We start from the raw sequence: 57,671 nt of genomic DNA, 5'->3' as shown, positions 1-57,671 counted from the left end.
TCAAATCCCCGGAGCGGTGATCGTTATAGCTGATGAAGACACGATCTATGCTGATGCTTACGGATATAGGAGAATCCAGCCGAATAAAGAACGGATGACGATGGATACAGTGTTTGACTTAGCATCGTTAACGAAAGTCGTGGCTACTTTGCCTGCAATCCTCCTCATGATTGATAAAGGAATCATCGATTTACACGGCTTTTTAAGTCGCTATATCGAAGTAGAGAATACATCGCCTTTAAAAAAGGTGACCATTTTTCACTTGCTGACGCATACATCCGGTCTATCCGGCAGCACTTATGTAAGGCAGTATGGAAAGGCTAGACAAGAAATGATAGAGGGCGTTTTCAAGAGCCCTCTCGAAAATGAGCCTGGATCTAGCGTCGTGTATAGTAACAGAGGGTATATCGTATTAGGCGAGCTTGTTCGACATGTGAGCGAAAAGCCTATCAATCAAATCGTAAAAAAACATATATGGGAGCCTATAGGTATGTCGGATACGTGTTATAACCCCGCTGCTGAAGCATACCTTAAACGTGTCGCCCCGACCGAATATAAGGAAGAACTGGGAAAATGTCTTCTCGGGACCGTGCATGATGAAAATGCTTATTTACTAGGAGGCGTAACAGGTCATTCAGGCGTGTTTTCTACGGCTTATGACCTGATCAAATTTTGTAAATTGATCATGAGTGGAGGTTCATTTAACGGAAAACAAATTTTAAGTGAGGAGCTCGTGAAACTTTCAATGGTCAACCATACCTCACACTTGAACGAGCCCCGTGGTTTAGGATGGGACTTTTTTTCTCGTTTAAATAGAGCCGATGCCATTTTAGGACATTTAGGCTTTACAGGGACAAGCATCTGGTTCGATCCTGCAAATAAAACGTCTTGCATTTTACTAACCAATCGGATTCATCCGTCCCGACACAATCAACACATTAAGCAAGTCAGAAGAGATGTGATGGCGTGCTTGTTTGAATAGGTGAGACACGGTATTTTCTAAGAGAAGAGCATTATCGTCGTGCATGAAAGGCTTTGCTCTAGCGTTACGGTTAAGAAGATGTTTTGTAAAAACTACATTCCGTACAAACAGGTTTACGCAAACGTTTAAATTGAATCATAGCAACAGTGAGCCCGACAACGATGGAAAGCAGGCTGGCTGTCAACATATGCACGCCGAATTGCTGGAGCAGCGAATAGACGATGGCTGCGGCAATGAATCCTAATAAGAGGATCTGGAGCTTTGGGGACATGAATTGCGTAGGTGTTTCCTTCTGGCATTTTTTACAATAGGAAGGCAGTTGCCCATTCTTTGATTCGCGTTCATTGTATAAGCGGTGTTGTTCATCTGCTTTTACGGTTGTGCGTCTTATGTCGGCTTTTACGTCTGTGCTTTCGGGGTTGCTATGATGCTGATCCTCTACTGAAACGCCATGGTGGTACTCAAGCCCTTCCTTTAATGAAGCGAGAATGCCTGTGTCTTGACCTAATGCTTCTTTACCTTTTGCATATGCCGTGAATGCGGAGTCTCCTTCTTCAATTGCGTCGTATGCTTCCTGAGGGATAGGTGCATTTTGTCGCTCTCTCCAAAGCCTTTCTAGTTCTTCTACTTTCTTTTCTCTACTTATCATCAATGACGACACCTCCTTGACGTGAAAGTCTCTCGATCATACCGCTTACAATGATCATATTTAACCTAAGCGTCGTTTTCAATGTTTAGTGTCTTCTAAAGAAGTACGATTTATATTCAGAAAATTGAAACTCATTCATCTTATCTTAATCCTTTATGCACACAAGTGTTTTTAATGAAACGATGAAGAGAAATGAACGTACGTCGTTGAATATGACGACCGACGCACGTGATCTCATACGATTCACGCAAAAAACAATTTTATTGTTTATCGATAAATGTCATGATAAGATAATGGCATTAACAAGAGTGGGGTGTTTATGTGTGAAGCAAGGGTCGACACTTTTTCTAAAAATCACAATTTTTATCATAGCGTTCACCGTCGTCGCTTTATGTTTGTTCTATTTACCATGGTTTGCAAGCGATTTAGCAGCAATGAATCCAGACTACGCTTATTTGCAATACCCAATCCTAATTGGCGTTTACGGAACAGTCATTCCTTTTTACTTTGCACTGTATCAAGCATATAAACTTTTAAATTTTATTGATCAACATACGGCTTTTTCCGAACTAGCAGTCAAGGCACTGGAACGAATAAAAATCGCTGCGTTCATGATTTGTGCGTTTTATGTCGCAGGCTGTGTGTTTCTCCTGCTCCAACAAGCTTTACATCCAGGAGTCGCATTGCCAGGGTTTGTGATCATCTTCGCAACGGTCGTTATCGCCGTTTTTACCGCAGTTTTACAGAAGCTTTTACGACATGCGCTAGATATTAAACAAGAAAACGATTTGACGGTTTGAAGGTGACGACATGGCTATTATTGTAAATGTTGATGTGATGTTAGCGAAACGAAAGATGAGTGTAACCGAGCTGTCCGAAAAAGTTGGAATCACAATGGCTAATTTGTCGGTGCTCAAAAATGGGAAGGCAAAGGCCATTCGCTTCTCGACGTTAGAGGGGATTTGCAAGGCATTAGATTGCCAGCCTGGGGATATTTTAGAGTACAAAAGTGATACAGATTCCATTGCGTAAAATCTGTCGAACAAGAGAGAAAACGATGATTTCAATATCGAAAAAGTTTGGCTTTGATTGGTCAAGCTTTTTTATTGTGAAAAAAGACGTTTTCATATGTAGGTTGAGTATGCGCCATTGCTTAGGGCGAGCTCAAAAAAATGAAACTAGAACAGATTGGACGCTGTATTTATCCAGCTTCCAAACGGTTGTTTAGGCTTAACAGAAATAAAATGTTTTGTTAACATGACGTCAATTTTATCTAGATAAAATCACTAAATGAGAAGCATGCAAACTACTTAATGGAGGAGATTTATTTGAACTTAACGCAGCTTAGACATCTCATCATTGTTGTAATGACCTTTACAGCCATCTTTTCTTTCTCCCAACTGGATAAGGTAAGCGCACAAGAAGAAAAAAACGAGCAATTTAAGGTAGCTATCTTACCAGATACGCAGAAAATAACCCGTTATCAAAATGATATTTTTATGGCACAGACATTGTGGATTGCAAATCATTGGAAAAAAGAAAATATCGTTTTTACCGCTCATCTAGGAGACATTGTTGACCGTGCAAACCAAGCGTATGAGTGGGAAAATGCGGACGCAAGTATGAGTATTCTTGACCATGCAAAACATCCATACGGTTATCTAGCGGGGAATCATGATGTACTTGATCCGAGTCAAAAAGATGTGGAACGCGATTTAAGCAATGAACCGTACCTCTCCTACTTTTCTACTGAACGAATGGAGAACATAGAGGGCTTTGGCGGTCATACAGCGAACGGATTCAATTCTTATTATACATTTGAAGGCGGAGGACAAGAATTTATCGCTTTATTTTTAGACTGGCGTGCCTCTGAAGAAACATTAAAATGGGCTGACAAAGTGCTAGAGAAGCATGACGATCTCCCAGCCATTTTGTTTACACATCAATTAATGAATATTTCTTCTGATCAGCAATCTGCAGTGATGACGGAACATGGTCAATTTTTATGGGATGAACTGATTGCTTCCAATGACCAAATCTTTATGACCGTCAATGGTCACCACCATGGCTATGCGCACAAAGTACAAAAGAATGATTTTGGTAACGACGTTGTTCTGATGGTTGTTGATTATCAAAGCGGTTATCAAGGTGGTAATGGACTCATGCGGACGCTGTCATTTGATTTACTGAAAAACCAAATTCACGTCGAGTCTTTCTCTCCTTGGGTGATGCAAAAGCCTGAGCATGAGCGTACTTCTTTTGATGAAGAGCGTCTCGTTGATGATTTAAACGACTTTCTCATTAAAATGGATTTTGAGGAGCGTTTTGCTAGATTTATCTCTAACGACCAGGAAGCAGCAGACGAAAATCCGGCCATTGAAGGCACTGTAGCTCACTGGCGTTTTCAAAATGACGATGTGGCTGATGGTGAGTCAGTCGCTAGCAATGGCGACATTGCTGTCGAAGACGTTTCAGGCAACGGTGCCCACTTGTACAGACAGGATGAGGGGCAAGCTGTTGAAGGAGATTTAGTTTGGGATCACCTGCGCGACCGTTCGAGCATTCGTTTCACAGGAGATAAAACAAAGGACCGCGCCTCTTACTTAAAGACAGCAAACGACGCTAAGGTAAACGACGAAACGTTTGAAGATGGGTACACCGTTGAGGCTGTAGTGAAAATTGATCAGAGTTTCGATAGCTCAAAGCATGCATGGATGGGAATTTTAACGCGCGGAGGTATCGGCGAAGATGTGAAGAAAACCGAAGGCGATGCAAATGCCCCGCTAGCTACAATGTCTGTTTCTAGCTTAAAAGAAATTCAGTGGGCCGCGCTCCCATTAAATAAAGATGATGTACACACGAGTTGGTCTTGGGCGATGGATGATCAATGGGTTCATATTGCCGTTGTCAATGACGGAAAGACACAAAAGATGTATCTTGATGGCGCAGAAGTGTTACGAAATGATGCTTCTGGAGCGCAAGGCATTGAGACGACGGGGGGCCCATGGCGCGTAGGGGCTAGCCAGTATGGCAACGAGCTTGACGCTGTTTTTAATGGTTGGATTGATGAAATTCGTATCACTGATCGGCCGTTAGCACAAAATGAATTTCTAAATAAATAAGCGTAACACGAGCTGTTTTCCAACGTAGAGCATTCTACGGCGAAAAACAGCTCGTTTTGTGGCTCTACAATATTTATTGGGGTTTTACGAAAAAAGAACAAAAAAGTACACACAAACGATATTGAATGAAGCGAACCGATGACAACTGAAGACCTCGAATTAGAGATCAGCTATGATAATTGGAATCATGAGGAAGCGATTGAAAACCCATGGAAGTTTCATGTTGATGTATCCCAAAGGCAGTTACTTTCTGACAGACAGGTTTTTGACGTTCATCAAACGGTTTCATTACAAGATGGTAACGCAGTTACGATTGATAAAGTTGTGACAACACCGATCTCAACGACCGTTTATTACGACTTATCTGAAAGCAAGACGGAAGATGTGCATGTGCAGATCCAATCGAAGGACGGCAGCAAAATGATCTTCTCGTCCGCATATAGGAGTAATGATCCTTGTAACCTCTTACATACGTTTTAATGGATTCATGATTGGAAAAGAGCCCATAGAATTACAGATTGTCGATTCACTAGGGCGGCCGATGACTGATCAATCGATCCCGCTTCGGGAGTAATGTGTGTTAAACAAGACGCAGCGACTGTGATGTTTTCCAAATAAAGTGGAGAAGTGTGAGTGTGAGTGTGCCGCGCTTTCAAAAGCACCGACATGGCAGCGGGAATGTGACTAGATCAAAAATATTTTTTAATAAAGCCATTGTATAGCAAATGTTATGAAAACAGCATTGTAAGCGAATACAATATCATTGCTTGCTAGAAACAAACGAAGAATCAGAAAAATGTGGTTGACTCGGTTCCTTTTTCGGCGTAAGATAGTCCACAACAACAAAAACACATACATCATAGCAGACGTACAGGAGAGTGATGGTTATGGCACAGCAATGGGTGTTTATCCATGACCAGTTTCTACCAAAGGAAGATGCGAAAATTTCGGTGTATGACCACGGCTTCCTTTATGGAGACGGTATATTCGAAGGTATTCGTGCATACCAAGGGAATATTTTCCGACTGGATGAGCATTTAGAACGCCTTTACCGTTCGGCCCGGTCAATTATGCTTGAGATTCCGTATTCTAAAGAAGAAATGACGAAAATTATCGCAGACACTCTTCTGAAAAACGAACTTTCAAGTGGCTACATTCGAGTTGTTGTTTCACGAGGTAAAGGAGACTTAGGCATTGATCCATTCAAATGCTCCAATCCTCAAGTCATCGTGATTGCAGAGCAACTGGCGCTCTATCCTAAAGAGCTATATGAACAAGGTCTTGAGATTGTTACGGTCGCGAGCAGAAGAAATCGACCGGACGTATTAAGTCCTAAGGTCAAATCATTAAACTATTTAAATAACGTCCTTGTCAAAATAGAGGCGCATTTAGCCAATGCTGGCGAAGCGTTAATGTTAAACGACCAAGGATATGTCGCAGAGGCTTCGGCAGACAACATATTTATTGTAAAAGATGACACATTGATTACGCCTCCTGGATATGTTGGTGCATTAGAAGGCATCACAAGGGACGCTGTGATTGAATATGCTACATCTGCTGGATATACAGTCAAGGAAGAACCATTTACCCGCCATGACGTTTATGTTGCCGACGAAGTATTTCTAACGGGTACAGCCGCTGAGGTCATTGCTGTTGTGAAAGTAGATGGCAGATTGATTGGTGATGGAAAGCCTGGTAAAGTGACAGAATCCTTGCTACAATTATTTAGAGAAAACGTCGAAACCGACGGTTATTCATATCAATAACGATTTAGGTTATATATATATTTAACGCATTGATGAGGAGTAGTAGCAATGATCCAGACCGACAGAGAGCCGGGTATAGCTGAGAGCCGGTGGATAAGGATTTGTGAACTCACCTCGGAGCGCATTGTTGAAAGCAAAGTAGACAGTGCCGGGTCTTCATGGACCCGTTACCAAAAAGGCGTGAAGCCATGAGGCGTGCAGGGATGCTGCGCGTAAATAAGGGTGGTACCGTGAAAAGCAAACCTTTTCGCCCCTTTCGACACGGATCAGTGTGTGGAAGGACGAAAGGGTTTTTTTATATTTTTTTGAACATTGATGAACCATTAATCAAGGAGGTTGTGAAATGAGTATGAAGCTGAAGACGGACGAAGCCAAGCCAGCAAAGCAAAAAATGAATGGCGCTGACATGTTGATTCAGGCATTGCGTGAAGAGAACGTCGACATGATTTTTGGATATCCAGGCGGCGCCGTCCTTCCGATTTATGACCGTTTGTATGGATCAGGTATGAGACATATTTTGACTCGTCACGAGCAAGGAAGCATTCACGCAGCTGAAGGTTATGCGCGAGTATCTGGTAAACCTGGAGTTGTCATTGCGACCTCTGGTCCAGGAGCGACAAACTTAGTTACAGGTTTAACAGATGCGATGATGGATTCACTGCCGCTCGTCGTCATCACAGGTCAGGTTGCAACCGGTGTGATTGGCTCAGACGCTTTTCAGGAAGCGGATATTATGGGCATAACGATGCCGATTACGAAGCATAACTTCCAAATTCAAGATGTGAGCGAAGTCGCGCAAACGATCAAAGAGGCATTTCACATTGCAACGACAGGCCGGCCAGGTCCGGTTTTAATCGATATTCCGAAAGACATTGCTGCTGAAGATGGCATTTTTGACTATACGAAAGAGCTTGATTTGCCTGGATACCAACCGACAATTAAGCCGAATCAACTGCAAATTCGTAAATTGCTAGAAGCTATTTCACAAGCGAAAAAGCCTGTCGTGCTTGCTGGAGCGGGTGTATTACACGCCAAGGGTCATGAGGAATTACGGAGCTTTATAAAAAATCAGAAATTGCCAATTACTCATACGTTACTTGGGCTTGGGGCTTTCCCTGCTGACGATGAGCAATTCCTTGGGATGTGTGGGATGCATGGAACCTATGCGGCAAACATGGCCATTTATGAGGCAGACTTGTTAATCAGTATTGGCGCTCGGTTCGATGACCGCGTTACTGGGAATCTAAAGCATTTCGCACCAAATGCAAAGGTTGCACATATTGATGTCGACCCAGCTGAAATTGGGAAAAATGTAAAAACGCAGATTCCTGTTGTTGGAGATGCGCGAGAAGCGTTGTCGCTACTGAATGAAGTGTCTGAAGCTCAAGGGGAATTTGAAGAATGGCACGAAAAACTGCGTGGCTGGAAAAATGAATTTCCATTGGCTTACATTGACTCCGAAGAAGTACTTAAGCCGCAAAAGCTTATTGAGATGATTTATAAGGAGACCAATGGTGAAGCCATTGTCACGACGGATGTCGGTCAACACCAAATGTGGTCCGCGCAATATTATCAGTTAAATCAGCCGAACAAATGGGTGACTTCTGGTGGATTAGGAACAATGGGCTTCGGCTTTCCGTCCGCAATCGGGGCGCAATTGGCAGAGCCAGAGGCAACGGTTGTTGCTGTGACAGGTGACGGTGGGTTTCAAATGACGCTGCAGGAACTCGGTGTGATTCAAGAGCATAACCTTCCTGTCAAGATCGTCATCTTGAATAATCGATCTCTTGGTATGGTTCGCCAGTGGCAGCAAATCTTTTATGAAGAACGTTATTCCGAATCGAAGCTTCCACTACAGCCTGATTATGTGAAGCTAGCTGAGGCTTATTCAATCAAAGGGTGGAAGACGACGACAGAAGAAGAAACGGTAAATGCGCTACGTGAAGCATTTGCTCACCCAGGTCCAGCGCTTGTCGATGTCTACGTAGCTCCTGAAGAAAATGTGTATCCGATGGTCGCGCCAGGCAAAGGAATTCATGAAATGGTGGGGATCAAACCATGAAGAGAATTGTTACAGCTACAGTAAATAACCGTGCAGGTGTGCTTAACCGAATTACCGGACTATTCACAAGAAGGCAATTTAATATTGAGAGTATTACGGTAGGCCACTCAGAAATGCCAGGTATCTCACGGATGACATTTGTTGTTCAAGTAGATGACGATGCAAAAATCGAACAGTTGATTAAACAGTTGAATAAGCAAGTTGACGTATTAAAGGTTAACGACATTACGTCCCAATCGTATGTAGCCCGTGAGCTGGTGATGATTAAGGTGATTGCCAATGCCCAGACTCGAGCAGAAATCAATGGTATTATCGAGCCTTTTCGGGCATCGGTGGTCGATGTCAGCAAGGATAGCTTAGTTGTTCAAGTGACAGGCGAGTCCTCGAAAGTCGAAGCGCTCATTGAACTGCTCAGCCCTTATGGCATTAAAGAACTGGCGAGAACCGGACTAACGGCTTTTACCAGAGGTACCCAGCAAAAATCGGTTACAGATATGAAGCAATACACACTCATTAAGTAAAAAGGGAGATGGAAGCAGATGAACGCAAAGGTATATTACAACGGAGATGTAAACGACGCAGCAATCCAGGGGAAAAAGGTTGCTATTATCGGATATGGATCACAAGGTCACGCACACGCTTTAAACTTAAAAGAAAGTGGCGTTGATGTCGTTGTCGGTATTCGTCCAGGTAAATCAATGGAAAAAGCACAAGAAGACGGCTTAGAAGCAGTCAGTGTTCGCGAAGCAGCTGAACAAGCAGACATCGTTATGATTTTGCTTCCTGATGAGCATCAGCCAAAAGTGTATAAAGAAGAAATTGAGCCTGGTCTAAAAGAAGGCAACACACTTGTTTTCGCACACGGCTTTAATATCCACTTTAACCAAGTCGTCCCGCCAGCGGATGTCGATGTCATTCTCGTTGCTCCAAAAGGGCCTGGTCACCTCGTTCGCCGTACATTTACTGAAGGCGCTGGTGTACCTGCACTTTACGGTATCTTCCAAGATGTCACTGGAAACGCAAAAGACATTGCCCTTGCCTATGCAAAAGGCATCGGTGGCGCAAGAGCCGGCGTTCTTGAAACGACTTTTAAAGAAGAGACAGAAACCGATCTTTTCGGTGAGCAAACGGTTCTTTGCGGCGGATTGTCAGCTCTTGTGAAAAGCGGTTTTGAAACACTTGTGGAAGCAGGTTATCAGCCTGAGGTCGCTTACTTTGAGTGTCTGCATGAGTTGAAGCTTATCGTTGACTTGATGTATGAAGGCGGTCTTGAAGGTATGCGTTATTCCATCTCTGATACGGCACAGTGGGGAGATTTTGTGTCTGGTCCGCGGATCATTGATGCAGGAACGAAAGAACGTATGCGTGATGTGTTAACAGATATTCAAAATGGAACATTCGCTAAAGGCTGGATTCTTGAAAACCAAGCGAACCGTCCTGAGTTTACCGCCATCAATGCAAATGAGAGTGAGCATCTGATTGAAAAAGTAGGTCGTGACTTGCGTAAAATGATGCCATTCGTCAACTCCAACGAATAGGTGAAAGGTTGGGATAAAGGTGCAGAAAATCAATATTTTTGATACAACATTAAGAGATGGAGAACAGTCTCCTGGCGTTAATCTGAATAAGTCAGAAAAACTGCAAATTGCTAAGCAGCTTGAACGATATCGTGTTGATATTATCGAGGCTGGTTTCCCGGCATCTTCACGAGGCGACTTTGAAGCAGTGAAGGAGATTGCAAATCAAATCAAAGGTTGTTCTGTTACCGGTTTATCCCGTTGCAAGCAGGAAGATATTGATACGGCGTGGGAGGCTCTCCGTGGGGGAGCCGAGCCCCGTATCCATCTCTTTCTTGCGACTTCGCCAATTCATATGGCAAGCAAGCTGAGAATGGCTCCAGAAAAGTGGTGGAAAAAGCGGTCGAATCTGTGAAATATGCTGCGGAGCGTTTTCCACATGTTCAATGGTCGGCAGAGGATGCCTGTCGGACGGAGTTGCCATTTCTAGCTGAGATTGTCACAAAGGTCATTGAGGCAGGCGCAACGGTGATTAACATTCCGGATACAGTCGGATACATCACTCCAAAAGAGTATGGAGATGTGTTTCGCTACTTAACAGACAATGTTCCGAATATTGAAAAAGTAATTTTGTCAACGCATTGTCATGATGATCTAGGCATGGCTGTCTCAAATTCTCTGGCTGGCATTGAGCATGGGGCGCGCCAGATCGAAGGAGCCATTAATGGTATTGGTGAACGGGCAGGGAACGCTTCACTGGAAGAGATAGCTGTTGCCCTTCATATTCGCAAAGATCATTATCCTTATTATACAGATATCGAACTTTCAGAAACGAAACGTACGAGTGATCTAGTGAGCAAGCTGACAGGGATGACCATTCCGGCCAATAAGGCGGTTGTCGGTCGTAACGCATTTGCACATGAGTCTGGCATTCATCAAGATGGCATGTTGAAAGATAAGTCGACGTATGAAATTATTTCACCGGAGCTTGTTGGTGTGCAGGCGGATCCTTATGTATTAGGTAAGCATTCCGGGCGACATGCATTTAGCACACATTTACAGAAGCTTGGCTTTACACTAAATGAAGAGGAAATCGGCACATTATTCGTCGCCTTTAAAACGCTTGCTGATACGAAAAAAGAAGTGACGGATGATGACATTATCGCCTTGGTGACCGATAACAAGCTTGGTAAAGAAACGACTGGATATGAGCTAGAAAACATCCAGGTGACATATGGAACAAACAATGTACAAATGGCGACGTGTACGTTAATTGATCCATCTGGTGAGAAAAAGAGTCAGGCAGGCACAGGTGCAGGTAGCGTGGAAGCGATTTACAATACGATTGAACGAATGATTGATTTGCCGATTACGGTTCTTGATTATCGGATTCAGTCCGTTGGTGGAGGCAGAGACGCTCTGGCAGAAGTATATGTGACGGTGCGCATTTTTGACGAAGATGTGTCTGGCAGAGCAGCATCACAGGATGTTCTTGAAGCCTCGGCAAAAGCCTACATTTCTGCAGTCAATCGCGGAATTGTCCGTAGTCGCCTCAACCAAGAAGAAACTCAGAAAGCATAATTTGGAGGTTTTTGTATCGTGGCAAAGAAAGTTGCTGTTCTTCCAGGAGACGGAATAGGTCAGGAAATTGTCGAAGGTACGATCCGTATTTTAAAACAGTTTGAGGAAGTTTTTGGTCGTTCAATAACATTTGAGTATGGGCTTATTGGCGGGCATGCCATTGACGAAAAAAATAATCCGCTTCCAGAGGAGACTGTGCGGCTTTGTCAAGAGAGTGACGCGGTTCTCCTTGGAGCGGTCGGCGGACCGAAATGGGATAACAACCCTTCAGACTTACGTCCAGAGCGAGGACTTCTTGGCATTCGTAAAGCCTTGGGCCTTTTCGCTAATTTGCGACCGGTACAGGCGATTCCTGCGCTTATTTCGTCCTCGACATTAAAAGAGGACGTCGTCAAAGATGTAGATCTCTTGATTGTAAGAGAGCTGACAGGAGGCCTTTACTTCGGAGAACCTAGTGAACGTCGCAGCGTGAATGGTGAGGAAGCTGTAGTTGATACGTTATTTTATACGAGAAGAGAAATTGAACGTATTTTACGAAAAGGCTTTGAACTCGCTCGTGTGCGGAGAAAGAAAGTCACGTCTGTTGATAAAGCGAATGTGCTCGAGTCTAGTAAAGTATGGCGTGAAGTCGCTAATGAAGTGGCTCAGGACTATCCGGATGTGACCCTTGAACATTTGCTCGTTGACAATGCAGCGATGCAATTAATTCGTCGTCCAGATCAATTTGATGTCATCGTCACGGAAAATCTATTTGGTGATATTTTAAGCGACGAAGCATCGATGCTCACAGGATCTCTCGGAATGTTACCGTCCGCAAGTTTGTCCGAGGAGGGCCCTGGTTTGTTTGAACCTGTTCATGGTTCGGCACCTGATATTGCGGGCAAAAATGAAGCGAATCCGATGGCAATGCTGTTATCAGCAGCGATGATGCTAAAATATGCGTTCGGTTGGGAACGTGAAGCGGATATGTTAGAGCAAGCTGTTTTTAGAACACTTGAATCAGGCGTGTGCACAGGGGACTTAGCAGGGGTAACAAATGCAGAGCCCGCATCCACTGAAACTGTACTTGCTGAAGTGGAAAGACAGCTGAAAGAAGTGGCTCAACTCACAAAGTAAATGATGAGGAAAAGGGGGATTGAGCATGAGTGCAAAAACGATTATCGAGAAAATTTGGGAAAAACATGCTGTCGTAGAAGAGCAAGGTAAGCCGGCATTGTTATATATTGACCTTCATATGGTCCATGAGGTCACCTCGCCGCAGGCTTTTGAAGGGCTGCGCTTAAAAAATCGAAAGGTGCGCCGACCAGATTTAACATTCGCGACGATGGATCATAACGTACCGACAGTGAATCGTTTCACGGTTCAAGATGAGATTGCCCAAAAGCAAATGGAGACACTTGCGAAAAACTGTGACGAATTTGCTATTGAAATTGCTGATTTAAAAAGCCCTGACCAAGGGATTGTCCACGTCATTGGTCCGGAGCTTGGATTAACCCACCCAGGGAAAACCATTGTTTGTGGAGATAGCCATACGTCTACGCACGGTGCGTTTGGTGCGCTGGCGTTCGGAATTGGCACGAGTGAAGTCGAACACGTCTTAGCAACACAAACGCTTTGGCAATCAAAACCGAAAACGATGGAAGTGCACATTGACGGTTCACTAGGTGTAGGTGTTACAGCTAAAGATGTCATTTTGGCAATCATCGGGAAATTTGGCACAGATTTTGGTACAGGTCATGTCATTGAGTTTACTGGTCAGGCGATTCGTGATATGACGATGGAAGAGCGGATGACTGTATGTAACATGTCGATTGAAGCAGGCGCAAAAGCAGGATTGATCAGCCCGGATGAAACGACCTTTGCTTACTTGAAAGGACGTCGCTTCGCTCCTGAGTCGTTCGCAGAGGCGATGAAGCAATGGGCTGCATTGGCTACGGACGAAGGCGCTATTTATGATAACCGTGTTGAAATTAAGGCGAAAGACATTGAACCACAAGTGACGTGGGGAACGAATCCAGGCATGTGTATTTCTGTGAACGCTTCTGTGCCAGATCCTAAGAATATGACGACGGACAATGAGAAAAAAGCAGCGAATCAGGCCCTTGCCTATATGGGCTTGGAGCCAAATATGCCGATGACAGAGATTGAAATTCAGCACGTATTTATCGGTTCGTGTACAAACTCTCGTCTGAGCGATTTACGGGCAGCAGCGCAAATCGCAAAAGGGCAGAAAGTCGCTCCGCACGTTCGTGCCTTAGTTGTTCCAGGCTCGCAAAAAGTTAAATTACAAGCTGAGGAAGAAGGGTTGGATCGTATTTTCGTAGACGCAGGTTTCGAATGGCGTGAATCCGGATGCAGCATGTGTCTCAGCATGAATCCGGACGTTGTTCCAGAAGGCGAACGCTGCGCCTCGACATCGAACCGAAACTTTGAAGGTCGACAAGGTAAAGGAAGTCGAACTCACCTCGTTTCACCGGCGATGGCTGCGGCTGCGGCGATTAAAGGACACTTTTGTGATGTTCGTCAGTTTGCTAACACACCAGTAAGCTAAAGAGGGGTGATTTCATGAATGGGTTGGTAAAGCACACAGGAAAAGTGGCACCGATGGATCGGGTGAATGTCGATACAGACCAAATTATCCCGAAGCAGTTTTTAAAAAGAATTGAACGCACCGGCTTCGGCGCCTTTTTGTTTTACGACTGGCGTTTTAACTCAGACGGCACAGAAAACGAAGCATTTGAGTTAAATAGACCGGAAAATAAAGGAGCTAGCATTCTCGTAGCAGGTCACAATTTTGGCTGTGGATCTTCGCGAGAGCATGCGCCATGGGCATTAAAAGACTACGGATTTCATATTATTATTTCGTCTAGTTTTGCTGATATCTTTTATAACAATTGTTTAAAAATGGCATTCTCCCTATTCGAATGGAAGAAGAAGAGATTACGCTCTTGTTAAATCGAGCACAGGCTGCAGATTATGAATTAACTGTCGATGTGCAAACGCAGCAGGTGCGCGACGAACAAGGCTTTGCAAAAACTTTTGCAGTCGATCCATATTGGAAAGAAATGCTCATGAATGGTTGGGACGAAATTGACGTCACGCTCGGCTATGATGAAGCCATTCAGACGTTTGAGGACAACCGAAAGACAGCTGTTATATTTTAAAGACAGGCGCCTTCTGCGGAGGGCGTTTTTTCATTCAATGAAGCGAATCCCTTTGTCGACAGAGCGTGAAGCATCATAAGCAGCGGTATGATAGGCAAGCACCTCACTGCGACGCCTGCACATACGAAACAAGTATTACGTCGCCATTAAAGTTTTTGAAAAAGAACTCGGATATTGAAGCGAAGGCATCTTTCCATTCTGCAAACCTGCTGTCTCATTCCGTCAAGCAGGATCGATAAAGCTTTGTTGAAGTGGAGCTTGTAAATCTGGTACACTGGCGTAAAATACAGAGAGAGTCAAGCGGTGACAATATGAAAAAGAAGCATTCTAACGTAGTCGCATTTCCTGGATTAAAGCAAAGGCTGATGCAAAAAGCCTTTGACGCTGTTGCCAGCGAGCAATTTGAGCTCGCTTTATCGTATTTTCAACAACTTGGTGACGAGAAGCTTCCATATGATGCCGGTGTTGCCCGGGTGGTGGCTTTGATGGAAACAGGCCGAATGGAAGAAGCAAGATCTCAATGCTTCTACCTATTAACGGAATCCTCCGTAGAGAACTATGACCTGATGGATATTTATTTAGGGATCTTAGTACATTGTAACCAGTTTGCAGAGGCTGCTGAAATTGCTCAGACTCTGATTGACTCGCCAAACACGCCTGTAGTGTATCAATCTGCATTCCGAAAGTATGTACAATATCCAGAGACATCGACACCGTCGCCGTCTCCAGTTCGACTTGTGACTGCTGAGGATAGCACTACAGATGAAGAAGATTGGACTTTTGTTGATCAGATCAGTCACGTGGAGGCGGAGCGATATATTGAAGCAATAGAATCGTTCTTAATGCATCCGCAGAAACACCCGATCTTAAAAACGACTTTGTTAGAGATTTTACAAAAACAAGGTGTAAAAAAACAGGTGAATTGTGAGAAATTCGGTATGACGATGTCTGTCAGTGCAAATGAATTGCTACCTGTGTTTGAGCAGTCGTTATTTCATGAAGTGTTGAAGCAGCTCGAAGATCATGTAGAGTTTGAAAACCCAACCCTGCATGCACTCATGGCAGAGCAATGGCGGCAATTGGTGTCAGGAGTTTATCCATTTCCTTTACCTTTTGAAGACGGAGAGGTTTGGGGCGCTGCCATTCATTATATATCTGCCTGTCGAAATGGTCTTGATATGTCGATTGAAGGTGCAGCCGTACTCTATCAAAGCGCTATATCGGATATCGAAGAGGCAGTTCAATATATTCAAATGATCGAAGAGAAAGTCTTTGGCTCTGGTCCGCTCCCCTTCGCTTGAAAGCGACAAAATCTATGGTATACTATAATGGTTGAAAATAGGGGAAAATAGGCACATGATATTGTGCCTTTTAAACTTGTGTTCCGTATATTCACGTAAATACAAGATTACGAATCGAGATGTTGGAGGGAATCATATGTCTGTGAAATGGGAAAAGAAAGAAGGAAATGAAGGCGTACTGACTGTAGAGGTAGATGCCGAAACGTTTAACAAGGCCCTTGATGGTGCCTTTAAAAAGGTTGTTAAAACTGTTCAATTGCCAGGCTTCCGGAAAGGACGCGTTCCTCGCTCCCTATTTGAGAAGCGTTTTGGTGTCGAAGCTCTTTACCAGGATGCGGTTGACATCGTACTTCCAGACGCCTATGCAAACGCGGTTGATGAAGCAGGGATCTTTCCTGTAGATCGTCCAGAAATTGATATTGAAGAAATTGAAAAAGACAAGCCGCTTGTTTTTACAGCAAAAGTGACTGTAAAGCCAGAAGTTGAGCTTGGTGAATACAAAGGTCTCGAAGTGCCTGAAGAATCGACTGAGGTGACTTCAGAGGACGTTGATACCGAGCTGCAACAAATGCAAGATCGTCAAGCAGAGCTTGTCGTTAAAGAGGAAGGTCAAGTGGAAAATGGCGATACAGCTGTCATCGACTTTGAAGGTTTTGTAGACGGTGTTGCCTTTGAAGGCGGTCAAGCAGAAAATTATTCACTTGAAATTGGCTCAGGCTCTTTCATCCCTGGCTTTGAGGAGCAGCTCGTCGGTGTGAAAGCAGGCGACGAAAAAGACGTCGAGGTGACGTTCCCTGAGGAATATCACGCTGAGGATCTCGCTGGCAAAAAAGCTGTCTTTAAAGTAAAGCTTCATGAAATTAAACAAAAAGAGCTTCCTGAGCTTGATGATGAGTTTGCCAAAGACGTCGATGAAGAAGTTGACACATTGGCTGAGCTTAAAGAAAAAACTGAAAAACGCTTGAAAGAAACGAAAGAAACAAATGCTGAAAACGCAAAACGCGATACGCTCGTTGAAAAAGCGACAGAAAATGCAACAATTACTATTCCAGACGCAATGATTGACAGCGAATTGGATCGAATGAAGAGAGAATTTGAACAGCGTCTACAAATGCAAGGCATGACGCTCGACATGTACTTCCAATTCTCCGGCCAAGATGAAGATGCGTTGAAAGAGCAGATGAAGGGCGATGCTGAGCAGCGTGTGAAGACAAACTTAACGCTTGAGGCCATTGCTGAAGCCGAAGGCATTGCAGCCGCTGAAGAAGAAGTTCAAGCTGAGCTTGATAAGATGGCTGAAATGTACCAAACGTCTGCAGATAATTTAAAACAAATGCTTGGCGGTTCTACAGAAACACTTGAAAATGATATTAAAATCCGCAAGGCTATTGACCTACTTGTAGAGGAAAGCAAGGTCGTTTCTGAATAAAAGAGGCGTTCAAATCCCTCTTTTAGAGAAGGACATTCCCTTATACTCCTTGCAAGACAAACAAGGCCCTTTTTAAGAGCCTTGTTTTTTCCCTATTTAAAGCATTTATAACAGCAGGTTTTAACGATGACATAGCAAATATTTTGCAGTTCGGATGACTTATGATACAATCGCATACATATCAATTGGATAAAGTACGCTTGACAATTTATCCATATTCGTTTCTTCATGAACAAATACACAGTAAGAAAGAGTATAATGGAAGAAAGCAACATTCCATTAGAATGGGATAAAGGTTGTTTGTGCACAATGAGTGCAACGATTGCATGCACAAGAAGGCCCACTGCCCTTCTCGTGAAGGTTAGACTAACGCAAGGGGTGAAGAGTGAGATGTTTAAATTTAATGATGAAAAAGGACAACTGAAATGCTCGTTCTGTGGAAAAACGCAAGACCAAGTGCGTAAATTAGTCGCTGGTCCCGGCGTATACATTTGTGATGAATGCATCGAGCTTTGTACAGAAATCGTCGAGGAAGAACTTGGCACTGAAGAAGAAGTGGAGTTTAAAGAGATTCCTAAGCCTAAGGAAATATGTGACATTCTCGATGATTATGTCATCGGTCAGGAAGACGCTAAAAAATCGCTCTCTGTAGCTGTGTATAACCACTATAAGCGTGTCAATAGCAACAGCAAGGTAGATGATGTGGAATTGTCTAAATCCAACATCGTCTTAATGGGTCCAACGGGTAGTGGTAAAACGCTACTTGCTCAAACTTTAGCACGTATTCTTAATGTCCCATTTGCAATTGCCGATGCAACGTCTTTGACTGAAGCAGGGTATGTCGGTGAAGATGTGGAAAACATTCTTCTGAAGCTGATCCAAGCAGCCGATTACGACGTTGAAAAGGCGGAAAAGGGCATTATTTATATCGATGAAATTGATAAAGTGGCACGAAAGTCAGAAAACCCATCGATCACTCGCGATGTTTCTGGAGAAGGCGTTCAGCAAGCATTGCTTAAAATCTTGGAAGGGACCGTTGCAAGTGTGCCTCCACAAGGCGGAAGAAAGCATCCGCATCAGGAGTTTATTCAAATTGATACGACAAACATCTTATTTGTCTGCGGCGGTGCGTTTGACGGGATTGACCAAATCATTAAGCGTCGCCTCGGCAAAAAAGTCATCGGCTTTGGTTCCAACACTGAACAAGACGACTTGTCTCACGGCGATTTGCTTGCGAAAGTACTTCCTGAGGACTTGTTACGCTACGGTCTAATTCCTGAATTTATCGGAAGGCTTCCAGTCATAGGGTCATTGCGTCCACTCGACGAAGAAGCACTTGTCGATATTTTAACGAAGCCGAAAAATGCTCTAGTCAAGCAGTATGAAAAATTACTTGAAATTGATAATGTCGATCTCGTCTTCGAAGATGAGGCATTGCTTGAAATTTCCAAGGAAGCGATTGAACGAAAAACTGGAGCCCGTGGTTTACGTTCAATTATCGAAGGCATTATGCTTGATGTGATGTTTGACCTTCCATCTAGAGATGATATCAAGGAGTGCGTCATTACGGCAGGAACAGTGAAAGGAACTGAGGCACCGCACTTGCGTTTAGCTGATGGTTCCGTCATTGATCATCCGAAAACGTCAGAAAGTGCATAACCCTTTTTTACTGTTAGCTCATTCCGCACCTTTCGAAAAAGTAAAGGGGCTGAGGACCGGTGCTTGTAGCGCCGGTTTTTTTGCGAAAAGGCAAATGTAACGGCTTAGATTCAAAGTCCATGTTCTGATTTTTAAATGTTTATCCATCCACATCCCAGGCGATACTAGCTTATAGCTTATGAAAGAAGGGATGTAGAGGATGGGACTTACAGGGATCGTATTAATCATCCAATTGTTTTTTGGAATAGTGATTGGTCTCTATTTTCTAAACTTATTAAGGGGCCAACGGACGCAAAAAGTATCCATTGATCGCGAATCTAAAAAAGAAATGGAAACGCTCAGAAGAATGAGGCTTATTCAATTAAGCGAGCCATTATCAGAACGTGTTCGACCGAAAACGTTTGATGATGTCATCGGTCAGGAAGATGGTATTCAGGCATTGAAGGCAGCGTTGTGTGGACCAAACCCGCAACACGTTATCATTTATGGTCCGCCAGGTGTAGGGAAGACAGCGGCATCTCGTCTCGTATTAGATGTGGCACGCCGAAATCAACGTTCTCCTTTTAAGCCTTCAGCCGTGTTTGTAGAACTCGATGCAACGACAGCTCGCTTTGATGAGAGGGGTATTGCTGATCCTTTGATTGGTTCGGTTCATGATCCAATTTATCAAGGGGCTGGAGCTATGGGGCAGGCTGGTATTCCGCAGCCAAAACCAGGAGCCGTAACGAACGCCCACGGGGGAATGCTGTTTATTGATGAAATTGGCGAGCTGCACCCGATTCAAATGAATAAACTACTTAAAGTGCTTGAGGATCGAAAAGTCTTCTTGGAAAGTGCTTATTACAACGAGGAAAATACGCAAATTCCCCGACATATTCATGATATCTTTCAAAACGGTTTGCCTGCTGATTTTAGGATGATTGGAGCAACGACAAGAACACCAGAAGAAATTCCTCCCGCCATTCGATCGCGGTGTTTAGAAATTTTCTTCCGCGAGCTCGATCGCGACGAAATCCAGCAAGTCGCCATGAACGCTGCTGAAAAAGTGTCGATGAAGGTGGAGGCAAGCGGGTTAGAAAAAGTCGCTTCCTATGCTCGGAATGGTCGCGAGGCAGTCAACATTATGCAGACAGCCGCTGGTCTTGCCATTAGTAAGGATCAAGGACATATTGAAACGAAAGACATTGAATGGGTCATTCATGCGAGTCAATTGACACCGCGAGTGGAAAAATTTATTCATCAAAAGTCTGCGATCGGTTTAGTGAACGGCCTGGCTGTACATGGACCGAATAACGGAGCCCTTCTGGAGATAGAAGTGACTGCACTGGCGGCGAATCAAGGAAAAGGAAGCATAAATATTACGGGTGTCGTTGAAGAGGAAAGCATCGGTAATAGCAGTAAGTCCATTCGCCGTAAAAGCATGGTCAAAGGTTCCATTGAGAACGTAATGACCGTCTTGCGCGCGATGAATGTCGCGACAGACGGCTATGACTTGCACGTGAATTTTCCGGGTGGAATACCGGTTGATGGACCATCGGCAGGAGTGGCGATGGCGGTTGGTTTATATTCGGTGTTTCGCAAAGTGCCGGTTGACCATAAAATAGCGATGACGGGCGAAATAAGCATACACGGTCAGGTCAAGCCTGTAGGTGGTGTTTATGCAAAAGTAAAAGCTGCCAAGCAAGCAGGGGCTACGCGCGTGATCATTCCGAAAGATAACGACCAGACATTGCTGCATCGAATCGAAGGAATTGACATTATCCCGGTTTCCCATATGCTTGAAGTCTTTGATCATGTGTTTGATCAAGATCGTGTGGCGCCGTTTTCCCAGGAGCAAGAGGCGAAAAAGGCATAATGGTTTAACATAGACAAACCTAAATCGATTAAGATAGAATTGTACAAGGTGCGTTTCCATGGACACACAAAAGAGATTGCAATGCAGGAGGTGGTGTACTCATGGTGACCTCAACAAAAAAAACGGTTCCAATGCTTCCGTTAAGGGGAGTTATTGTATACCCGTCAATGGTGCTACACCTAGATGTTGGGCGTGATAAATCTGTTCAGGCGCTTGAAAAGGCCTTAATGAACGATCATTTGATTTTTTTGGCAACACAAAAAGATGTCGGTATGGAGAATCCTGATAAAGAAGATATTTATCACATTGGAACGTTATCCAAAGTGAAGCAAATGCTCAAGCTTCCTAATAACACGATTCGCGTCCTCGTTGAAGGAATCTCTAGAGGCGAAATCGTAACATTTACTGACGATGAAGAGAGCTTTGAAGTAGACATTTCAGTGATTGAAGAAGAAAGCGTTCAAGATGTGGAAGCACAGGCATTATCGAGAAGCCTGCTTTCGCAGTTTGAAAAATATACAAAGCTTTCGAAAAAGGTCACATCTGAAACATATGCTACGGTCTCTGATATTGATGATCCAGGGCGTATGGCGGACATTATCGCTTCACATTTGTCATTGAAAATGAAGGAAAAGCAAAGCGTCCTCGAAACGCTAGACGCAAAAGAACGAATGAAGAAGCTCATATCGATTATTAAAAATGAGCGGGATGTTCTTGCGATGGAAAAGAAAATCGGTCAGCGTGTAAAACAATCGATGGAGCGAACGCAAAAAGAATATTACTTGCGTGAGCAAATGAAAGCCATCCAGCAGGAACTAGGTGAGCGTGATGGGAAAACGGGTGAAGTGGCAGAGCTGAAGGAACGAATTGAAACTGCCAATATGCCAGAGCCCGTGGAAAAGGCTGCCTACAAGGAACTAGACCGGTATGAAAAGATTCCGACATCGTCTGCGGAGTCCTCAGTTATTCGCAATTATATTGATTGGCTTGTCAATGTGCCGTGGACTGAAAAAACAGAGGATGTCCACGATATTGATCGATCCAGCCGCATCTTAGATGAGCAGCACTATGCTTTAGATCGTGTAAAAGAAAGGGTACTGGAATTCCTTGCGGTCAAGCAGCTCACAAATTCTATGAAAGGGCCGATATTATGCCTTGTTGGTCCACCTGGGGTCGGAAAGACGTCTTTAGCTAAATCGATTGCAGAATCATTAGGACGTAAATTTGTACGCATTTCACTTGGTGGTGTACGTGATGAAGCAGAAATTCGCGGGCACCGAAGAACGTATATAGGAGCTATGCCTGGGCGGCTGATTCAAGGGATGAAGAAAGCCGGCACGATCAATCCAGTCTTTTTGCTCGACGAGATCGACAAGATGTCTAATGATTTTCGTGGAGATCCTTCCGCTGCGATGCTAGAGGTGCTTGACCCTGAGCAAAACAAATATTTTAGTGATCATTACATCGAAGAAACATATGATCTATCCAACGTCATGTTTGTTGCAACAGCGAATAATATTGCAACGATTCCGGCTCCCCTCCTCGACCGAATGGAGCTCATTCAGATTTCAGGTTATACAGAAATTGAGAAATCTCATATTGCTAGAGAGCATTTATTGCCGAAACAGCAAGAGGAGCATGGCTTGACGAAGGGACAAATACAATTAAGAGATGACGCGCTACTTATGCTTATCAGAGAGTATACACGTGAAGCAGGGGTGCGGAATCTTGAGCGACAGCTGGCCACGCTTTGTCGAAAAGCGGCGAAAATCATCGTTTCTAAGGAAAAAAAGCGTGTTGTCGTTACGAAGCAGACGTTACCTGATCATTTAGGGAAGCCGCTGTATCGTTATGGTCAGAGGGAGAAAGAAGACCAAATCGGTGTGGCGACGGGATTAGCGTATACAACCGTTGGAGGGGACACGCTCTCAATTGAAGTGTCGTTGTCTTCAGGAAAAGGGAAGCTGATCTTAACGGGAAAACTTGGCGACGTTATGAAAGAGTCAGCCCAAGCGGCATTTAGCTATATCCGGTCAAGGTCAGATACCTTAAACATCGAAGCAGACTTTCACGAAAAATATGATGTTCACATTCATGTTCCTGAAGGCGCAGTTCCAAAGGATGGCCCTTCGGCGGGGATTACGATGGCGACCGCACTTATTTCTGCATTAACGAAGCGTCCTGTTAGAAAAGAAGTCGGCATGACAGGAGAAATTACGCTTTTAGGCCGTGTGCTTCCGATAGGCGGCTTAAAAGAGAAAACATTAAGCGCTCATCGGGCAGGCTTAACAAAAATCATCGCCCCTGTTGAGAACAAAAAAGACTTAGATGATATTCCTGATAGCGTCAAAGACCAGCTGGAGTTTACTTTTGTCTCCCATCTCGATGATGTTTTAAAGATCGCTTTACATGAAGAGGTGGGTGAGTGATGAAGGTCACCTCTGCTGAACTACAGACAGTTGCAGTGAAGCCTGAGCAATTTCCGACGGATCAGAAGCCGGAAATTGCTCTGTCTGGAAGATCAAATGTAGGAAAATCATCTTTTATTAATACGATGTTAGGGCGAAAAGCCCTGGCACGTACGTCACAAAAGCCAGGAAAAACACAGACGCTTAATTTTTATGGGATTAATGAGTTATTTTATTTTGTGGATGTGCCTGGCTATGGCTATGCGAAAGTATCAAAATCCGAACGAGCCCGATGGGGAAAAATGATGGAGCAATACTTTTCTAAGAGCGAGACGCTTAGAGGGGTCATTCAGCTCGTTGATTTTCGCCATCCTCCTTCTGAAGATGATGTGCAAATGTATGAGTTCCTAAAGTATTATGAGGTCCCTGTTCTTCTCGTGGCGACGAAGATGGATAAAGTGAAGAAAACACAAGTACCACGTCACATGAAACAATTAAAGCAGGCCATTGACTTTGACGAAAACGATCGTCTAGTCCTCTTTTCCTCAGTGACTGGTCAAGGAAAAGTGGAAGCGTGGCGTAATGTTTTAGAACTTATTCATTCATAAGAATGCGCCCATGGCCTATAGACAGCCTGGGCGTTTCGTTTGAAGCGATATGACACTTATTTTTGTTTTAGCAACAAATATAGACCAACGATGCTCAGCAAGAGTGGCCAGTACTTGAATGATAAGGAAGGTGCCCATGATAGCGGGGCCCATTGAAGGAAGAGTCCACTGGCCGTAAAAAGAAGGGCCATGAGAAGCCCTTTTCTCGTCTGCACGTAGAAGACGAAAAAGGCAGCGCCTGTAAGCAAGAAAAGAACCCAAAGCGCCAAGGTAGGAGAGAGCCACAATGTCCCTACCATGAAATACAGACCTGTCCCAGTGAGAAGTGTACCTGGAAGAAAATATAGCGCTTCTCCTCCAAATATGGCTCCAGCGAGAAATGATGCACCAATAAATACAAGTAGCATTGGTATTGTATGCAGAGCAGCTAGCCAAGAGAGCGATAAAGAACCGCTCAAAAAGTAAAGGCCAAGGCTAAAAAGTAAGCACCCTGGAAAAATGGATTTTGACTTCAAAGAATATCTCCTTTCTGCCAGGTGAAAAAAACAGATTCGTTATGTATGATGATGATTGAATATCCGTTGCAAGAAGGAAGCCTTGCAGTGCACCTAACATCTATAATATCATAGGGATGTTGTAATCTGTTCACATTTAACCGACGGATTGCCGACAAAATTTGTTATAATATAAACAGAAAAAGGTTTTTTTATGGCTTTTTACGCATGATAGATATATAAAGCTTTTGGAAAGAAGGTTGGGTGAGGGACATGCATATTCTTGCAATGAGCTTGCACTATAAGAAAGTCCCTGTCGAATTTAGGGAACGTGTAGCATTCGACAAGGAGTCGCTTCCTCATGCGCTAAAAGCGCTTAAGGGTCAGAAAAGCATTCTTGAGAATGTGATTGTTTCAACGTGCAATCGCACTGAAATCTATGCAGTCACAGACCAAGCGCATACAGGGCGATATTACATGAGAGCGTTTTTGGCGGATTGGTTTGGCGTCAGCATCGATCAGATTAAAGACAGTGTCTCTTATTTTGAAAACAAAGAGGCGGTCGACCATCTTTTGCGAGTGACGAGCGGGTTAGATTCGATGGTCGTCGGAGAGACACAGATTTTAGGACAAATCCGCGACAGCTTTCTCACTGCTCAAAGCGAAAAAACGACAGGTACGGTATTTAATCAACTCTTTAAACAAGCCATTACTTTTGCGAAACGAGCACATTCTGATACGTCTATTGGCGAACAGGCTGTTTCCGTCGGATATGCAGCGGTTGAACTTGGCAAAAAGATTTTCGGCTCATTAAAGGACAAACATGTACTTCTTATCGGAGCAGGAAAAATGAGCGAGCTTGCGGCAAAAAATTTGCAAGGACAAGGCGTCGGTTCGATCTCTGTCTTAAATCGGACGTATGCGCGTGCTGAAGAAGTGGCGGCAAAGTTTGAGGGGCGCGCGCTGCAAATGCACGAAGCCGAAAGTGCTTTGGCGCAAGCAGATATTCTGATTAGCTCCACAAATGCAAGTGGTTATGTCATTTCAAAGCCGATGCTGACAAATGTCGAGAAGAAACGGAAAGGTAAACCGTTATTCCTTATTGATATTGCAGTGCCGAGAGATATCGATCCTCAAGTGCATGAGCTTGAGCATACGTTTTTGTATGATATCGATGATCTGGAAGGTATTGTTCAAAGTAATCGTGTCGCTAGAGATGAGCAGGCTGAAATTATTGTGGAGATGATGGAGAAAGAGGTTCAAGTCTTTTTGCAATGGTTAGATACACTTGGCGTTGTCCCTATGATTACGTCTTTACGTGAAAAGGCTTTGGATATCCAAGCTGAAACGATGAAAAGCATTGAGCGTAAAATGCCGGACTTAACAGAGCGGGAGAAAAAAGTATTAAATAAGCATACTAAAAGCATTGTCAACCAGCTTTTAAAGGGTCCGATTATGAAGGTGAAGGAAAAGGCTGGTCAGCCCGGTTCAGAAGAAGCCTTGCAACTATTCGCAGAGATGTTTGAACTGCTAGAAGACCCTGCAGAGGAACCAGCTGCAAGCAGTGACAACGTCGTGACTCATCCTAAGGGGCAAACGCATCATGAACAAAGGGACTGGCAACAAGCAACAGCGGGGACGTAAACGAGAGCTACAGAAAGGTTGATCCACATGGTAGCTCCACAAGTGAGTGTTTTGTTTGATGCGGCGGTCATCCTATACGCATTAAGCATTTTATTTTATTTTATAGATTTTATCCAAAACAACCGGAAGGCAAATCATGTCGCCTTCTGGTTGCTTGCCATTGTCTGGGTGCTTCAAACAGGGTTTCTCATATTAAAAATGATTGACTTAGGTCGGTTTCCTGTCCTCTCTATGTTCGAAGGGCTATATTTTTATACATGGTTACTGGTAACGCTGTCTTTGGTCGTCAATCGCATATTTCGCGTCGACTTTTTTTTGTTTTTCACAAATATTGTTGCCTTCTCTTTACTCGTGCTACATTTGTTTTCGCCTGATCAATATCCATCGGTCGCGATGAGTGAAAAGGTGACGTCCGAGCTTTCTCTATTACATATTGCAATGGCTTTTATTTCCTATGGCACATTTACCCTATCATTTGTTTTTTCTTTGCTCTATTGGCTGCAATACGAGCTTCTAAAGAAACGCAAGTGGGGACCAAAGCTTCAAAGGCTTGGAGATCTGTCGCAGCTAGAAAGACTTTCCTTTTTGTTTGCTGTCATGGGTGTGCCTTTTCTTTTTATTTCGTTAATTCTGGGGACTTTTTGGGCGATATTGACTGTCGAAGCTTTTCGCTGGTATGACCCTAAAGTCATCGGGTCATTTGTTGTATTAGGGGCTTATAGCCTGCTCATTTATTTCCGTGTGTCCAACCGAATGTATGGAAGGCTAACGATTCAATGGACGATGATTTGTTTTTTCGTGCTTTTAATTAATTTCTTTTTGCTAGGCAGTCTGCCAACGTTCCATATATGGTCTACTTAAAAACTGCAGACAACACAAAGGAGTGAGATGGTTGAGACATATCACCATTGGATCAAGACGAAGCAAGCTGGCAATGACACAAACGAATTGGGTCATCGAGCAGTTGCAGGACAAAGGTGTACCGTATGATTTTAGTATTAAAGAAATCGTTACTCAAGGGGACCGCATTTTGGATGTTACGTTATCTAAAATTGGCGGTAAGGCATTATTTGTGAAAGAGATTGAACAAGCGTTATTGGATGGCGAGATCGATTTTGCCGTTCATAGTATGAAGGATGTCCCATCTGCTTTACCAGAGCCTTTTGTGATTGCGTGTATTCCTGAAAGAGAGGATGAGCGTGATGCCTTTATTTCGGAATCGGGCAAAAAGCTTCATGAGCTTCCAGAAGGGGCTGTTGTTGGGACGAGTAGTTTAAGAAGAGCTGCACAAGTACTTTCCGCGCGTCCGGATGTCAAAGTTGTACCACTCCGTGGGAATATCGACACCCGTTTAAGAAAGCTAAAGGATGAGCCGTTTGATGCGATTATTTTAGCTGCAGCCGGGTTAAAACGTATGGGTTGGTCTGATGATGTTGTCACGAGCTATCTGTCGCCTGAGGAGTGTGTACCTGCGGTCGGGCAAGGTGCGCTGGCGATCGAATGTCGCAAGGATGACATTGAATTAATAGAGCAACTGCAAGTATTTCATCATGAACCGACGGCGAAACGAGTCAATGCTGAGCGTGCCTTTCTTTTTGAAGTCGAAGGAAGCTGTCAAATTCCGGTCGCTGGCTGGGCAGAGCTTGTTGGTGATGGCGTTCGACTGACAGCATTAGTAGCTTCCCCTGATGGAACCGTTCTTCTAAAAGAAACAGTGGAAGGCAATGACCCGATGGAAGTCGGTCAAAGAGCGGCGCGTTTACTCCTCGAGCGTGGTGCAGGTGACATTATTACACAGGTCAAAAATGACTCATCAGAAAGCGATGCGTAAAGTATTTGTTTCGCGGAGCGCTGCTGATGTATCCTCTCTAATAAACGTGATCGAGCAGCAAGGTGCGGTTGCGTATCCGTTTGAAGTGTTGCGAATCGAGGCTGTGAAGCACGTGCAATGGGATGACTTGGCTAGTTATGATTGGCTCATTTTCACGAGCAAGCATGGGGTAGAGTCTGTCATGCGCCAACTGGAGCCCCAATTTGTAAAAAGGAAAAAAATTGCTTGTGTCGGTTCTAAAACGGCGGAAACGGCTACAGAATATGGGCTGACACCAATATTTGTCCCATCATCTTATCATGCGGATGCGCTCGCTGAAGAGTTGCCGAGGCATTTAAAGCGAGGCGAATCGCTGCTTCATTGTTGTGGAGAGCGCTCACGTAGTGATTGGATTCCGTCAATACGGGCACAAGGCTTTCCACTAGAGCAAAAGGTTGTCTATTTGAACCGGCCGAATGAACGACTACGACCAGCGATTCAGGCGTCCATGATGAAAAGGATGTGGGATGCGGCTGTTTTTACGAGTCCTTCCGCATTTGAATATACATTATATTTGACGGAAACAGATGCAAGCGACTGGCAAGGGACCCGCTGCTATTGCATCGGTCCGACGACAGCACAAGCGTTAGAAAACGCGCAATTGACCCCTGCAGGTGTGGCTGAAGTGTATTCTATTGATGGACTCGTTACGCTGTTGCAGAACGAAATTTGAATAACAGGAGGTTTCTGACATGATGAACGAATTTAGTCGTCATCGGCGCTTGCGTCGCAATGCAACGATGAGAAGTATGGTTCGGGAAACAACAATAGATCCAGCTGATTTTATCTATCCGTTGTTTATCGTTGAAGGTGAAGGTGTCCGAAATGAAGTCTCCTCGATGCCAGGTGTAGAGCACGTTTCACTTGACGAATTGTCTAAAGATATCGATGAGATTACAGATTTAGGAATCCCGGCAGTCCTTTTATTTGGTGTGCCGAAGGTGAAGGATGCTGAAGGGTCACAAGCATATGCCGAAGATGGCATTGTTCAGCAGGCTACTCGTTTCATCAAAGAAAGAGCGCCTGAATTAATCGTGATTGCCGATACGTGTCTCTGTCAATATACAGATCATGGTCATTGTGGTGTGATTCACAATGGTTATGTTGAAAATGACGCCTCGCTCGACCTGTTAGTGAAAACAGCCGTCTCTCAAGCAGAGGCAGGTGCCGATGTCATTGCTCCGTCTAATATGATGGATGGTTTCGTACACGCGATTCGTCAAGGCTTAGATGAGCATGGTTTTGTTGATATTCCAATCATGTCGTATGCGGTCAAATATGCATCTTCGTTTTACGGACCTTTTCGTGACGCAGCGCATAGCACTCCGCAGTTTGGTGACCGAAAAACGTACCAGATGGATCCCGCCAATCGTTTTGAGGCCGTTCGTGAAGCCGAATCAGACATCGCGGAAGGTGCGGACTTTTTGATTGTAAAGCCTGCCCTTTCCTTTTTAGATGTAATCCGTGATGTGCGTGACTTATCAACATTACCAGTTGTCGCTTACAATGTCAGTGGGGAATACAGCATGATAAAAGCTGCCGCTAAAGAAGGCTGGTTATCGGAACAAGAGGTTGTTATGGAAATGTTGACGAGTATGAAGCGTGCCGGTGCAGATCTTATCGTGACTTACTTTGCCAAGGATGCAGTTCGGTGGATAAAGGAGGAGAAAAATGAGCGTTAGAAATCAGTCTGAAAAAGCATTTGAAAAAGCAGTTCAACTCATGCCGGGTGGCGTTAACTCTCCTGTAAGAGCGTTTAAAAGTGTAGATATGAAGCCTATTTTTATGGAGCGTGGAGAGGGTGCTTATATCTCCGACATTGATGGCAACTCCTATATCGATTATGTCTTATCGTGGGGCCCATTAATTCTAGGTCATGCGAATCCAACAGTTGTTCGTGCCCTCCAGGACGCTGCTGCAAGAGGGACAAGCTTTGGAACACCGACCGAGATCGAAAATGAGTTAGCCGAACTCGTAATTGAGCGCGTTCCTTCAATTGAAGTGATTAGAATGGTAAACTCTGGGACAGAAGCCACGATGAGCGCGCTTCGTTTAGCACGTGGATATACGGGACGAAGCAAGATTCTAAAATTTGAAGGCTGTTATCATGGGCATGGCGATTCTTTACTCATTAAAGCTGGATCAGGCGTTGCTACGCTCGGTCTTCCAGATAGCCCTGGTGTTCCAGCTAGTGTGGCTAGCCAGACAATTACTTGCCCGTACAATGACCTTGATTCTGTTCGTCTCGCTTTTGAGCAATTTGGCTCAGAGATTGCGGCTGTCATTGTTGAGCCTGTTGCTGGAAACATGGGTGTCGTTCCTCCGGCTGAAGGGTTTTTAGAAGGCTTGCGTGATATCACTACTAATCAAGGGGCTTTGTTAATTTTTGATGAAGTCATGTCTGGTTTCAGGGTCGGCTACCATTCAGCTCAAGGTCATTTTAATGTGACACCTGACCTGACCTGTCTTGGAAAAGTGATTGGTGGAGGGCTTCCGGTAGGTGCGTATGGCGGAAAAGCCGAAATTATGGAGCGTATCGCACCATCAGGGCCGATCTATCAAGCGGGCACACTATCGGGAAATCCACTTGCAATGACTGCAGGCTACGAAACACTTCGACAAATGACCCAAGAAAAGTATGAAGCACTTGAAGGGAAAGTTGACCAGCTTGCCGCAGGCTTAAAAGAAGCTGCTACGAATGCGGGCATTCCTCATCACATTAATAAGGCGGGCTCGATGATCGGCTTCTTCTTTAGTGAGCAGCCCGTTGTTGATTTTGCAACGTCTAGCGCTTCAAATGTCGATGCGTTTTCGCAATATTATCGTGCGATGATCGCCAATGGCATTTTTATGCCTCCGTCTCAGTTTGAAGGAATGTTCTTATCAACGGCACATACCGAAGAAGATATTGACAAAACCGTGGACGCCGCAAGGCAAGCATTTGCGGCAATTAAATAACGAGCAAAAGAGCAAGCGGCTGTTTTTAAGCTCCCCGAAGATTACCACTGAACGGGGGTATCTTTTGGGGAGCTTTTTTTTGCTGGCAACATTTAGTCGAAGTAAAAGTGTGTGTAAAACATGGTCGCAATGAAGTTTGGTCATAACTGCCGACGTCTTTTCATAGGTTATAAAGAATATCACGAATGAAAAGGAGGCTTTGTCATGGCTCAAGGATCTTCTTTACACTTTTCACTAGAAGAATCAATTGCTTTTCGCGGTCACCAGAGCATTAATCGGTTTTTATCGATCAGCCTTGATCCAGATATTTCAATCATAGAACAAGCACAATATGTGAGTATTAAAGGGGGGCTTGTCCTTACCGGCGAGTATGAGGCTCAAGGGGAAGAGGCGCGTGAAGAACACTCACCTGCTGCACGCCGTGTGGACCATGTAGAACCGAATGGGGAAGATGGTGTTCATGTATTTTCGCATCAATTTCCGGTCGATATTACAATCCCTTTAAGCCGAATCGAAAGCTTGGATCACGTCTATGTCAATGTAGAATCATTTGATTATGATTTACCTACAAATAATCAATTAAACCTACAGGCAGATTTAGCCATTTCAGGAATCCTTCAAGAACAAGAGCGACACGAAGAAGCGGAAGCCGATTTTTACGAAGAAGTACAACAAGAAGTACAACAGCCGGTTGAAGATGTTCGTAATGATCTAGTGGATGAGCAAGAAAATAAAGAAGAACAAGTTGTAGACATTGATGAGGTTCAGGAATCGGACGTGCCAGGGAATGTCCGAGAGGATGCTCGGGAAACGACTGAACAACCATTTGCAGTTTCTACCCCTCCGACTTTTCCCGATCAACCTTCAGAAGAAGAGCAAGAGCTTTTAAGAACAGAAGCAGTCCAAGAAGAAGAGAAGGCGGATTACGAACAATATGAGCAAGTGCAATATTCGTCTGAATCTCTGCAAAGAGAGGAATATACAGAGGAGGACGAGAAAGAAAATGAGCTTGAAGCAAGGGAGATGTTATTTCAGCTAGAAGCTGAAATAAAGCAGGAAGATGAGCCCGCTCAAAAAGAAGAAACGACGGTCAAAACACCTGCTTTTAGGTTTGAAGCACAAGTAGAAGAGGTCAATGCACCTGAAGTCGAAGAAGCGATGGAAAATGACGAAATCTCTGAACGAACTGAGAATCAGAAAGAAGAAAAAAGAAACGAAAATGCACTATATTTAACAAAGTTTTTGAGTCAACCTGACGAAGGGGAGAGGCTGACGACTGTAAGAATGTGTATTATTCAAGAAGGTGATTCTGTCGAGCGACTGGCAGAAAAATATGAGCTGACGACACAGCAGATCATTCGTGAAAATAGTCTGGACGATGAAACGCTTGAAGAAGGGCAAATTATTTATATCCCTGTGCCGGCTGTATCGAAGTGATGGTGCAACACATCGACAGTCGACACATTGCCGATATTAGAAGTCAATTTTCAATTGAGCCAATAGAGGTTAAACGAAGGCGTCACGGCTTAGTCGAAATCTATACAGAAAATGGGATGTTTCAAGGTCGTTTATTTAAAAGTAAAGAGGCAGTTCAACAAGTTGACGAGGCTTTACGTAGTTTAGCTACAGCTGGTAGTCAAGCGTTTGCCTTACCAGTTGGTTGGCCGAACGCTTATCGTTACTGTTCTTCGTTTGCGGGATGGTTAGCGATTTATCCTCATTATGACGAGCAAAGAGACTTGCGTACAGATCGCCCGACAGCACTTTTTTCCGCCTTGGCTCGTATGCATCGGCAAACGAAGCAACCTTTGACGATCAGCCACGCATTTTTAAAAGAATCAGGCGACGCTTGGCTAAAAGCAAAGAAAACAACGGCAGAATCGTTAGACGCTCTCATTGCTCAATATGACCAAATGCGCTATCCTTCTCCTTTTGTTCAACGATTTCAACACGTTTACGGACAAATGCGGCAGCACCATGAAATCAGTATGGAGGTGCTTCAAGAAAGCGAGGAGATCGTGAAAGGGCCGGCAGACAGCGTGATGGCATTAGAAGACGCCTCCTTTGTTGATCAAGGGCGGCAGTCCTTTGTTCCGCCAGCCACGTTGTCGCATCAATTGCCAGCCTTTAACCTTGCTCATTTGATGGGTCGTTTGCATCATTCAACAATTGATCGCAAACAAGCTCTTAGCACTTATTTGCGGGAAGAAAACATTGATTCATTGAATGAAAAGCTGATTTTAGCAGTTTTATTGGATGGACAGCCTTTGTGGCAGGTTGCCAAACAATATGAACAACGTAACGTGTCCAAGGAGCAAGTGTGGGTTCAGCGAATGATGAATGCTGAAGCTCGCTTTGCTGCAAATGAGCTCTGGAGAGAGGCTTTAGAGCAAACCGTCTCTCAGCAAAATGAAAAGGAAGAAGCCGTGTTAAGAGACGAAACAGAAGGATTGGAATGACGACGGACTGTCCGGCTTCATGTCAAAGCTTAGACGAGGCGATAATTCTCGCCCAATTGTAAAACAAAACTTATGTGGACCTGTCTGAAACTGAGCGAAGTAAAAATAAAGCGGATATCGTTTATATTCATAACCTAATTGGCATTCTCGCTCAGATTGAAGGCAAAACAGCCTTTTTAATGTCTTTTTGACAGCCTCTCGTTAATTATCAGCCTGTTTGTCACGATGTCTCAAATGTAGTCTTAACTGAGAGGACGAGCGAGACAGTGGACGACAGAAGTTAAGAGACTGAACCGCAGTTGGTCACTGCGGTTTATGTTTTGATATGCAGCTTTCTGTCAGCATCGATGATGTAGGTGCGTAACACGCCAGCAAGATATAAGGAGCCGGTGATTAATGTCTGTTGTTTTTTAAATGGGCTTGTTTGCAAGAAAAGGTCGAGGTGATCGTAATACGTCCAAGAAAGACCGAGGTCTGTAAATGCTTGGTGAATCTCAGCTTTTGGCATGCGACGCTCTTTAAACGGGGACGCAATGACATCGAAAGAAGCATTCAGCTGGCTAAGCGGCTTAAGCATATCTAGACTCGATCTTCCTGTGGTCAGTGATAAGACGACGCGATCAGGGATAAATTTGTCCAGCGCCATCGCTTTCATGAGCGTTTCCATTTCGTATGGATTGTGAGCTCCATCAATAAGGACAAGTCCATCACGAAATGTACGCTTTTCATAGCGACAAGGAATCTGTACGTGTGACAATGCATTTAGGGCGCGTTCCCAGTGAATCGGAACGTTGTATGCCATCAGAGCCTCTAAGGCAGCAAGCGCCGTTCCAGCATTCTGCTTTTGAAATAATGCGGTTGTATGGAGTGGCTGCTCTGCGACATTGTGGTACTCGCTCCGGTAATTGAGCCGGTCGTTGTACCCTGAGATCGTATATTCTTCCGTAAGTGCAACGATGGTGGTGTTTGCTACATGATCCCGTACGAGCCTGCGCACGTCGGCATTCGCTGAGCCAAGGATCAGCTTTTGCGTCGTCTGTTTAACGATGGCAGCTTTGTCGGCAACGATGTCCTCGAGCGTTGGCCCGAGCAAGTCTTGATGATCAAGGGTCATTTCAGTTAAGCATGCAATGATTGGATTTAAAATGTTAGAAGGATCGGCCCGTCCGCCGACACCATTTTCAAATACAACGAGACGAATGCCGTTCTGTTTAAACCACATGAGTGCTGCCAAGATCATTAAGTGCATATGCCCAACATTGTTGATTGGGTTTGTTTGAAGTGTTTTTTCATGTGCAATAAAATTTGATCTAATGCGATTGGTGGAATTGGTACACCGTTTATTTGCATTCGTTCCTCGTAAGCTTCAAGGTGCGGTCCCGTAAACAGTCCGTGCGGGACATCCGTGGCGTCGAGCATTGCGGACAAATAATGGGCGGTTGAACCCTTTCCACACGAACCAGCAATTTGCACGATGTCAAAATCGTCAACAGACAGTTCGAAGGCGGTGAAAAGTTCTTGCATCGCCAAGAGATGACGGCCATCGCTACGATCGGTTGTTCTCTTATAGTAAGGGGTTAAAAAATCGATTGATTGAGTATTCACTAAACGGTTCTCCTTTTTCTATCATGGAGACATCATACCGAGGGATCGTAGCGTTGGCAAGCCATAGGTTAAATCCATTTCAAATGGAAGGCGAGCAAGAGTCCGATAAGAAGACCGAGCAGTAAAATGTCGAGCGGAGTTGGGAAAAGCAGGGTGCGCAACAGTTGAAAAATCACCAAAGGGACAATGCATGCTTCCATGACAAAGCAGCATTTTCTTACCCAAGGCGGCATGCGATAGCGTGAGAAACGCTTCATTACAATCGCTCCTTTATGCTTGTCGATCGAAGCATATTTTTAAAGTCAATCCCTTTTTGACGAAGAGTTGTTTGGTCATCAGGTCAATTTTCCGCAGCTTTAGACGGGTGAATTAACGACGACTCTGAAGTGAAAGCGTCAGCTTTCTATTTAGAATATGCATAACCACTTGACCCGTTCTCTACATTTTACATATAATAAAGCAAAGCTATGACAGGAATGAGTAAAAGTCACCCTGCTTCTTCAGAGAGGAACGCCTTTAGGCTGTGAGCGTTCCAGGCAGATGCTTTGAAGTCCTCCTCGAGCTGTTTCTTTGAATCTTAAAGTAGGAGAAACCGGTACAAGGGCCGTTATCCCGAATGAGCGTGCGCTTTATCAAGTAAAGCGTAAATAAAGGTGGTACCGCGACCAAACTTCTGTCGTCCTTTTTGGAGAGAGAAGTTTTTTGTTGAATAAAAAATGGTGGAGGTCAGTAAAAAATGACAGAACAAGCGCAATTGCCTAAGAAGTATGATCCGCAGGGGGTTGAGCAGAAATGGTATGAGCATTGGGTGAAAAATGGATATTTTGAAGCAAAGGGAGAAGTGGAGAAAGAGCCGTATGCGGTAGTCATTCCTCCGCCGAACGTGACTGGTAAGCTTCATCTCGGGCACGCGTGGGATACAACATTGCAGGATTTGTTGACGCGGGCGAAGCGGATGCAAGGATACGATGTTTTGTGGCTGCCAGGGACGGATCACGCCGGAATCTCGACGCAAGCAAAGGTTGAAGCGCAGCTGAAAGAGGAAGGTACAAGCCGCTATGAACTTGGGCGTGAGCGCTTCATTGAGCGAACGATGGCGTGGAAAGAGGAGTACGCTGAGCACATCCGAGCACAATGGGAGAAGCTAGGCCTTGGTCTTGACTACACGAGAGAACGTTTTACGATGGATGAAGGCTTGTCCAAAGCCGTACGAAAAGTTTTTGTTGATCTTTATAAGAAGGGGCTCATTTATCGCGGGGAGTATATCATTAACTGGGATCCTGACACAAAAACGGCCTTGTCGGATATTGAAGTTGAATATAAAGATGTGAATGGGCATTTCTATCATATGAAGTATCCATTAACCGATGGCAGTGGGTTTATTGAGATTGCTACAACGCGTCCTGAAACGATGCTCGGAGATACAGCAGTCGCAGTACACCCTGATGATGAGCGTTACAAGCATCTTATTGGTAAAACGGTAATGTTGCCGATTGTTGAGCGTGAAATTCCAATTGTGGCCGACGATTATGTCGATCGTGAATTCGGTTCCGGTGCCGTGAAAATTACGCCAGCTCATGACCCGAATGACTTTGAGGTTGGAGACCGCCACAATTTGCCACGTGTACTTGTCATGAACGAAGATGGGTCGATGAATGAGAATGCTGGTGTTTATCAAGGTCAGGATCGTTTTGAGTGCCGAAAAAATATCGTTAAAGATTTGCAAGCGCAAGGCGTACTTTTTCACATTGAAGACCACGCGCATTCGGTTGGGCATTCTGAGCGAAGCGGAGCAGTAGTGGAGCCTTATTTATCGACACAATGGTTCGTAAAAATGGCGCCGCTCGCCAAGCAATCGATCGATTTGCAGCGTAATGAGAGTGAAAAAGTGAATTTTGTTCCTCAGCGTTTTGAAAACACATATATGCGGTGGATTGAAAATCTTCGTGATTGGTGTATTTCTAGACAGCTATGGTGGGGGCATCAAATTCCAGCCTGGTATCATAACGAAACAGGCGAAGTGTATGTTGGTGAAGAGGCGCCGGAAAACATTGACCAATGGACACAAGATGTCGACGTCCTAGACACATGGTTTTCTTCAGCGCTCTGGCCGTTCTCCACGATGGGCTGGCCTGATGAGAATGCAGCGGATTACAAACGATACTTCCCGACAGATGTGCTCGTCACTGGGTACGATATAATATTCTTCTGGGTATCCCGCATGATTTTCCAAAGTATCGAATTTACAGGAACGCGCCCATTTAAAGACGTATTGTTACATGGTCTTGTGAGAGATGAGCAAGGTCGAAAAATGAGCAAGTCGCTCGGTAATGGTATTGATCCGATGGAAGTAATTGATCAGTACGGTGCGGATGCATTGCGGTACTTTTTGTTAACAGGAGGAACACCAGGGCAAGATTTGCGCTTTTCGATGGAAAAAGTCGAGTCAACGTGGAATTTCGCTAATAAAATTTGGAACGCATCACGCTTTGCGATGATGAATATGGAAGGCTTTACGTATGAAGAGATTGACATTGAAAAAGCGCCGTCGATCGCGGACCGATGGATTTTAAATCGTCTAAACGAAACAATTGTGTCCGTCACCCGCAATTTTGATAAATACGAGTTTGGCGAAGCAGGACGCGCGCTGTACAATTTTATCTGGGACGACGTTTGTGACTGGTATATTGAAATGGCAAAGCTTCCGTTGTATGGCGAAGATGAAGTCGCAAAAAATCAGGCTCGCTCCGTACTTGCGTATGTCCTTGATCAGACAATGCGCTTGCTCCATCCATATATGCCTTTTATTACCGAAGAAATTTGGCAGCACCTCCCCCATGAAGGAGACAGCATCGTGATTGCCGAATGGCCTAAACCAAGTGATGTTGTCGCTGATGAGGATGGATCTAGGCAAATGGTTCGCATTATGGACATCATTCGTGCTGTGCGTAATATTCGCGCCGAGGTTAATGCACCGATGTCAAGACCGATTAAGCTGATTGTAAAAACGAAAACGAGCGAGATTGCTGAAGAACTTAAAACACAATCCGCCTATTTAAAGCATTTTTGCCAAACGGAAGAATTGACGATTGATCACAAGGCTGAAGGGTCGGATAAGGCGATGTCGGCTGTGTTAACAGGCGTGGAGCTGTTTATTCCAATCGAAGGGCTCATTGACATCCAAGCCGAGGTGGAGCGTTTAGAGAGCGAATTGGCGAAGCTTGATAAAGAGGTCGCGCGTGTCGATGCGAAGCTTGCGAACGAGAAATTTGTGAGCAAGGCGCCAGCCGCTGTTGTTGAAGAGGAGCGGAAGAAAGCCGTCGATTATAAAGAGAAAAGAGCGGTCGTTGCTGGACGAATTTCGGAATTAAAGGAACACCAATGACCTATCAACAAGCGCTGGCATTGATCCAAGGCAGAGGAGCATTCGGGATAAAGCCCGGACTCGACCGAATGCTTCGCCTTGCTAAGGCGGCGGATCACCCAGAAAATAGCGTTCCAATTGTTCATATCGCCGGAACGAATGGAAAAGGCTCCACTTTGCGTATGTTAGCGAGTGTTCTCGAAAACGCAGGATATACCGTTGGCACAATGAGCTCACCAGCTTTAATGGAGTATCGCGATCAGCTTTGTATCAATCAGCATCCAATTTCGGAAGCGGATTTTAGCACGTACGTTGCTGAAGCAGAAAACATCGCGCAAGCACAAACTTGGGATGATGTTGGTGAACCGACCGAATACGAAATGCTCGCCCTCGTTTTCTTTTTATGGTCGAGAGCATTAAAACCTGACATCCTTCTCGTTGAAGCGGGGTTAGGCGGCAGACTTGACATGACCAATATCGTTCAGCCAATGTTAACAATAATTACGAGTGTCGGAATGGATCATGAAGCCATTTTAGGTACAACGCTTTCTGACATTGCAAGAGAAAAAGCAGGCATTATTAAGCCGAAATGCCCTGTGATTTCCGGTGCTCTTGACGATCACGCCATACATGCCATTCAAGAGAAAGCAATTGCAAATCACAGTCCTTACTATCAAATAGGAGAACATTTTTCATATGACGACCTTACATACGATAGTAAGGGTATCTCCTTCACGTTTAATGACAGGGAAGGTAGCATTGTCGCCAATGACTCATCGTGGAATGTAGGCTTATACGGCGGTTATCAGGCTCATAATGCTGCCCTCGTCTTGAAAGCGATCAATGTGTTGTCGAGGATACAGTTTTCTATCCCTGTAGAAGCAGTCGACACTGGCTTAGAAGAGGTGACGTGGCCGGGGCGGTTTGAGGTGATCACTAAAAATCCGCTTGTCATCATGGATGGCGCCCATAATCCGGCGGCGATTAAAGCGCTATGCGTAACGGTGCAAGCGCGGCTCAAAAATCAATTTGCTCATATTCTGTTTGGCGCTTTTCAAGATAAAAATATTGTGGAGATGCTAGACGTTCTGGAGCATTCGCATGCTGACGTTACGCTGGCCCCTTTTGCCCATCCGCGCGCCTGGACAGTAGTCGATTGTCAGAGGTATAAAAAAGGTCGTGATGTGAGCGTCACTGATTCTTGGCAGAAGACTTTAGAGGCATGGCTGCAGGAAGATATACCTATCGTCATCACAGGCTCATTGTCGTTTATTCAAGAAGTACGTACGTATTTTAGTTGACGGTGTCTTAAAGGAGGACTCGGCACATGGAAGCCTTTTGGATTGGGTGTTTTATGCTGATCGGCTTGATTGCAGGCTCTTTTTTCACCCTTGTAGGCCAGCGTGTGCCGCAGTCGATGAGCATTATTACCCCGCGTTCTCATTGTGATATGTGCTCTATCCAACTAAGCTGGTATGAACTTTTGCCAATCGTGTCCTACGCATGTCAGAAAGGGCGCTGTCGCCACTGCGGGGACACGATTTCAAGCATTTTACCTTTGACAGAGATAGGCACATCTCTCTTGTTTGGCTTGGCGATTGCTATTTTTGGGTTTCAATGGGATACGGCAGTCGCCTTACTCCTTATTGCCCTTTTACATATGGTCTCAGTTGCAGACGTTTATTATATGAAGATCCCAAACAATATTCTTCTCGTATCCGGTGGTCTATTAATGGTCATCCACATTTTACATCCGGAAACGAGTTGGTCTGCATCGATGATTGGTGCTGGTGTTGGCTTCGGTGTTTTGTTTTTTATTATGTTGGTCAGTCGTGGCGGAATGGGTGTCGGAGATGTCAAGCTGTTTCTAGTCATTGGTTTTGTAGCAGGATGGAAAGAGACACTACTCATTCTGTTTCTCGCTTCTTTATTAGGTGCGCTATTTGGAATCATTTTTCGTTTGGCAGGCCGTCTTAAAAGAGGAGAAGCCATTCCTTTTGCCCCCTTCATTTCAGGAGCGACGATCCTCATTTTGTTTTGGGGTGATACAATGATGAAGTGGCTCGTTGCTGGTTCCTAAATAGGTTTTAATAAAAAAAGAATTGTCTATTTGTTGTTTTTTTATCCGTGGCGTGTTGCCTCTAGTCCTCTCAGGTTCTATTCACGTCTTTGTTTACCTTCTCAACTCGGCTAATGAGCGTCGTCAAGTGCAATATATGAAGGTTGAAATGAAGCCTAAAAAAGTCTATGTCTACATGCTATGAACATCAACTCTATCGTGAGTTGTTGTTCTTTTTTTGATTCTACGAAAATATACTAGACAGTAAAGAATCAGTTGGACAGGAGGTCACGTGTTGAACGGAAAAAAAATGAGGAAATCGCTGTACTTGTGAACGGAAAACCTGCACGCCACGCCATTGTTCATGATGAGAAACAATGGGGGCAAACCTCTCATCCTCATACTCATGTAAAGGAAGAGAAGCGAGAGGAGTTAGTGATCGAGAGTAAGGCTATGGACTGGGTATTACCTAACTTTAATGCTGAAAAGAAAACTTACGAAAAAACCGTCGAAAAGCTGTCTTTTCTAAACTTAAGCAGGGCAAGGCCTTTTACGGGAAAGAAATGTTTTTTCCGCATTTTCAGCCGTGATTGTAGGGATCTTTTTCGGCTTTTGTCTTTTATATCTTTTTTCAGATCCTCATTCCTCTGTGGCATCTTCCCAGGCGGACATTACGTCTACGTCAACAGCGTCTGTTTCACAGATTGAGCCGAACAGCTCGTCGTTTTCGACCACTTATGAAGGGTATGCGGTCCAACTCGGTGTTTTTGAGGATGTAAAAGCTGCTGAACAAATACAAGAAAAGCTTAACGAACAAGCTGTTTCTGTCTTTTTATGGAATTCCAATGGACAAACGTATTTGATTCACCGGCTGGCTGCCAGTGAACTCGCTGGAAAGAAGCTGGCGGCCCAGTTGCCTAATATCGAAACGTACGTAAAACCTTTTCGTGTGGAGCTTCCGGAGACGAATGTAGCAAATACTACACTCGCTGTACAACAAGCGCTGGACGCTGAGCAAACGCTGGCTGAAGTTCGTGCGGTTGTGAGTGAATCAATGCAGGGTTCAGATAAGACAGCGTGGCACGATCAATTATTAGAAGCTAATTCGCGCAGTGAAATAGAGAACCTTACGACCAAAAAGCTATTGGAGCTTTCGGCCGAATAACGTGAATTGGTTGAATAAAAAACTTCTTGTTTCAATTGATAGGATGAATGTCTATCTTTCCGTCATAAAAAATGCTCTCTTAACGAAGCCTATGAGCAGAGAAAATGGATTTTCTGCATTTTTAAAGGAGAGGGAGGTTTGCTACACTTGCATACACCTTTCTCTCCTCATGTGTTTATTAAAGAATGGAAGTGTTTGAATGAATTCTTTAGTCCTCGCATCCGGCTCACCTAGACGTCTTCAGTTACTCGAATCCTTCGGCTATCATTGTACGGTGGTCCCTAGTCAAATCAATGAGAAATTTGCTCAAGCTGCAAGCCCGCAAGAAAATGCCAAACGTCTTGCCTATGAAAAGGCACAAAACGTTTATCAGTCTTTGCACACCTCTCGTATTGTTTTGGCAGCAGACACTGTTGTTTCTTCTGATGATGAGCTGTTGGCGAAGCCGCAAAATAAGGATGAGGCTGCTTCGTTTTTAAAGTGTTTATCAGGGAAGGTTCACCACGTATCGACGGGAGTGGCGATCGTGAATGGAGCGGTAGATGAAGTGTTTGTCGAGACAACAGAAGTGCACTTTTGGCCTCTCTCGGAGGCGGAAATCACCGCTTATATTGCTACGAACGAGCCTTATGATAAAGCTGGAGGCTACGGCATTCAAGGCACTGGAGCATTGTTTGTCAAGCAAATTTATGGAGACTATTATAATGTCGTCGGATTGCCCATCGCTCGGACATACCGTAAGCTTCAGCGTTTTGGATGCCACCCTTTAGTAAAATGAAAGAGGTGGGTTATGAACAAGCCGATCATGATTCGGGATGTGCCGCAAAACGACCGGCCGAGAGAGCGGCTGATCAACCATGGGGCGAAGCATTTGTCGAATCAAGAACTTCTAGCAATTATTTTGCAAAGTGGGACGAAGGATGAATCCGTCATGCAGCTTTCCTTGCGCTTGTTGACCGCATTTCCGTCACTCGCGCAATTGCAGGAGGCATCTTTAGCTGAATTAACGTCAACGAAAGGTATTGGTCAAGCAAAGGCGACCTTGCTCCTGGCCGTTATGGAATTGACTTGCCGGCTAGCGAATGAAAAAGGGGGCGCTCCGACGGTCATTCGTAGTCCACACGATGCTTCGATGTATGTTATGGAAGAAATGAAGCACCTTAAGCAGGAGCACTTTGTCTGTTTATTCTTAAATACGAAAAATCATGTGACTGAAAAGAAAACAATTTTTGTTGGAAGCCTAAATGCGTCGATCGTTCATCCTCGTGAGGTTTTTAAGGAAGCAATCCGAGCGTCGGCAGCATCAGTGCTTTGTGTTCATAATCATCCGAGCGGAGACCCCTCTCCAAGTCAAGAAGATATAGAGGTAACAAAACGCTTATCAGAATGTGGGAAAGTGCTCGGTGTGGAGCTAGTTGATCACTTAATTATCGGAAATGAACAGTTTATTAGTTTGCGTGAAAAAGGATACATCTAACGCCTATCTAAAATGCGTTCAATCCCTTATAATAAAAGTATTCTTTAAATGACTAACGAATTGAAAAATGATATAAGAATCGTACATGTCTGAATGACGTACGGTCAGGCTGCGACATTGGGATGAGAAAGGGAGTATACATACATGTTTGGATTTGGCAGTTTTACAAAAGATATGGGTATAGACCTCGGAACGGCAAATACTTTGGTCTATTTAAAAAATAAAGGTGTTATTTTAAGAGAACCGTCTGTCGTTGCCATGCGCACGGATACGGGAGAAATTCAAGCGGTCGGAAACGATGCAAAGAATATGATTGGTCGAACACCGGGAAATATTGTCGCGAAACGACCGATGAAAGATGGCGTCATTGCTGATTTTGAGACAACGGCAACGATGATCAAGCATTTTATTAAGGAAGCCCAAAAGAACCTTTCATCGTTCACGCGTAAGCCAAATGTTATGGTTTGTGTTCCGAGTGGCATTACAGCGGTTGAAAAGCGTGCGGTTGAAGATGCGACGAAACAGGCGGGTGCTAGAGAAGCATATACGATTGAAGAACCTTTCGCAGCTGCGATTGGCGCTGATCTGCCAGTGTGGGAACCAACAGGGAGCATGGTTGTTGACATCGGTGGAGGAACGACAGAGGTAGCGATTATTTCCTTGGGCGGAATCGTTACAAGCCAGTCCATTCGCGTAGCAGGTGACGAAATGGATGATGCCATCATTCAATATATTAAAAAAACGTACAACCTCATGATTGGTGTTCGTACAGCTGAGTCACTAAAACTGGAAATTGGTTCTGCAGGCAAGCCTGAAGAGAAAGAAACGTTAGATATTCGTGGCAGAGACTTACTTACAGGACTTCCAAAAACGATTGAAGTGACAGCCGAGGAAATTTCAGGCGCATTAAAGGATACCGTGGATTCGATCTTAGAGGCCGTGAAAAATACATTAGAAAAAACGCCTCCTGAACTCGCAGCTGATATTATGGATCGCGGCATTGTTCTGACCGGTGGAGGTGCTTTGTTGCGGAATATGGACAAGGTGATGAGCGAGGAAACAAAAATGCCTGTTCTCGTAGCAGAAAACCCTCTTGATTGTGTAGCCATAGGAACTGGAAAAGCACTTGAGAATTTGCATCTATTCCGTTCAAAAGCAGGTATAACCGCACGCTCGCGTAAGTCGTAAAGGGGTGCTTGCATGCCTCCTTTTTTGAAGAATAAACGCTTAATTCTTTTGCTCGTCTGTATCATTGTTCTTGTGTCATTGATCGGCATTTCAATGAATGAACGTCGAGATTTGACTTGGCCCGAAGTGTTTATTAAAGATGTCGTTGGCTGGGGGCAATGGGTCGTTCAGGCGCCATTATCGGGGATTCAAGAAGTGGTTGAAAATGTAGGTGATCTTCGCAGGGTATATGAGGAAAATGAGCTATTAAAGTCACGAATGGATGAGTATTCAAGTATGGCCGTTCAAGTCACTGCGTTAAAAAAGGAAAATGAGGAGCTGCGGAATTTATTAAAAAAGAGGACAGCCTCTCAGGTTATTCAGCGATTCATGCGTCTGTGATTGGGCGCAACCCAGATCGCTGGCATGAGCTCGTGACAGTCAATCGAGGTTCGCAGCACGGCGTGGAAAAAAATATGGCTGTGATGACTGCCGAGGGTGTCATTGGCCAGATTAGAAATGTTCAAGCGTTTACGTCTACAGTTCAGCTTTTAAGTAGTGAAGAAAGAACGAATACCATCTCGGCCATTGTACAGGGAGACGAGTCCATTTTTGGTTTAATTGAAGGGTTTAATGAAGAGCGGGAAGCACTCATGTTTACGAAAATAAAAACGAGCTTCGATATTACTGAAGGGGCAACAGTCATCTCCTCAGGTCTTGGTGGCAACTTTCCGAAAGGGCTTGTGATCGGTACCGTATTGGAAGCCGTTCCTGATGAGTATGGTTTGACGCAGACAGCATATGTGAAGCCGGCTTCAGATTTTACGAGATGAGCCATGTCATGATCATTGATCCCGAGATTACTCCTGTGTCGCCTGAGGATGTTAATAGCGAGGAGGAGGAGTAATGTATAAATTCCTTCTTGCCTTTGTTGTGCTGATTCTCTTTATGATGGAAAGCACGGTAACTGAGTGGCTGCCTGGTGCTTTTGGAGAGCAGGATTGGCTCGTTATACCGCACTTTTCTCTCGTAGCAGTTTTTTTGCTCGCTTTCAAGCAAGGACGTTCGCTCGGCATCCTCTACGGCATTTCGATGGGCTTACTTTACGACGTATATTATACTGGACTCATCGGAATATATGCGTTCTCATACACGCTCATGGCTTATATGATCGGGGTGTGGTCCAAATATTTTCAAGACACACTGATCGTGGCGCTCATCGTTTGTACAGCGGGTATTGCTGCAGTTGAATGGATCACCTATGGGGTTTTATTGTTTATCGGTTTTACATCGGATCCGTTGCAAGCTTTTGCGTATGTACGTTTATTACCGACTCTTGTGTTTAATGCCATTTTTTGTATTATCCTCTACAAGCCATTTGAGTACTTGATTGCAAAGGCTGAATTTGCGGATCCGATTAAAAATTAAGAACGTCTTAATGAAAAAGGGTTCTTTGTCAACGTCGTCGAATCCATTTGCTATGAGGTGAAAAGCATGCGGGAGCATACACAGCAAAATGTAGCTATTAAAGGCACTAAAGACGGTTTAACACTTGTTCTGAACGATCAGTGCAGCTATGAAGAGCTCCTGGCAGAACTAAAGGATAAACTAGCAAGTACACCGGTGGAAATGGACCGGTCGTTACTTGTTGATGTGAGATTAAAGACAAACTATCGTTATTTGAACGAGGAACAAGAGGAAGAGTTGAAAGAGCTCGTGCGGAAAGAGAAGAACTTAGTTGTCACAGCGATCGATTCGGATGTCGTGTCTGTGCAAAAAGCGCTCCAGTGGCATCGTGAGCAACAGATCGAACGCTTAGTTAAAGTTGTTCGCTCTGGTCAGGTGATTGAGACACCAGGCGACTTGCTACTCATTGGGGATGTCAATCCCGGAGGAACGGTTAAGGCTGGTGGTAGCATTTATGTCATGGGTGCCTTAAGAGGTACGGCCATTGCTGGTGCCTCTGGTCGTAAGGATGCAGTCATTTGTGCTTCTGTAATGCAACCGATGCAGCTTCGAATTAGTGAAGTAGTGAGTCGTCCACCAGATACCCATCAAGAAGAACAAACGATGGAATGCGCATTTGTCGATGAGGGAGCAGATCAGATTCGTATCGACCGTCTTCAAATTCTCGCTCAAGCTAAGTCGAAACTTATGAAGCTAGAAAGGGGAATGTAAGGTGGGAGAAGCTATCGTCGTCACATCCGGTAAAGGGGGCGTCGGAAAAACGACGACCACCGCCAATCTAGGAACGGCTCTGGCACTTGCCGGAAAACACGTTTGCCTCGTAGACACTGATATCGGTCTACGGAACTTAGATGTCATTATGGGGTTAGAAAATCGAATTATTTACGACCTTGTTGATGTCGCAGAAGGTCGATGCAAACTTCAGACGGCACTCATCAAAGACAAACGGTTTGATGCGCTTTCCTTGTTACCTGCTGCCCAAACGAAGGACAAGACATCTGTGCAGCCTGAGCAAGTGAAAGAGGTTATTGATACGTTAAAGCAAGATTTTGATTTTGTCCTGATTGATTGTCCGGCTGGAATAGAGCAAGGATTCCGCAATGCCATTGCTGGTGCGGATCTATCGATCGTCGTGACTACACCAGAACTTTCATCAGTTCGCGATGCAGATCGGATCATTGGGTTGCTTGAACAAGAGGAGATCGGATCACCGAGGCTGATCGTTAATCGCATCCGTTCACACATGATGAAAAAAGGCGATACGATGGACGTCGATGAAATCGTGTCTGTTTTAGCGATTGACTTACTCGGTATTGTCGCAGATGATGATTCGGTCATTAAAGCGTCAAACAATGGTGAGCCAATTGTAATGAATCCGGATAACAAAGCGTCACTAGCTTATCGCAATATGGCCAGGCGTATTTTAGGAGAGTCTGTGCCTTTAATGGCAATAGATGAGAAAAAGACGATTTTCCAAAAAGTCAAACATTTCTTCGGTATGCGTGCTTAAATAACTTTGGTATTTCCGCCAGCTTGGCGAATGCGCTCGCGTACCTGCCGCTCTTCCCTTCACAAGTGAAGGGTTTGTTGCTCGTTTGTTTATTCATTAGAATTGTACGTGACCCATAGGATCGATGCAGGCGAAAATCAAAAATGGTTGATTTTGTCTGCATGTAAGCATGTGTGTGTTTAAAAGCGCACCATGCTTTTTTTGCTTTCACAGGAATTTGCTAACCTTACCTCTCCATGTTGTGAATTGCTGCTTTTTTATGGTGGTGGAGACAAGCCGGCATATGTAGCGATTTAGCACATAAACTTGTACAAAAAGGAGGAGGGGTTTGGTTTGAGACGTGCCGATCAAGTCCGAAAAAGCATTCGACAAAAAATGAAGCGTCAACAAATGAAGGCGACAACGTATGAGCATAAGGATTTGCCAGACAAGGAGCCGGTGAAACAAAGCACAGCATCGACGCATCCACTATTTCGTCTGGACACGTTTTTGACAAAAATGTTGCTGGCAGCACTTTTATTTTTACTAAGCGTCGTCATCGTCCAACGTGATGATCCGTTGATGGATGAGCCGAAACGTTTCTTATCAACGGTCATGACCGAAAATTATTCTTTTGCGGCTGTTGAAGAATGGTATAGTGCTCATTTTGGCGAACCTTTTGCTTGGCTACCTTTTACTAAAGAGTCGACCCAGCCTTTAGCCTCGGAAGATCAGACCATCGAAGACATACCGCAGGGGCCTGCTGACAATTTAGCCCTTCCGGCGAGTGGACAGGTCGCAAAGCCTTTTAGTCAAGATCATCGCGGCGTCGTCATTGAAACAGGGCCCAATACAGAAGTGAAAAGCATTGATTACGGCTATGTCATTTTTGCAGGGACAAAAGACGAGTTAGGGAAGACTGTCATTGTCCAACATAGTGATGATACGGAAACATGGTATGGAAACCTCGACGAAGTATCTGTACAGCTATACGACTTTATCGATGACCGTCAAGTTGTTGGAGCTGTGAAAGGGACAGAGACGTCGGCCCAGTATTATTTTGCTAAGAAATACAAGGAATCTTTTGTAAACCCGTTAGAGGGGACATTCGATTGACTGTTCGATCGCGAATTTATGTTCATCCACTATTTTGGGTAGTGGCAATGACAGCAGTTGCAACTGGGTACTTTCGCCAGCTTCTCATTGTCGTAACCGTTGTATTAATACATGAAGCGGGACACGCATTCGCGGCGCTTTTTTTTAAGTGGCGGTTAGAGCGCATTGAATTATTTCCTTTTGGTGGAGTCATTCATACGAATGCCTATGGCAATGCTCCTTTTTATCAAGAGGTGATCGTTGCCATTGCCGGGCCGTTACAACATATTTGGCTTCTTTTCATTCCTTTTTCTTTATTAAATATTTTGCCAGGCTTTACGGTAGAGCTCTATTTTTTTTGGCTTGGCTGTAATGCCTCCCTCCTTTGTTTCAATCTCCTGCCAATTCATCCGCTTGATGGAGGCCGCTTGCTTTATGCAGTTCTTTCATTGTTTCAGAACTATAGTCGAGCGACGAAGCGTTATGTCATTCTGTCTTCCTTTTTTTGTATCATAGCAGTCAGTACAGCTGTGCTTGTAAAGGTGTCTTCCCTCCATATGTGGCTTATGGCATTGTTTTTAATTTATACACATTTAGATTTGTGGAAAAAGCGCCCTTATGCCTTTATGCAATTTTTAATTGAACGCGCTGGCAAGCAAGATCCTTCGCTTTATCGGGTGAATCAAAAGACGGTTGCTGTTCATACACCTCTTAGTGAAGCGTGTTGCGAGATTCATCGTGGGATAAAGACGTGTTTTTATGTAGAAGTTGATTCGCGAAACATACCTCTCTGGGATCATCAAGTTGCTAAAGCCTATATGTCAACAGACGGGAATAAGCGCGTGATTGGTGATCTTTTGCACCCTCCTACAGAAACGAGGTACAATACGCAATAGAGTGGAGGGATGCTTATGGATGTGAGAAGAGTGTTCATTGATGGGCAAACCATTCCGAAGCGGCTCGTTGCGGTGGAAAATGGTGCGCTTAGTGATATTGTGATTGAGGAGGAAGGCGATCGTCCTCAACTTTTTGATATATTTGTCGGGCGAGTTACCAAGGTTGTACCTTCGCTTCAGGCGGCTTTTATTGACTTTGGTGCAGAGAAAGAAGGGTTTTTGCCAGTAAGTGAGTTGACCGCAAAGGGGTCAGCCTCCATCCGATCCGCTTTGTCACATGGTCAAAAAGTGTTGGTGCAAGTTAAAAAGGAGCCGTTTGCCGATAAAGGGGCACGCTTGACAATGAAGTTAGAGTATCGAGCTCACGGGCTAGTTTATATGCCTGAGAGCGATTATATTGCTGTGTCAAAAAAGATAAAGGAGCAAACGGCGAAAGAACGCTTACTCTCACTAGCGAAGCGCGTCTGTACAAAAGGTGAAGGGGTATTATTTAGAACAAATGCAGAAGCAATACAAGACCTCGCCTTAGAGGCATCTTTTTTTAGTAAGAAAAAAGAGCATGAAGCGATCTGTCATCAATTTCGTCAGGCTTCTAACGTACAACGTTTATCACGCCAAGCTTCAAAAATTGAAGATTATTTAGTTGAGGCGTCACAGCAAGCAACGCTTCACATTGTGACAAACAGCCGATCATTGAAAAACAAGCTTTCGGCAAACTTTATGACCGACCAAGTTCACTGGGAGATTGATGAATGTGGGAGTTCCTTGTTTCCTAAGCATGGGATTGACACTGCAATCGCAAGTGTTTTGTCAAATGTCATTTCTTTAAAAAGCGGAGGAGAGCTTGTCATCGAGCCTACTGAAGCGATGACTGTCATCGATGTAAATACGACAAGAGCGCTAGGTGGACGGGAAAAAGAGCAAACCATTTTTGTAACGAACCTTGAAGCGGCACGCGAGATTCCGCGGCAGCTACATCTGCGAGACATTGGCGGAATGATCGTCATTGATTTTATTGATATGCAAGACAAAAGTATGCGACAGAAGATTGAGGCAGAGTTGTTACGGCGTCTGAAACAATACAAAGCTCGAACAGAATCGTTCGGCTTTACAGCCATGGGGATGTACGAGTTAATTCGTAAGCGGGGAGGTCGACCACTCTTTGAAAGGCTTGAGCAGTCATGTTCACGTTGTCAAGGGACTGGGCGGGTCGTGTCAGATGAGGAGTTTCTCCGCCGCATACAAGAAGTCGTTCAATCTGCATATCCAGATCGTGATGAAGAAGCTGTATTGCTTCGTCTCCATCCACAATGGACAAGTAACCCTTCATTTATCGCAACACTGCATCGGCTACAGCTGCATCCGCGCGTATTTATTAAGGCAGATGCCAGTGTAAAGTATGATGCTGCTGACGTCATACGGGCAGGCAATGTTGACGACATGAAGGGAGCCGCTGATGATTGTTGACATTGTTCAATTGTATATGGTAGAATTTCAAAGGTATTTGTAGCGCCCCTCGGAGCTGCTGCAAACCGCACATTTATTGGTTCTAAGCACACAGTGCACCATAAATGGCGAGTCTTGGTACAAATTAAGGGAGGTGCATTGAACGTGTACGCAATTATTGAAACTGGTGGCAAACAAATTAAAGTTGAAGAAGGCCAGGAGATCTACGTCGAGAAGCTTGACGGAGAAGAAGGCTCAACGATTTCTTTTGACAAAGTTGTTTTTGTTGGAGGAGAAGCTGTTAAAGTAGGCGCTCCTTATGTTGATGGTGCGACTGTAACGGCAAAAGTAGCAAAGCAAGGTAAAGCAAAGAAAATTACGGTTTATAAATACAAGCCGAAAAAGAATTACCGTCGTAAGCAAGGTCATCGTCAGCCTTACACAAAATTAACTGTCGAAAAAATCAACGCGTAAGCGATGGTTAGGATACATGTATCCCGTGATCTAAAGACGAAGCGTTTTAAGTCTGTAGAGATTACCGGGCATGCGGAAAGCGGTCCATATGGACAGGATCTCGTGTGCGCAGCTGTTTCAGCTGTCTCCATTGGTGGTTTGAATGCTGCTATGGAGCTTTCTGGTCAGACGTTAGATATTGAGCAGAATGAACACGAAGGCGGCTATCTTGCTTGTAAAATTCCCGCGAGCGTGAGTGATGCTGAAGAAGAAAAGGTGCAGTTGCTTCTCGAAGCCATGCTTTCTTCTCTTCGAACCATTGTACGTCAGTACGGTGAATTTGTCTCTTATAGCGAGAATTAATCATTGTAAAGGAGGTGTATCCATATGTTGAAGCTCGATTTGCAATTTTTCGCATCGAAAAAAGGGGTAGGTAGTACAAAGAACGGTCGTGACTCCATCTCTAAACGTCTTGGCGCGAAGCGTGCCGACGGACAAATGGTTTCAGGTGGTTCAATCCTTTTCCGTCAACGCGGAACAAAGATTTATCCAGGTGTCAACGTAGGTCGTGGTGGAGATGATACGCTATTTGCTAAAACAGAAGGCATCGTTCGCTTTGAACGTGTTGGACGTAATCGCAAGCGTGTGAGTGTTTACCCAGTTGCCCAGGAAGCATAAATCAATGACTAAAAAACTCCGGCCAGAGGTCGGGGTTTTTTTATTACTTTGACCATACTTCTGTCTGCCGTTCTTGTGAAGCTAAACCAATGATCATAGCCCATAGCACATTGAGTCCTTGATACTTGAAATGGTGGCTTTCATATTCTCAATTGTTTTTGCTATAATGGAGTGCAGAAAGATATGTTGAGGAGTCATGACGAGTGATGAAAAACTGGAGCCATGAAGAGTTAATACGGTATTATCGACATGACTGGTTGAATACTTTGCAAATGATCCGGGGAAACCTTCAATTAAACCATATTGATCAAGTGGAACGTATTATAGATGAAGCGCTGTTTAAGGTTGTGAATGAAGAAAAGCTATTTCGGATGAAAACGCCAAGGTTTACCGAGTATTTGGTGACGTTTTCTTTGGTTCCACATTTTTGTCGCCTTGACTATGAAGTGTTTGGTGATGTACGTGCCATTCCTGACTTGGACCAGCAGCTATGTCATCTGTTTGCGTCATTTATGAACTTAATTGAAAGAAGTGTAAATCCAAATACACAGCCATGGGTGTCGTTATCCTTAGAATTCACAGATACCGTCGTTTACTGTAATATCGCTTTTGAAGGAAAGCTGACAGACCCTCGTGCATTACAGAAATGGATGACTCCTTATAAAGTGCATCAGTGTGCTCAATCGAAAGAAGGCATCTTATCAGTTGAGATGACCGCTCATTTTCAAATCGCATATAGATCATGTAAATGAATAAAGCGATTTGGTGAAACGTAGGTGGAAAGATGTTTGTAGATCACGTAAAAGTATATGTAAAAGGTGGCGATGGTGGCGACGGAATGGTCGCTTTCCGTCGTGAAAAATATGTTCCAAAAGGTGGCCCCGCTGGTGGTGACGGTGGCAATGGTGCCGATGTCGTTTTTCAAGTAGATGAAGGATTGCGGACGTTAATGGACTTTCGCTATCAACGTCATTTTAAAGGAAAACGCGGTGAGCATGGAATGTCTAAAAATCAGCATGGTAAAAATGCAGCGCCTTTCATCGTAAGTGTGCCGCCGGGAACAGTCGTGTATGATGAGAAGACAGGAGAATGTCTTGCAGACTTAACTGCCCACCAAAGCAGTGCTGTCATTGCACGCGGAGGGAGAGGCGGTCGTGGCAATACTCGTTTCACGACACCAGCAAACCCCGCGCCTGAGCTTTCTGAAAAAGGAGAGCCGGCTGAGGGGCGGACGATTCGCATTGAATTAAAGCTTCTTGCCGATGTTGGTTTCGTAGGTTTTCCTTCCGTTGGGAAGTCAACACTTCTGTCTGTCATGTCAGCGGCAAAGCCTAAGATTGCCGATTACCATTCACGACTCTAAAGCCAAATTTAGGTGTCTCAGAAACAGAAGATGGGCGAAGCTTTGTCATTGCTGATCTTCCCGGGCTCATTGAAGGTGCTTCTCAGGGGCATGGACTTGGACACCAGTTTTTGCGCCACATCGAGCGCACAAAAGTCATTGTTCACGTCATTGATATGGCAGGGGTTGAGGCGAGAGACCCTCTAGAGGACTTTCAGAAAATTAATGAGGAGTTAAAGCAATATCAATTGCGACTGTTAGAGCGGCCCCAAGTCGTAGCGGCAAACAAAATGGATTTGCCTGGAGCTGAGGAGCATCTTGAAGCCTTTAAAAAGGCTGTCGGTGAGACGGTCACGGTCGTACCAGTGTCAGCGGCAACACGGCAAGGACTGAAAGAATTGACTTATGTCATCGCCGACCTCGTTGAAAAGACACCTGCCTTCCCATTGAATGAAGAAGAAGAGCAATCGTCTCATCAGCTATATAAAGCTGGTGAAGAGGCGCCTAGCTTTTTCATTACGAGAGATAGTGACGGCACCTTCGTGTTACAAGGGTCGGAGTTAGAGAAGAAGTTCCAAATGACGGATTTTTCCCGAGATCAGTCTATTCTTCGTTTTGCGCGGCAAATGCGGAGTATGGGCGTTGACGAAGCTTTAAGGGAAAAAGGAGCTAAAGACGGCGATATTGTAAGAATTATGGATTACGAATTTGAATTTGTTGAATAGCGGCTTTCATGAGAGCATAAAAGCTTTGGGAAATGTTGCGCACCACTTTCTTTATGGAAGCGGACATTGATCTAACAGGTGATGTCTATTGACGATCTTCCAGAAAGGTTCGATTTCGTAAAAGGATTGACTTTGATGGACAAGGGAGGGTTTTGGGTGCAGGACCTCACGGAGCTCTGGGACAAAACACTCGAAAAAATAAAAACAGAAGTGAGTAAACCCAGCTATGAAATGTGGTTTACAACAACGAAAATATATGATCTAAATCATTCCTGCCTTACCGTGGCCGTAGCGAGCGAGAATGCTAAAGATTGGTTATCCGCTCATTTCACTGATCTTGTCGCTGATACGGTTAAAAATATTACCGGTGACGCGCTGCAAATTAAATTTATCGTTCCGCCAAGTGGAAAACAAAAAGCAGATGAACGACAATACAGCGCTAAAAAGGCAACGCCCTTTCAGCCTGAGGACACGTCGCAAGGACCAAAATATTTTTTAGTTCGTGAGGACATTTTGCCTGAAGCAGCTCGAAAAACGTTGCAAGCAAAAGAATTGTTGGAACGAAAAAAAGCGTCAACGATTCATGAGGCCGCTGACCGCGTCGGTTTAAGTCGTAGCGCATTTTACCGCTACAGAGACGCGGTTTATCCGTTTTCAACAATGGTGAAAGATCGGATTGTTTCATTGTTCTTTCACTTGCACGATCATTCTGGGACATTGTCTCGTCTGCTGTCGATTGTGGCAGAGTTTGATTGTAACGTCTTAACGATCCATCAAACGATACCGCTGCAAGGAATGGCGAATGTTACATTATCAATGGATATTTCAAAAATTAATGCAGATCTTGGTGATATGCTGAACGTACTTCGAGAGCTTGATTTTATTGAAAAAGTGGAGCTAGTAGGTACCGGGGCGTAATATGTAACTGAACTTCCGAGGGAGGAAACTTTCATGAGTAAAATAGGGTATTTGGGACCACAAGGAACATTCTCGTCGGAAGCGGTATCCCGGGCTTTTCCGGATGGAGTGCACGTGCCATATACGACCATCCCGTCGTGTATGGATGCGGTGAGTAATGGGGATGTTGATTATGCGCTTGTTCCCCTAGAAAATACATTAGAAGGCTCAGTGAATTTGACGATTGATTATTTAATTCACGAAAATACGTTACCTGTCGTTGGAGAAATTATTGTACCTATTCAACAGCATTTATTAATGCACCCCGACTATGCAGACCAATGGAAGAATGTAACAACTGTGCTGTCTCATTCACATGCTCTCGCTCAATGCCATCAATTTTTACGCCAAGAGCTACCTAATGCGGGCACAGAGACAATGACGTCGACCGCAGCAGCGGCAAAATATGTCGCCGAACAGAGGGAGTCTGTGAATGCAGCAATTGCTAACCGCGCGGCTGCAGATGTGTTTTCTTTGGCGGTTGTTCAAGAAAATATTCATGACCTCGCCAATAACCATACACGTTTTTTAATTCTTCATAAGGAGCCGATCCAGCTCTCGCTGCCGACGGATCGTTTTAAGACGACTTTTCATATCATTTTGCCAAATGATCGGCCGGGAGCGCTTCATCAGGTGTTGTCAGCATTTTCATGGCGTCAGCTCAATATGAGTAAAATCGAATCACGCCCAATGAAAACAGGGTTGGGTCGATATTTCTTTCTCGTGGATATTGATCAAAAGATGGACGATGTTCTTTTGCCGGGGGCGAAAGCGGAGCTGGAGGCACTTGGCTGTCAAGTGCGTACTTTAGGAAGTTATCCGTCGTGGGAGGCAACGACTGAAAATGCAGTTGCGCAGTCAAAAACGTGAATTGGAAAGAAACGGACTATGTCAGCCTGTTGACAAACGCATTCTTCCATCGTCCGGTGTCTTGCTCGTCCATCCGCTCATAAACTGAGGTTTTACGACACAGCGCTCACTTGCACGGTTAGTCTGATAAGCGTTTTCAAGACAGGCTCAAATATAGTAAATATGATCTTCTTTAATGTAGATACAATGTAAAATGACTTTTCTGCACGATGGCGTGAACCCGGAAGATACGGGTTCACGTTTTTTGGGTGATTGTCGGTTATGTTTCCTCCACGAGGAAGCCGGCCTCTCGCAACTTAACGCACGCTTGGTCAATGCAATGCTGATGTAATGATACGATCGTATGGAGGTGAAGCCCTCCTGTTAAACGAAGCAATAAAGAAGCTTGCTTCGATTTAATTTTTTCAACGAATTGATTGACGTCATCAGGGGTTGCGATTTCTAGTCTAGCGACAATTTCACCGTATACTGGGTGCAAGACTGTTACATCTTTAATTTGGCATCCAGATTGTACAATAAGAGATAGCTCTTTTTCCGTATCGTCTTTCTGGTGGTCAACAACGATGGTTTTCTCAATCATCTCCGTTGTTTGTTTCTGGAGGTATAAATATCCTTCAGATGTCGCAATGATCGGTTCTCCACGGGCTTTGAGAAGGGAGATATCCTGAACTATGACTTGACGGCTCACATTGGTTAATTGAGCGAGAGCGCTACCGGTGTGTGCTTTATGTGATTGCTGTAAATGCTTTAAGATCGCTTGTCTTCGTTCTTCTCCAAGTAATTTCTTTCCTGACATGCCCAATCCCCCTCATCATTTCAAGCTTCCAGTTCATTATAACAAATCTTTGTTTGGACGAAATCACATATCCTTTTGTCTTTGCTCATATATTTTTAGTAGCAATTTGCCCATAGGTTCATATACTGCCTAGGGAAACCGTTCAGAAGGGAGCAAAGGAAGTGAAAATTCATATCGTTCAAAAGGGCGATACGCTCTGGAATCTTTCTCAGAAGTACCAAGTGCCTTTTGCCCAGTTAAAGCAAGCCAACACGCAGCTTTCAGATCCTGATCAGCTGATGCCTGGTATGAAAATTAAAATACCGTCTGGCAGCGTACAAGTGAAAAAGAAGCCAAAAGAAACACCTGTCATGCCTGCAAAGCCGAAGGAGGTACCAAAGAAGGAAAAACCGAAAGAGGCACCAATCGCCCATAAACCATACAAAGATAAAACACCGAAAGCGGTTCAGCCTTATCATTACGATGAAAGCATCTCCTTAGATATGCCATTTATGCATCAATCAATGTACAATGTGTATCTACCTCCAGCACCTCAGCCACCGGCTGCTAAGAAGGAGGAACCTAAGCCACCGAAAAAAGAAAAGCCGGTCAAATCTGAATCAGTAGAAGAATCGACACCATATATGCCGCCTCCACCACCAATGATGCCATATCCTAAAGGTCCGTGCGTTCCTTGTAGCCCTGTGCTTCCAGGTTCAGGACTTCCATGCCCACCAGGACAACAACCGTGGGGACATCATGGGCCACCGCCAATGCCGTCTCCTTACCCAGTCGCAGGTGCGCAAATGGATGAATCGTGTGGGTGCGGACCTCAGCCAGGACCGTGGCAAGGATATGGTCCAATGCAGTTTGATGAACAGGATGAAAGTACACCGCAAATGGGAATGCCTGGATATGGCGCAACGATGCCAGCAATGGATGGGATGTCTCACATGCCTCAGCAGCAGATGATGCCAGGTCAAATGGGCAATCCGTACGGTCAGTACGGTCAAATGATGCCAGGTCAAATGGGCGATCCGCATGGTCAGTACGGTCAGATGATGCCAGGTCAAATGGGCGATCCGCATGGTCAGTACGGTCAGATGATGCCAG

At 44.5% G+C, this 57,671-nt stretch carries 50 protein-coding genes, 6 pseudogenes and 3 other annotated features (1 of these 59 running past the window's edge); of the genes and pseudogenes, 50 read left to right on the top strand and 6 right to left on the bottom strand.

The genetic code is table 11. The annotated features are described in order from the left end of the window. Positions 1 to 982, top strand: the 3' portion of a protein-coding gene (locus tag G4V62_RS11350) for a serine hydrolase domain-containing protein (protein WP_165202291.1). The gene continues 95 nt to the left of window position 1, outside the view; only the last 982 of its 1,077 coding nucleotides appear in the window; its start codon lies beyond the left edge, outside the window; it ends in the stop codon at positions 980 to 982. A 70-nt stretch (positions 983 to 1,052) separates the two neighbouring features. Here G4V62_RS11350 and G4V62_RS11345 read toward each other — a convergent pair whose 3' ends face one another. Beyond that, positions 1,053 to 1,634 carry a hypothetical protein gene (locus G4V62_RS11345; RefSeq protein ID WP_165202289.1) on the bottom strand — a complete coding sequence of 194 codons (582 nt, stop codon included), beginning with the start codon at positions 1,632 to 1,634 and terminating at the stop codon, positions 1,053 to 1,055. A gap of 320 nt (positions 1,635 to 1,954) precedes the next feature. Between G4V62_RS11345 and G4V62_RS11340 the strand changes: the two genes are divergently transcribed. The 18 genes and pseudogenes from G4V62_RS11340 (at position 1,955) to yihA (ending at position 24,103) form a co-directional block, all read left to right on the top strand. Beyond that, positions 1,955 to 2,431, top strand: coding sequence for a DUF2975 domain-containing protein (locus G4V62_RS11340; RefSeq protein ID WP_165202287.1), 477 nt, complete (start codon positions 1,955 to 1,957; stop codon positions 2,429 to 2,431). Between the two features lie 10 nt (positions 2,432 to 2,441). Then, the gene (locus tag G4V62_RS11335) at positions 2,442 to 2,663 is read left to right on the top strand and encodes a helix-turn-helix domain-containing protein (protein WP_165202285.1); all 222 of its coding nucleotides are present in this window, start codon (positions 2,442 to 2,444) and stop codon (positions 2,661 to 2,663) included. A gap of 296 nt (positions 2,664 to 2,959) precedes the next feature. Further along, entirely contained in the window at positions 2,960 to 4,753 is a 1,794-nt protein-coding gene (locus tag G4V62_RS11330; RefSeq protein ID WP_165202283.1) for a laminin G domain-containing metallophosphoesterase family protein, read from the top strand. A gap of 138 nt (positions 4,754 to 4,891) precedes the next feature. After that, on the top strand, positions 4,892 to 5,233 hold the full coding sequence (locus G4V62_RS11325) for a hypothetical protein (protein WP_165202281.1): 342 nt from the start codon (positions 4,892 to 4,894) through the stop codon (positions 5,231 to 5,233). Between the two features lie 407 nt (positions 5,234 to 5,640). Further along, positions 5,641 to 6,519, top strand: coding sequence for a branched-chain-amino-acid transaminase (ilvE, locus tag G4V62_RS11320; RefSeq protein ID WP_165202279.1), 879 nt, complete (start codon positions 5,641 to 5,643; stop codon positions 6,517 to 6,519). Between the two features lie 20 nt (positions 6,520 to 6,539). Next, positions 6,540 to 6,777, top strand: a binding site (T-box leader). An 85-nt stretch (positions 6,778 to 6,862) separates the two neighbouring features. Further along, positions 6,863 to 8,581, top strand: a complete 1,719-nt coding sequence (ilvB, locus tag G4V62_RS11315; RefSeq protein WP_165202277.1) for an acetolactate synthase large subunit — start codon at positions 6,863 to 6,865, stop codon at positions 8,579 to 8,581. After that, positions 8,578 to 9,102 carry an acetolactate synthase small subunit gene (gene ilvN / locus G4V62_RS11310; RefSeq protein ID WP_165202275.1) on the top strand — a complete coding sequence of 175 codons (525 nt, stop codon included), beginning with the start codon at positions 8,578 to 8,580 and terminating at the stop codon, positions 9,100 to 9,102. Before ilvB ends, ilvN begins: the two co-directional genes overlap by 4 nt. Positions 9,103 to 9,120: 18 nt before the next feature. Further along, a complete protein-coding gene (ilvC, locus tag G4V62_RS11305) occupies positions 9,121 to 10,119 on the top strand; it encodes a ketol-acid reductoisomerase (RefSeq protein WP_165202273.1) in 999 nt (332 codons plus the stop codon). Positions 10,120 to 10,138: 19 nt separating this feature from the next. Further along, positions 10,139 to 11,679 (top strand): annotated as a pseudogene (locus tag G4V62_RS11300) (2-isopropylmalate synthase). Between the two features lie 18 nt (positions 11,680 to 11,697). Further along, the gene (leuB, locus tag G4V62_RS11295) at positions 11,698 to 12,795 is read left to right on the top strand and encodes a 3-isopropylmalate dehydrogenase (RefSeq protein ID WP_312855481.1); all 1,098 of its coding nucleotides are present in this window, start codon (positions 11,698 to 11,700) and stop codon (positions 12,793 to 12,795) included. Positions 12,796 to 12,820: 25 nt separating this feature from the next. Next, complete coding sequence (leuC, locus tag G4V62_RS11290; RefSeq protein WP_165202271.1) at positions 12,821 to 14,230, top strand: 3-isopropylmalate dehydratase large subunit; 1,410 nt, start codon at positions 12,821 to 12,823, stop codon at positions 14,228 to 14,230. Between the two features lie 14 nt (positions 14,231 to 14,244). Then, a pseudogene (gene leuD / locus G4V62_RS11285) lies at positions 14,245 to 14,843 on the top strand (3-isopropylmalate dehydratase small subunit). Between the two features lie 311 nt (positions 14,844 to 15,154). Then, positions 15,155 to 16,144 (top strand): hypothetical protein, encoded by a 990-nt coding sequence (locus G4V62_RS11280; RefSeq protein WP_165202269.1) that lies wholly within the window; start codon positions 15,155 to 15,157, stop codon positions 16,142 to 16,144. A 136-nt stretch (positions 16,145 to 16,280) separates the two neighbouring features. Next, positions 16,281 to 17,573, top strand: a complete 1,293-nt coding sequence (gene tig, locus G4V62_RS11275) for a trigger factor (protein ID WP_165202267.1) — start codon at positions 16,281 to 16,283, stop codon at positions 17,571 to 17,573. 390 nt (positions 17,574 to 17,963) lie between these two features. Continuing rightward, the gene (gene clpX, locus G4V62_RS11270; protein WP_165202265.1) at positions 17,964 to 19,232 is read left to right on the top strand and encodes an ATP-dependent protease ATP-binding subunit ClpX; all 1,269 of its coding nucleotides are present in this window, start codon (positions 17,964 to 17,966) and stop codon (positions 19,230 to 19,232) included. Positions 19,233 to 19,431: 199 nt separating this feature from the next. Then, positions 19,432 to 21,087 (top strand): ATP-dependent protease LonB, encoded by a 1,656-nt coding sequence (lonB, locus tag G4V62_RS11265; RefSeq protein ID WP_165202263.1) that lies wholly within the window; start codon positions 19,432 to 19,434, stop codon positions 21,085 to 21,087. 101 nt (positions 21,088 to 21,188) lie between these two features. Next, positions 21,189 to 23,516, top strand: coding sequence for an endopeptidase La (gene lon, locus G4V62_RS11260; protein WP_165202261.1), 2,328 nt, complete (start codon positions 21,189 to 21,191; stop codon positions 23,514 to 23,516). Beyond that, positions 23,516 to 24,103, top strand: coding sequence for a ribosome biogenesis GTP-binding protein YihA/YsxC (gene yihA / locus G4V62_RS11255; protein ID WP_165202259.1), 588 nt, complete (start codon positions 23,516 to 23,518; stop codon positions 24,101 to 24,103). Before lon ends, yihA begins: the two co-directional genes overlap by 1 nt. 56 nt (positions 24,104 to 24,159) lie before the next feature. On the opposite strand, the gene G4V62_RS11250 is transcribed toward yihA, so the two are convergent. Further along, positions 24,160 to 24,618 (bottom strand): hypothetical protein, encoded by a 459-nt coding sequence (locus G4V62_RS11250; protein WP_165202257.1) that lies wholly within the window; start codon positions 24,616 to 24,618, stop codon positions 24,160 to 24,162. A 252-nt stretch (positions 24,619 to 24,870) separates the two neighbouring features. Here G4V62_RS11250 and hemA point away from each other — a divergent pair, with 252 nt between their 5' ends. The 8 genes from hemA (at position 24,871) to G4V62_RS11210 (ending at position 33,528) form a co-directional block, all read left to right on the top strand. Further along, positions 24,871 to 26,241 (top strand): glutamyl-tRNA reductase, encoded by a 1,371-nt coding sequence (hemA, locus tag G4V62_RS11245; protein ID WP_165202255.1) that lies wholly within the window; start codon positions 24,871 to 24,873, stop codon positions 26,239 to 26,241. Positions 26,242 to 26,268: 27 nt separating this feature from the next. Next, a complete protein-coding gene (locus G4V62_RS11240) occupies positions 26,269 to 27,102 on the top strand; it encodes a cytochrome C assembly family protein (RefSeq protein WP_165202253.1) in 834 nt (277 codons plus the stop codon). Positions 27,103 to 27,133: 31 nt separating this feature from the next. After that, positions 27,134 to 28,072, top strand: coding sequence for a hydroxymethylbilane synthase (gene hemC / locus G4V62_RS11235; RefSeq protein ID WP_165202251.1), 939 nt, complete (start codon positions 27,134 to 27,136; stop codon positions 28,070 to 28,072). Next, positions 28,047 to 28,784 (top strand): uroporphyrinogen-III synthase, encoded by a 738-nt coding sequence (locus tag G4V62_RS11230; RefSeq protein ID WP_165202249.1) that lies wholly within the window; start codon positions 28,047 to 28,049, stop codon positions 28,782 to 28,784. The genes hemC and G4V62_RS11230 overlap by 26 nt, the downstream gene beginning before the upstream one ends. Positions 28,785 to 28,806: 22 nt before the next feature. Next, positions 28,807 to 29,793 carry a porphobilinogen synthase gene (gene hemB / locus G4V62_RS11225; RefSeq protein ID WP_165202301.1) on the top strand — a complete coding sequence of 329 codons (987 nt, stop codon included), beginning with the start codon at positions 28,807 to 28,809 and terminating at the stop codon, positions 29,791 to 29,793. Beyond that, entirely contained in the window at positions 29,783 to 31,069 is a 1,287-nt protein-coding gene (hemL, locus tag G4V62_RS11220) for a glutamate-1-semialdehyde 2,1-aminomutase (protein WP_165202247.1), read from the top strand. Before hemB ends, hemL begins: the two co-directional genes overlap by 11 nt. Positions 31,070 to 31,273: 204 nt before the next feature. Beyond that, positions 31,274 to 32,506, top strand: a complete 1,233-nt coding sequence (locus G4V62_RS11215) for a LysM peptidoglycan-binding domain-containing protein (RefSeq protein WP_165202245.1) — start codon at positions 31,274 to 31,276, stop codon at positions 32,504 to 32,506. Further along, the gene (locus tag G4V62_RS11210; RefSeq protein ID WP_165202243.1) at positions 32,506 to 33,528 is read left to right on the top strand and encodes a hypothetical protein; all 1,023 of its coding nucleotides are present in this window, start codon (positions 32,506 to 32,508) and stop codon (positions 33,526 to 33,528) included. Before G4V62_RS11215 ends, G4V62_RS11210 begins: the two co-directional genes overlap by 1 nt. A gap of 313 nt (positions 33,529 to 33,841) precedes the next feature. Here G4V62_RS11210 and G4V62_RS11205 read toward each other — a convergent pair whose 3' ends face one another. The 3 genes from G4V62_RS11205 to G4V62_RS11195 all read right to left on the bottom strand — a co-directional run bounded on the left by G4V62_RS11205 (position 33,842) and on the right by G4V62_RS11195 (position 35,390). Beyond that, positions 33,842 to 34,777 (bottom strand): folylpolyglutamate synthase/dihydrofolate synthase family protein, encoded by a 936-nt coding sequence (locus tag G4V62_RS11205; RefSeq protein ID WP_165202241.1) that lies wholly within the window; start codon positions 34,775 to 34,777, stop codon positions 33,842 to 33,844. Further along, positions 34,768 to 35,133: a folylpolyglutamate synthase family protein gene (locus G4V62_RS11200; RefSeq protein ID WP_165202239.1), complete on the bottom strand. Its 366-nt coding sequence runs from the start codon at positions 35,131 to 35,133 to the stop codon at positions 34,768 to 34,770. The genes G4V62_RS11205 and G4V62_RS11200 overlap by 10 nt, the downstream gene beginning before the upstream one ends. A 68-nt stretch (positions 35,134 to 35,201) precedes the next feature. Continuing rightward, entirely contained in the window at positions 35,202 to 35,390 is a 189-nt protein-coding gene (locus G4V62_RS11195) for a YszA family small membrane protein (RefSeq protein ID WP_165202237.1), read from the bottom strand. Between the two features lie 201 nt (positions 35,391 to 35,591). Then, positions 35,592 to 35,820 (top strand) — a binding site (T-box leader). A 49-nt stretch (positions 35,821 to 35,869) separates the two neighbouring features. On the opposite strand from G4V62_RS11195, the gene G4V62_RS11190 reads away from it, so the two are divergent. The 22 genes and pseudogenes from G4V62_RS11190 (at position 35,870) to pheA (ending at position 55,783) form a co-directional block, all read left to right on the top strand. After that, on the top strand, positions 35,870 to 38,518 hold the full coding sequence (locus tag G4V62_RS11190; RefSeq protein ID WP_165202235.1) for a valine--tRNA ligase: 2,649 nt from the start codon (positions 35,870 to 35,872) through the stop codon (positions 38,516 to 38,518). Then, on the top strand, positions 38,515 to 39,798 hold the full coding sequence (locus G4V62_RS11185; protein WP_165202233.1) for a bifunctional folylpolyglutamate synthase/dihydrofolate synthase: 1,284 nt from the start codon (positions 38,515 to 38,517) through the stop codon (positions 39,796 to 39,798). The genes G4V62_RS11190 and G4V62_RS11185 overlap by 4 nt, the downstream gene beginning before the upstream one ends. A 26-nt stretch (positions 39,799 to 39,824) precedes the next feature. Beyond that, positions 39,825 to 40,577, top strand: coding sequence for a prepilin peptidase (locus G4V62_RS11180; RefSeq protein ID WP_165202231.1), 753 nt, complete (start codon positions 39,825 to 39,827; stop codon positions 40,575 to 40,577). Positions 40,578 to 41,205: 628 nt separating this feature from the next. Then, positions 41,206 to 41,721 (top strand): hypothetical protein, encoded by a 516-nt coding sequence (locus tag G4V62_RS11175; protein ID WP_165202229.1) that lies wholly within the window; start codon positions 41,206 to 41,208, stop codon positions 41,719 to 41,721. Positions 41,722 to 41,920: 199 nt separating this feature from the next. Then, positions 41,921 to 42,499: a Maf family protein gene (locus G4V62_RS11170; RefSeq protein ID WP_165202227.1), complete on the top strand. Its 579-nt coding sequence runs from the start codon at positions 41,921 to 41,923 to the stop codon at positions 42,497 to 42,499. Between the two features lie 12 nt (positions 42,500 to 42,511). After that, the gene (gene radC / locus G4V62_RS11165) at positions 42,512 to 43,198 is read left to right on the top strand and encodes a RadC family protein (RefSeq protein ID WP_165202225.1); all 687 of its coding nucleotides are present in this window, start codon (positions 42,512 to 42,514) and stop codon (positions 43,196 to 43,198) included. A gap of 144 nt (positions 43,199 to 43,342) precedes the next feature. Next, entirely contained in the window at positions 43,343 to 44,386 is a 1,044-nt protein-coding gene (locus G4V62_RS11160; RefSeq protein WP_165202223.1) for a rod shape-determining protein, read from the top strand. 12 nt (positions 44,387 to 44,398) lie between these two features. Continuing rightward, positions 44,399 to 45,272, top strand: a pseudogene (gene mreC / locus G4V62_RS11155) (rod shape-determining protein MreC). Beyond that, positions 45,272 to 45,793 (top strand): rod shape-determining protein MreD, encoded by a 522-nt coding sequence (gene mreD / locus G4V62_RS11150; protein ID WP_165202221.1) that lies wholly within the window; start codon positions 45,272 to 45,274, stop codon positions 45,791 to 45,793. Before mreC ends, mreD begins: the two are co-directional and overlap by 1 nt. 66 nt (positions 45,794 to 45,859) lie before the next feature. Next, positions 45,860 to 46,543 (top strand): septum site-determining protein MinC, encoded by a 684-nt coding sequence (gene minC / locus G4V62_RS11145; RefSeq protein ID WP_165202219.1) that lies wholly within the window; start codon positions 45,860 to 45,862, stop codon positions 46,541 to 46,543. Between the two features lies 1 nt (position 46,544). Beyond that, positions 46,545 to 47,342, top strand: a complete 798-nt coding sequence (gene minD / locus G4V62_RS11140; protein WP_165202217.1) for a septum site-determining protein MinD — start codon at positions 46,545 to 46,547, stop codon at positions 47,340 to 47,342. A 333-nt stretch (positions 47,343 to 47,675) separates the two neighbouring features. After that, complete coding sequence (locus G4V62_RS11135; protein WP_165202215.1) at positions 47,676 to 48,437, top strand: M23 family metallopeptidase; 762 nt, start codon at positions 47,676 to 47,678, stop codon at positions 48,435 to 48,437. Next, a complete protein-coding gene (locus G4V62_RS11130; RefSeq protein WP_165202213.1) occupies positions 48,434 to 49,312 on the top strand; it encodes a M50 family metallopeptidase in 879 nt (292 codons plus the stop codon). The genes G4V62_RS11135 and G4V62_RS11130 overlap by 4 nt, the downstream gene beginning before the upstream one ends. Positions 49,313 to 49,327: 15 nt before the next feature. Next, the gene (locus tag G4V62_RS11125; RefSeq protein ID WP_165202211.1) at positions 49,328 to 50,779 is read left to right on the top strand and encodes an Rne/Rng family ribonuclease; all 1,452 of its coding nucleotides are present in this window, start codon (positions 49,328 to 49,330) and stop codon (positions 50,777 to 50,779) included. A gap of 52 nt (positions 50,780 to 50,831) precedes the next feature. Then, positions 50,832 to 50,904, top strand: a sequence feature (ribosomal protein L21 leader region). Between the two features lie 19 nt (positions 50,905 to 50,923). Next, positions 50,924 to 51,232, top strand: a complete 309-nt coding sequence (gene rplU, locus G4V62_RS11120) for a 50S ribosomal protein L21 (protein ID WP_165202209.1) — start codon at positions 50,924 to 50,926, stop codon at positions 51,230 to 51,232. Between the two features lie 3 nt (positions 51,233 to 51,235). Beyond that, positions 51,236 to 51,574, top strand: a complete 339-nt coding sequence (locus G4V62_RS11115) for a ribosomal-processing cysteine protease Prp (protein ID WP_165202207.1) — start codon at positions 51,236 to 51,238, stop codon at positions 51,572 to 51,574. A gap of 24 nt (positions 51,575 to 51,598) precedes the next feature. Beyond that, complete coding sequence (gene rpmA / locus G4V62_RS11110; protein ID WP_165202205.1) at positions 51,599 to 51,889, top strand: 50S ribosomal protein L27; 291 nt, start codon at positions 51,599 to 51,601, stop codon at positions 51,887 to 51,889. Positions 51,890 to 52,095: 206 nt separating this feature from the next. Then, positions 52,096 to 52,641, top strand: coding sequence for a Spo0B C-terminal domain-containing protein (locus G4V62_RS11105; RefSeq protein ID WP_246218397.1), 546 nt, complete (start codon positions 52,096 to 52,098; stop codon positions 52,639 to 52,641). 32 nt (positions 52,642 to 52,673) lie between these two features. Next, a pseudogene (obgE, locus tag G4V62_RS11100) lies at positions 52,674 to 53,956 on the top strand (GTPase ObgE). An 81-nt stretch (positions 53,957 to 54,037) separates the two neighbouring features. Continuing rightward, a pseudogene (locus G4V62_RS20325) lies at positions 54,038 to 54,298 on the top strand (DnaA N-terminal domain-containing protein); the annotation flags it as partial. 144 nt (positions 54,299 to 54,442) lie between these two features. Next, a pseudogene (thrR, locus tag G4V62_RS19900) lies at positions 54,443 to 54,874 on the top strand (transcriptional regulator ThrR); the annotation flags it as partial. 33 nt (positions 54,875 to 54,907) lie between these two features. Then, the gene (gene pheA / locus G4V62_RS11090) at positions 54,908 to 55,783 is read left to right on the top strand and encodes a prephenate dehydratase (protein WP_165202199.1); all 876 of its coding nucleotides are present in this window, start codon (positions 54,908 to 54,910) and stop codon (positions 55,781 to 55,783) included. A gap of 259 nt (positions 55,784 to 56,042) precedes the next feature. Here the strand turns inward: pheA and G4V62_RS11085 are convergent, their stop codons facing one another. After that, complete coding sequence (locus G4V62_RS11085) at positions 56,043 to 56,579, bottom strand: transcription repressor NadR (protein ID WP_165202197.1); 537 nt, start codon at positions 56,577 to 56,579, stop codon at positions 56,043 to 56,045. Positions 56,580 to 56,740: 161 nt separating this feature from the next. Here G4V62_RS11085 and safA point away from each other — a divergent pair. Continuing rightward, the coding region (gene safA / locus G4V62_RS11080; RefSeq protein ID WP_165202195.1) for a SafA/ExsA family spore coat assembly protein at positions 56,741 to 57,671 on the top strand (931 nt) is incomplete at its 3' end.

Source organism: Litoribacterium kuwaitense (assembly GCF_011058155.1).
In the GTDB taxonomy this organism is placed as follows: Bacteria; Bacillota; Bacilli; order Bacillales; family DSM-28697; genus Litoribacterium; species Litoribacterium kuwaitense.
The sequence above is the reverse complement of the archived record's forward strand: the minus strand, read 5'-3'. Positions and strand labels throughout refer to the sequence as shown.

What these genes read in the sequence shown, in the direction of transcription:
- G4V62_RS11335 (WP_165202285.1), top strand. Translation starts at nt 2,442, where the DNA reads ATGGCTATTATTGTAAATGTTGATGTGATGTTAGCGAAACGAAAGATG.
- G4V62_RS11325 (WP_165202281.1), top strand. Translation starts at nt 4,892, where the DNA reads ATGACAACTGAAGACCTCGAATTAGAGATCAGCTATGATAATTGGAAT.
- ilvE (WP_165202279.1), top strand. Translation starts at nt 5,641, where the DNA reads ATGGCACAGCAATGGGTGTTTATCCATGACCAGTTTCTACCAAAGGAA.
- ilvB (WP_165202277.1), top strand. Translation starts at nt 6,863, where the DNA reads ATGAGTATGAAGCTGAAGACGGACGAAGCCAAGCCAGCAAAGCAAAAA.
- ilvN (WP_165202275.1), top strand. Translation starts at nt 8,578, where the DNA reads ATGAAGAGAATTGTTACAGCTACAGTAAATAACCGTGCAGGTGTGCTT.
- ilvC (WP_165202273.1), top strand. Translation starts at nt 9,121, where the DNA reads ATGAACGCAAAGGTATATTACAACGGAGATGTAAACGACGCAGCAATC.
- leuC (WP_165202271.1), top strand. Translation starts at nt 12,821, where the DNA reads ATGAGTGCAAAAACGATTATCGAGAAAATTTGGGAAAAACATGCTGTC.
- G4V62_RS11280 (WP_165202269.1), top strand. Translation starts at nt 15,155, where the DNA reads ATGAAAAAGAAGCATTCTAACGTAGTCGCATTTCCTGGATTAAAGCAA.
- tig (WP_165202267.1), top strand. Translation starts at nt 16,281, where the DNA reads ATGTCTGTGAAATGGGAAAAGAAAGAAGGAAATGAAGGCGTACTGACT.
- clpX (WP_165202265.1), top strand. Translation starts at nt 17,964, where the DNA reads ATGTTTAAATTTAATGATGAAAAAGGACAACTGAAATGCTCGTTCTGT.
- lonB (WP_165202263.1), top strand. Translation starts at nt 19,432, where the DNA reads ATGGGACTTACAGGGATCGTATTAATCATCCAATTGTTTTTTGGAATA.
- lon (WP_165202261.1), top strand. Translation starts at nt 21,189, where the DNA reads ATGGTGACCTCAACAAAAAAAACGGTTCCAATGCTTCCGTTAAGGGGA.
- yihA (WP_165202259.1), top strand. Translation starts at nt 23,516, where the DNA reads ATGAAGGTCACCTCTGCTGAACTACAGACAGTTGCAGTGAAGCCTGAG.
- hemA (WP_165202255.1), top strand. Translation starts at nt 24,871, where the DNA reads ATGCATATTCTTGCAATGAGCTTGCACTATAAGAAAGTCCCTGTCGAA.
- G4V62_RS11240 (WP_165202253.1), top strand. Translation starts at nt 26,269, where the DNA reads ATGGTAGCTCCACAAGTGAGTGTTTTGTTTGATGCGGCGGTCATCCTA.
- G4V62_RS11230 (WP_165202249.1), top strand. Translation starts at nt 28,047, where the DNA reads ATGACTCATCAGAAAGCGATGCGTAAAGTATTTGTTTCGCGGAGCGCT.
- hemB (WP_165202301.1), top strand. Translation starts at nt 28,807, where the DNA reads ATGAACGAATTTAGTCGTCATCGGCGCTTGCGTCGCAATGCAACGATG.
- hemL (WP_165202247.1), top strand. Translation starts at nt 29,783, where the DNA reads ATGAGCGTTAGAAATCAGTCTGAAAAAGCATTTGAAAAAGCAGTTCAA.
- G4V62_RS11215 (WP_165202245.1), top strand. Translation starts at nt 31,274, where the DNA reads ATGGCTCAAGGATCTTCTTTACACTTTTCACTAGAAGAATCAATTGCT.
- G4V62_RS11210 (WP_165202243.1), top strand. Translation starts at nt 32,506, where the DNA reads ATGGTGCAACACATCGACAGTCGACACATTGCCGATATTAGAAGTCAA.
- G4V62_RS11205 (WP_165202241.1), bottom strand. Translation starts at nt 34,777, where the DNA reads ATGCACTTAATGATCTTGGCAGCACTCATGTGGTTTAAACAGAACGGC.
- G4V62_RS11195 (WP_165202237.1), bottom strand. Translation starts at nt 35,390, where the DNA reads ATGAAGCGTTTCTCACGCTATCGCATGCCGCCTTGGGTAAGAAAATGC.
- G4V62_RS11190 (WP_165202235.1), top strand. Translation starts at nt 35,870, where the DNA reads ATGACAGAACAAGCGCAATTGCCTAAGAAGTATGATCCGCAGGGGGTT.
- G4V62_RS11185 (WP_165202233.1), top strand. Translation starts at nt 38,515, where the DNA reads ATGACCTATCAACAAGCGCTGGCATTGATCCAAGGCAGAGGAGCATTC.
- G4V62_RS11180 (WP_165202231.1), top strand. Translation starts at nt 39,825, where the DNA reads ATGGAAGCCTTTTGGATTGGGTGTTTTATGCTGATCGGCTTGATTGCA.
- G4V62_RS11170 (WP_165202227.1), top strand. Translation starts at nt 41,921, where the DNA reads ATGAATTCTTTAGTCCTCGCATCCGGCTCACCTAGACGTCTTCAGTTA.
- radC (WP_165202225.1), top strand. Translation starts at nt 42,512, where the DNA reads ATGAACAAGCCGATCATGATTCGGGATGTGCCGCAAAACGACCGGCCG.
- G4V62_RS11160 (WP_165202223.1), top strand. Translation starts at nt 43,343, where the DNA reads ATGTTTGGATTTGGCAGTTTTACAAAAGATATGGGTATAGACCTCGGA.
- mreD (WP_165202221.1), top strand. Translation starts at nt 45,272, where the DNA reads ATGTATAAATTCCTTCTTGCCTTTGTTGTGCTGATTCTCTTTATGATG.
- minC (WP_165202219.1), top strand. Translation starts at nt 45,860, where the DNA reads ATGCGGGAGCATACACAGCAAAATGTAGCTATTAAAGGCACTAAAGAC.
- G4V62_RS11125 (WP_165202211.1), top strand. Translation starts at nt 49,328, where the DNA reads ATGGATGTGAGAAGAGTGTTCATTGATGGGCAAACCATTCCGAAGCGG.
- G4V62_RS11115 (WP_165202207.1), top strand. Translation starts at nt 51,236, where the DNA reads ATGGTTAGGATACATGTATCCCGTGATCTAAAGACGAAGCGTTTTAAG.
- rpmA (WP_165202205.1), top strand. Translation starts at nt 51,599, where the DNA reads ATGTTGAAGCTCGATTTGCAATTTTTCGCATCGAAAAAAGGGGTAGGT.
- G4V62_RS11105 (WP_246218397.1), top strand. Translation starts at nt 52,096, where the DNA reads ATGAAAAACTGGAGCCATGAAGAGTTAATACGGTATTATCGACATGAC.
- pheA (WP_165202199.1), top strand. Translation starts at nt 54,908, where the DNA reads ATGAGTAAAATAGGGTATTTGGGACCACAAGGAACATTCTCGTCGGAA.
- G4V62_RS11085 (WP_165202197.1), bottom strand. Translation starts at nt 56,579, where the DNA reads ATGTCAGGAAAGAAATTACTTGGAGAAGAACGAAGACAAGCGATCTTA.